This is a genomic window from Methanothermobacter sp. K4 (assembly GCF_022014235.1).
In the GTDB taxonomy this organism is placed as follows: Archaea; Methanobacteriota; Methanobacteria; order Methanobacteriales; family Methanothermobacteraceae; genus Methanothermobacter.
This window is the reverse complement of record NZ_JAKLTD010000002.1, coordinates 289,565-341,609: the sequence shown is the minus strand read 5'-3', so window position 1 is coordinate 341,609 and position 52,045 is coordinate 289,565. Positions and strand designations below refer to the sequence as shown.

Genomic DNA, 52,045 nt, shown 5'->3' with positions numbered 1-52,045 from the left:
CAACAACACCAACCTGTCCTTCTTGTTGCAGATGATGGCATGATTTGGGCATGACCTTGCAGTCTTCTCAACAACACCAACCTGTCCTTCTTGTTGCAGATGATGGCATGATTTGGGCATGACCATGGAATAATTCTGGAAAAGGTATTAGTTCATTTGAGGTTAAATCGATACGTGGGAGGGGGAGGGCAGTGATCTTTTAAGGACCTCCAGGACGTGTCCAGACACATTTGTCACCTCCCTATAAAAATGGTCTGAAACACCACTCCAGAGCCTGATGATACCTCCCATGGGGATCCCCACCATATTAACCCACAATTACACCATCAAGTATCCTTATGGTCCTTGAGGCCATCTCAGCCACATGGGGCTCATGGGTGACAACAACAAGGGTAACGCCCTCCTCCTCCTGGAGCTTCTGAAGCATATGGAGTATATTTTTGCTTGTCTTTGAGTCAAGCGCCCCTGTCGGTTCATCCGCAAGGATTATTGAGGGGTTATTGGCCAGGGCCCTGGCAATTGCAACCCTCTGGCGTTCACCACCAGAGAGTTCCGTGGGCCTCCGGTCAGCCTTATCCCCGAGGCCAACCTGTTCAAGGAGTTCCATTGCACGCTCCTCCATGTTACCGTGCTTCACGGCGAACATGGGTATCTCAACATTCTCAAGGGCGGTGAGGCTGGGTATGAGGTTATGCAGCTGGAACACGAAGCCTATCTCCTCGGCCCTTAAACGGCTCAGGTCCCTCTCCTCTGAGAGATCCCTTCCGGCAACTTTGATGGTGCCTGAATCCGGGACATCGAGGGCGCCTATCATGTTGAGGAGGGTGGATTTACCTGAACCCGATGGACCCATGATTGAGATGAACTCACCCATCTCAACTTCAAGGTCAACACCATTAAGGGCCCTTATCTTACCCCCGTCAAAGCTCTTCTTAAGGTTTCTCACCTCTATGGCCTTCATGGAACCACCTACTCATACCTCAGTGCTTCGGTGGGGGCGAGCCTTGATGCCCGGTAGGCCGGGTACAGTCCGCCGAGGACACCCACGCTGAGGGCGACTGCAAAGGCCCTCATGAAGATCTCAGGGCTGTATACTGGCTCTATGAATCCCCTCATTCCAAGCTCAAGGAGCACCTGTATGGCTGCAACACCAAGCACTGAACCCACAATACCGGCGATCACAGTGAGCACCACAGATTCCCCGAGTATCATGATGAGAATCCTCCGGTCCCTCCATCCAACAGCCTTCAGGACTCCAATCTCCCTTGTCCTCTCAAATACAGACATTATCATGGTGTTTATAACTCCAATTCCACCTATTATTATGGCGAGGAGTGATATGGCCCAGGTTGCGGTGTCTATGGTCTGCAGGCCCTGGTCAACGCTCTGGAGGTCCTCGAGTGAGGCTATGGTTGTGAGGTCACTGTAACGTTTCTCGATGCGGTCTGTGACGTCCTCAACCCTTGAGTTCCTGGCCATCTTAACATAGATCATGGTGACCTTACCCTCCTTATCCTCTATCCTCTGGAGTTTTTTGAGTGAAATAAAGGCCCCTCCATCCTGCTGCATGTCACCGGATTCAAATATCCTCACGATACGGTACTCTCGGTTCTTTATCTTTATCGTATCACCAACACCTTTGCCATGGTTCTCTGAGGCCACCTTACCCATTATGACCTCATCTGCATCTGGATCCGTGAGGGTCCTGCCATCGGTTATCTTTATCTGACTCATGTTTATCTTGGCAGGGTCTATACCTATCAGTACAAAGTAGGGGTTGTCGTCAAGGGGCTGTACAGCCATGAGTATCCCAACGGCGTCCTCAACCCCGCTCACATTCCGCACCTTATCCACGTATTCCTCATCTATCTTGCTGAAGAACATGTCTGAGACATTGGACTCCACAATCGTGAAGTCGGCGCCACCCGCCTTGAGGGTGTTCTCTGTTGATGCCTTCAGACCCTCGGTTATCACTCCAAGGGTTACAATGGTCGCAATTCCAATCGCGATACCTGTAATTGCAAGGAGACTCCTTGCACGGCTTCTGAATGGATTCTTCAGAACGAGTGTTATGAACCTCATGTGTAGGTATATGGAGCCGGGTCCTAATAATGTTGACTAGTCCACTATGAAAAATAGAATTTGAGGGTTTCCAGGATATTTTCCTTCTTTAAGGGATTAAATGGGTAAATTAATTAAAAAAATAAAGTTGGTTTCAGGACATTTTTCCCGCTTTAAGAACCTCGAATGCGTCCAGGTCCACGGTGCCGATGGTCCTGTAACATTCGGCTTCAGGCATCTTCTCAAGTTCTTCCATGCTTATGTACTTCATTTTATCAAGGCCACGGACAAAGTACCTGAACTGGGATCCAAGCCTCTCCCTCAGCCTGTAACCCTTCCCGATGTTTATGAAGTATCTTTTTTTAACCTCATATTCGCCGGTGAGTTCATGGATTCTGCTGAGAAGCCTCCTTGTGGGGTGCCTGTAGGTTCCGTTTTCCATTGCTATTACAATGTCCACCGGGACACCAAGTTCATCTGCAAGTTCCCTCTGGCTTTTACCTGCGCTGATCCTGTAACCCAGCAAAAGAAATTTCAGTTCATCTTCGCCACTCACGATTTCCACCTCCACTGAATTGTTATTGGAGTACCACCTATAAATACTTTTTTATATAAAATTATTATTAAAATTCGAATTAGATGGATATAAGTAATAATAAATTTTACATATCGTATTATAAGTGATTATATCCATGACCGTGACAATATTTAATAGTGGAATAACACTGGGCAACAGCAAATAATATAAACATGGAATGGATTATTAACTGGTGGTGGGATCATGGGACCTGAGTCATGGGTGATAATAGCTGCTATATGCCTCATAGGTGAAATGCTGACAGCAGGATTCTTTCTTCTCTGGTTCGCCTTCGGGGCACTGACAGCAGCGGCACTTGGATACCTTGGATTCGATACAACGGTACAGTTTGTTACATTCGTTGTTGTTTCAGTCATCCTCCTCGCTGTTTCAAGGCCATTCGCCGCACGCATAACAGGAGAGCCAACAAAAAAGGCTGTTGCAGATAGACTCATAGGAAAAGAGGGTGTTGTGATAGAAGCAATCACATCCCAGAGCTCTGGTCTTGTCAGGATAGACGGCGAAACATGGAGGGCAAGGTCAGACGCGGATCTTGAAGAGGGTGTTCTGGTGAAGGTGAAGGAAATTGAGGGAGTTAAACTTGTGGTTGAAAAAATGGAGGAATGAAAATGCTGCTTGAACTAATAATTGTACTTGTACTCCTTGTACTGGCATTCAAGAGCCTGAAAATACTCAGACCCTACGAGAAGGGTGTTGTTGAAAGACTCGGTAAATATCAGAGGACAGTGGAAAGCGGCCTCGTGGTCATAATCCCCTTCATAGAAGCCATAAAGAAGGTTGACATGAGGGAGCAGGTGGTTGATGTACCACCACAGGAGGTTATAACCAAGGACAACACAGTCGTTGTTGTGGACTGTGTCATATTCTATGAGGTGGTTGACCCCTTCAATGCAGTCTACAACGTGGTTGACTTCTACCAGGCAATAACCAAACTGGCCCAGACGAACCTGAGGAACATAATAGGGGACCTTGAACTGGACCAGACCCTCACATCAAGGGAGATGATAAACACCCAGCTCCGTGAGGTCCTCGATGAGGCCACAGACAAGTGGGGTACAAGGGTTGTGCGTGTTGAGATACAGCGCATAGAACCACCAGGGGACATAGTTGAGGCCATGTCAAAGCAGATGAAGGCCGAACGTATGAAGAGGGCAGCCATCCTCGAGGCAGAGGGTTACAAGCAGTCAGAGATAAAGAGGGCTGAGGGTGATAAACAGGCGGCCATCCTCGAGGCAGAGGGTAAGGCTGAGGCCATAAAGAAGGTTGCAGACGCCAACAAGTACCAGGAGATAGCCATAGCAGAGGGTCAGGCCAAGGCCATACTCTCGGTTTTCAGGGCAATGCATGAGGGGGACCCGACGAATGACATAATAGCACTCAAGTACCTTGAGGCCCTTGAGAAGGTTGCCGATGGAAGGGCAACAAAGATACTCCTCCCTGTGGAGGCCACAGGCATCCTGGGTTCAATTGCAGGGATCTCAGAGATGCTTTCTGACACCTCCAGAGGATCTGAAAAAACATCAAAAAAATCTGAACCATCAGAAGCAGAGAAAAAACCCTTATCTCAGGAATTTCCGGAAAAACAGTGAATCTTCACCTTTTATTTTTCAGATGATGTTAGTTATAAATATCAAGCTGAACATAATAAGATACGGGAGGTGTAATGTATGAAAGAGGATGTTTTCTATGGAAAGGGCATGGTCCATGTGAAGGAGGACTATCCTGACATCTACGAGGCAGTTGTTAAACTCAACGAGGCCGCCTATACAGGAAAGGTTCTTGACTACAAGACACAGAAACTCATAGCCCTCGGGATAACAGCTGCAAACTCAGATGACCGTGCAGTTAAAAAGCAGATACAGAGTGCCATAAATGAATTTGGTGTTACAAGGGATGAAATTGTTGACGTTCTCCGTGTTGTTCTCCTCACATCTGGTAATCCACCCTTTGTGAAGGCAATGAGGATACTTTATGAGGTCCTTGGGGACTGATTAACTTCTTTTTTATTTAATTAGAAAGTTCAGTTTTTTATCAATTAGCTCTCTGAAAAATCACCTGTTGCAGAGATTAAAATAAGGGATAAGAAATTTAAAAATAGAAAAGAAGTATTTTTTATTTATCTTGTTGTGAATGCTGATTTGAAATCTGCTGACATCATGTTACCGGCGCCGGTCTTAACTGCAGTCCTTGGAACAGTGATGATATACCTTGTACGGGCACTCCAGCTCCCCACGGGTGTTATGATGAGCCTGTTACCGATTATTCTCTTACTGATGGATTTCAGCCGACCGGTGGATGTTCTTACAGTTATTGATCTGTAGTTGGGACCGGCAAGTATGCTGTTACTGAATATTATGACAATTGCCCTCGTCCTTAAAACACCTGTTGCACCACTTCTGGGATCAATGGCTGTTACTGCAATTGCAGATGTGAAATTTGATGTGAAGTCCAGTTCCAGTGTGGTCCCTGCAATATTTTCTATGGAATTCCTGGGTATTCGGACTGTGAACTTAACACCGGGATCCCAGCCTCCAACGGGTGTTATGATGAGTCTGCTGCCGCTTATACTTTTGATGATTGATTTTAGAGTACCTGTAGATCTTCGCACTGTTATGCTGGAGTACTCACTTCCCACCACGATAATGGAGCTGAAGGTTATTACAAGGCTTTTGGTCCTTGAAACACTCATGGAACCATTTGGGGGATCCATGGATACCACTTTAAGTTTCTGCAGAGGATCTCCAATAAGGGGAAGGCTGTCCCGTCCACCGCTAAACATATAGGGTGTGTCCCCGAATTTATCCCCATTTTCATCCTTCCCGGTGTAGTCGCTCCAGTAGTTACCTCCAGTGGGCCGCGTTAGATTGAAAACATTGGTTGAACCACCTTCATTTTCCGCCTGAATACCATTGTCTATGAAGCTGTTTCCATAGATCCTGTTACCCCCACTGTAGGATGGTATAGATAATCCCACAGAATTGTTCAATAAAAGATTAGCGTAGATTGTATTGAATGAACCGGTGACGTATATGCCCCTACTGCCGCTACAGCTTATTTTATTTCCTGAAATGGTGTTGTTACCTGAATAGTGTATAGAAACACCATCATACCTGGCCATTTGCATCCTGTTACTCTGAATGGTGTTTTTACTGGACTGCAGCAGGAAGATACCATAGTCATCATCGCTTATGTTGCAGTTCTCGATCCTTGAACTGTTTGTATTTGCAAGTATTATTCCGTTACCACATTTTGAGAGGGCAACATTTTTTATTGTTACATTCCTGCAGCCCACAAGTGCAAGGTAGCCCATTGGGATTCCATTGTAAACCCTGTTGGAGATTCCAGTGAGATAATAGACGGGTTTACCCTCAATGGTATTTGAGGTATCTATGTTCTGGATAAAATGGCCAACTGAGTTGTCCCCTCCCCCAATTTTAATGGCTCTAGATGAGTTAGTGATGGAGTTGCCCCTTAAGATACTGTTGAGGGAGGTCAGAAGGTAAATAGCATTCTCTGTTATGTCCTCTATTCTGTTTTCTCTGATTACATTCGAAGGTGAGAACCCGGCCGCGATTCCATTGAGACAGTTTCTTATAATGTTGCTGGAAATTGTGTTTTCAGCTGAGGATTCAAGAGAAATTCCAGATCCCTCGCTGCTTATATTATTTCTGGATATAATGTTCCTGTTTGAGGATATTAGGACTATTCCCCCAGTATTATCAGTTATTTCATTTTCCTGGATCACGCTGTTATCTGAATCCATTAACCAGATTGCTATATCGTTATGTCTTATGATGTTTTTTGTCAGGTTACACCAGCCAGCAGATGAACATATTCCATGAGTACCATTGATCAGTGTAAATCCATTTATTTTCGATCTGTTGGCAATTATATTTATTACAGGTTCTCTGTCACGCCATCCATCTATTATTACTGTTCCATTTGCTTTCAGAGTTAAATTTTCTCTGTTTATCACTATGTTTTCTTCGTAAGTTCCAGCGTCCACCACTATAGTATCCTGGGCTTCACTATCGTCTATAGCCTCCTGGATGGTCATATAAGTTTTTCCAGTTCTTTCATTCCGTGAAACAGCTGCTGAAGTTCCGGAAAAAAATAAAACAAACAAAAAAACCACAACCAGCAAAGAGCAAAATTTGACGTACTTCACATTCAACCCCCCGAAACAATTACATTAATTAATATCTACGTCCATTTGGATATAGATTACACTAAATCAATAACCAGAAACTTCATATGGATGGTATTTTAGCAAATTTTGATGGATTTTTTCTGATTTTATGGGTTATCTGTCCCCATGTTTCAATGAATGTAAATTTAGCTTAGGGAACCTAAATCCAGAGATACACAAGTGGTTGATGACCCTGAAAATCGTGTATAAACAGATTTATTCATGGAACCAACAGTAAACTTTTTAAGTGACCACATCAAACGTAGCAGTACATAAACCGCTATTTTTAAGGGATACGATCCCATGGATGTGGCGTAAAGCCGAACAGAATAGAGGTGTAAACAATGTACAAATATGTTAAAGATGCATGGAAGAATCCAAAGGACTCCTATGTAAGGGAGCTTATGTGGGAAAGGGCCCCAAAATGGAGAAGGGACCCTGTAATTAAAAGGATTGAAAGGCCAACAAGAATAGACCGTGCAAGATCACTTGGTTACAGGGCGAAACCCGGATACATAATCGTGAGGACACGTGTAAGGCGCGGTAGCCAGAGAAAAACCAGGTTCAAGGCAGGTAGAAGGCCCAAGAGAATGGGTGTTAAGAAGATCACAACTGCAAAGAGCATAAAGAGGATCGCAGAGGAAAGGGTTGCAAGGAAATACCCCAACATGGAGGTCCTCAACTCATACTGGGTCTGGGAGGACGGAAAATACAAGTTCTATGAGGTCATCCTTGTTGACCCAAACCATCCTGCAATAAAGAATGACCCCAAAATAAACTGGATCTGCGAAAAACAGCACAGAGGACGGGTGTTCAGGGGCCTCACAAGTGAAGGTAAGAAGAACAGGGGCCTCAGAAACAGGGGTAAAGGGGCTGAAAAGGTAAGGTAAAGCCCCACTCAATTAATTTTAGAGGAAAATGATACACAACATCTCCTACCGCCTAATGGTTTACGGTACCGAGGACGAAGAAAAGGTCCTTGAGGCCCTCAGAAACATAATACCCGGAGCAGCACCTGAAAGGGAAATTGCAGAGGGCTACCATGGAAACCCCATCACAGTTTTAAGGGGCAGGGTGGACCGCAGAAGGGCTCTCAGAGAATTCACGGAAAAATTCATTGAGGTCTTCAGGGGCAGAATGGATGAACTTGAGGACAGGTTCGATGAAAACGGTAACCTGTTCATCCGTCTGGATAAACAGGAGGCCCTTGAGGGGATCTGGAAGCCTGTGAGGCACGGTGATGCAATACACCTCAAAATCAAGGTGGAGGCCTACCCTGCAAAGAGGGATGTTGCAGCGGAGAATATAAGGAAACTACTTGAATAACTGGGTCATTCAGCAGATGAAATTCTCTGACTTCCACGAGGATGCTCAAATAACTGATTCCCACGGGGATACTCATAATAACTGATTCCAGCAGGGTTCAGATGAAATTCTCTGACTTCCACGAGGATGCTCAAATAACCGGGTCATCCAGGCAGATGAAATTCTTTGACTTCCACATCCAGGCAGCTGACCATGATTCCAGTCTGAGACTTCTTTCTGAGGCTTCCCGCCTCGGGTACCATGGGGCTGTCCTGGTATGCCCTGATGAGACCTACAGCAGGCTCCAGCCAGAGATTGAACTCCTGAGGGATAACCCTGAAATCAGGGGGCTTGAGGTGGCAACCGGTGTCATGATAAACGCCTCGAACCCCCCGGATATGAGGCGCAAGGTTAACCGCTTCAGGAGGAAGGCCGACGTTGTATACGTTTCAGGGGGGGACCTGAAGGTGAACCGCGCGGCCTGTGAGAACCCCAGGGTGGATGTCCTCTCAGCACCTTACTCCTCAAGGAGGGACGCTGGCATGAACCATGTCCTTGCAAGGGAGGCTGCAAGGAACAGGGTTGCAGTTGAACTTGTCACCAGTGATATCACTGGCTCATGGCTCAAGGTAAGGGCGAGGGTTCTTGAGTATTTCAGGGATATCCTTAAACTCCACAGAAAATTCCATTTTCCACTCTTACTCTCAAGCAGGGCATCATCAATATATGACCTCCGCACACCCCGTGACCTCATGAACCTGGCAGCGTGCTTTGGCATGAGCACCCATGAGGTTAGAGGGGCACTCTCATCAACACCATCCTCCATAATCGAATACTCACGCAAACGCCCCCTCATGATTGCAGATGGTGTGAGGCTCGTGGATGATGAAGAACTGGATTGAACAGAGCCAAATGGAAGAACTGAAATAAAAGAACAGACTTGTGATGATGAAGAACAGGACTGAACCCCGGTGAAGACATGAGGATGAAGATACTACCCCCCACCCTCAGGAACCCAAAGAGGTACATCGCCTTTGAACTCATATCAGAGAGGGAGCTCTCAAGGGATGAAATCGTATCCCTCATATGGGACAGCTGCCTCAAACTCCACGGGGAATGTGAAACATCAAATTTCCGTTTATGGCTCATGAAACTCTGGCGATGCGATTTCCCGGATGCAGTAAGGATGAGGGGCGTGCTTCAGTGCCAGAGGGGATATGAGGGAAAGGTTATGGCTGCCCTCACAGCGGCACACCACCACAGCGGGGCAAGGCTGGTATTCCATATACTGGGACTCTCCGGGACGGTGCGTTCTGCAACACAAAAGTTTATTAAACCTTCCAAGAAAGATAAATACTGACTAATTTGTATCACAGGTCTCATAATTACCAGATTTATCCATCAATAAAGAGAGGTTAGAAAAATGCAACCACTTCAAAGCGCAGGATATGATAGGGCCATTACGGTATTCAGCCCTGATGGCAGACTATTCCAGGTGGAGTATGCAAGGGAAGCAGTTAAGAGAGGAACCACTTCTCTTGGAGTAAAATCAAAGGAAGGAATAGTTCTTGTCGTGGACAAGAGGCCTACAAGTAAACTGGTTGAGCCAAAATCCATAGAAAAGATATTCCAGATAGATGAACACATAGGGGCCGCAACATCTGGACTGGTGGCAGATGCAAGGGCCATAATTGAAAAGGCGAGACTCGAGGCCCAGATAAACAGGATAACCTACAATGAACCCATAAGGGTTGAAAGCCTTGCCAAGAAGATATGCGACATGAAACAGATGTACACCCAGCATGGAGGTGTCAGGCCATTTGGAACAGCCCTCATAATAGGTGGTGTAAACGGGAAGGGCTGCAGACTCTTTGAAACAGACCCCAGCGGGGCCCTCATAGAGTACAAGGCCACAGCCATAGGAGCCGGCAGACCAGCGGCCATGGAGGAATTTGAGAAGAAATACACCGATGACATGAATCTGAACCAGGCAATAGAACTGGCCCTTGATGCGGTCTATGAGGCAACAGAGGGGAAAACAACACCTGAAAGTGTTGAGATAGCTGTTATAGAAGCCGCAGATAAAAAGTACAGAAGGCTTCCTGACGATGAGATCAGGGACCATGTTGAGGAACTCCTGATCAGGAAGGAAAAGGAGGAAGAGGAGTAAAAAATGGTCAGCCTTGAAGATGCGGTTATCGCCCGGCTAGAATCCCATGGCGAGCGATTCGAAATTCTAGTGGACCCTGACCTGGCAGCTGAATTCCGGAGAGAAGATTCAGACGTCAGTGTGGAGGATGTACTGGCAGTCCAGGAGGTCTTCAGGGACGCCAGAAAGGGTGATAAGGCATCTGAGGAGGCCATGAGGAAGGTCTTTGAAACAGCGGATCCTCTTGAGGTAACACCCATAATACTTCAGAGGGGGACAATACAGCTCACTGCAGAGCAGAGAAGACAGATGATAGAGGATAAACGCAGAAAAATCATCAGTAAGATTGCACGTGAAGCTATAAACCCCCAGAATGGACTTCCTCATCCTCCAAAGAGGATTGAAAAGGCTATGGAGGAAGCAAGGGTTCACGTTGATCCATTCAAAACAGTTGATGAGCAGGTCAACATTGTCCTGAAGGCCATAAGGACCAAGATCCCCATAAAGTTCGAGAAGGTCACCGTTGCCATAAAGATACCCGGCGAAAGGGCAGGTCCAGCCTACGGTGTGATATCCAGTTTCGGGAAAATAAAGAATGAGGAATGGCAGAGTGACGGGTCATGGATAGCGGTGGTTGAGATACCGGGGGGTCTTCAGGATAGTTTCTACCAGAAAATCAATGAACTCACCGGCGGTAACGTTGAGACCAGGATTATCAAGTAAACCCTCCTCTCATTTTTCGCCTTCAAAAAACAGGGAGGCATAATGTGTTACTCGTAAATGAAAAGGACCTGGTTGTTCCAGGTCAGGTTCTGGCAGAGAATGATTACCACCCGGGCAGGGGGACCTTCAAAGAGGGTAAAAAAATATGTTCATCATTTGTTGGACTTGTTTCTGTCAGAAATAAGAAGATAAATGTGATACCACTTCAGAGCAAATACATCCCCAAGAGGGGAGATGTGGTGATCGGCGAGATCACGGATATAAGGTTCTCAATGTGGGGCCTCGATATAAACTCCCCCTACAGCGGACTCCTGCCGGCATCAGAGGTTTTTGGCAAGGAGAAAAGGGAACTTGGAAACGTCTTTGACATAGGCGATGTGCTCCTTTTAAGGGTAGTTGATGTGGACGAGGTCAAGAAGGTTAAACTGGGCCTTAAGGGCCGTGGGCTTGGAAAGTTCAGGGATGGGATTCTGGTATACATAACACCCACAAAGGTTCCAAGGCTCATAGGTAAGAGGGGATCCATGATAAACATGGTCAAGGAGAAGACCCACTGCGATATCGTTGTGGGCCAGAATGGAGTCGTCTGGATAAAGGGAGAACCCGACATGGAGAGGATAGCCGAGAGGGTCATCCTGATGATAGACCGTGAAGCCCACACATCAGGACTCACAGACCGTGTAAGGGAACTTCTGGACAGACTCACCGGTGCGGAACCCACAACAGGGGATGAGGATGACGGGTCTGAAGTGGTTGAAGGAGAGGCTCCAGTTGAGGATGCTGAAGAGCTGAAAGAAGAAACAGAAAACCCTGAGAACACCGAAGAAGATGAAGAAGAATTATCCGAGGGCGAAGAATCAGGGCATGAAGAAGTTGAGGATGAAAATAATTCCGAGGAACCGAGGTGATTGGTATCATCACACAGGATCAGCTGAAAACCTCCCCCACTCTCAGGGAGGACGGAAGGGCATTTGATGAACTCAGACCCCTGAAAATTGAGGCAGGAATACTTGAAAGGGCTGACGGTTCATCCTACCTTGAATTTGGAGGCAACAAGATACTCGTAGCTGTCTACGGGCCAAGGGAGGCACAGATAAGGAAGCTGCAGCGACCTGACAGGGCAGTTATAAGGTGCAGGTACAACATGGCACCATTCTCTGTTGAGGAGAGAAAGAGGCCTGGTCCCGACAGGCGCTCTGTTGAGATTTCCAAGATAACCGCAGAGGCCCTGAGGCCTGCCCTGATACTTGAAAGGTTTCCAAGGTCCGTCATAGATGTATTCATAGAGGTTCTTGAGGCAGAGGGCGGTACAAGGTGCGCGGGCATCACGGCAGCATCAGTGGCCCTTGCAGATGCCGGAATACCCATGAGGGACATGGTTGTCGCCTGCGCTGCAGGTAAGGTAAACGACCAGGTTGTTCTTGACCTCTCTGAGGAGGAGGACAAGGCCGGGCAGGCTGATGTACCGGTTGCAATCCTACCAAGGACACGTGAGATCACACTCCTCCAGAGCGATGGAAACCTGTCAGAGGATGAATTTGAAAGGGCCCTTGACCTGGCAGTGGATGGTTGCCTCAGAATACATGAGGTTCAGAAAGAGGCCCTCAGAAAGAGGTATGGTGAATAAAATGGATATAATACCTGAAATTACAAGAAAAAGCATAACAGACCTTATAAATAACAAGGAGCGAATTGACGGAAGGTCACTCCATGAGTTCAGGGACATATCCATTGAAACAGGGGTGATATCCAAGGCTGAGGGTTCCTCACGGGTCAAACTCGGCAATACACAGATAATAGTTGGTGTAAAGCCACAGATAGGCGAGCCATTCCCGGACACCCCTGAGATGGGGGTGATACTCACAAACTCCGAACTTCTACCAATGGCATCACCAACCTTTGAGCCAGGACCCCCCGATGAGCGTTCGGTTGAACTCTCAAGGGTTGTTGACCGCTGCATAAGGGAGAGTCAGATGATAGACCTTGAAAAGCTCTGCATAATAGAGGGCAGCAAGGTCTGGATGCTCTTCCTGGACCTCCACATAATCGACTACGACGGCAACCTCTTTGATGCAGCGGTACTTGCCACTGTGGCAGCGCTCCTCGATACAAGGATCCCTGCTGCTGAGGTTAAGGATGGTGAGGTCCTGGTTGACAGGGAAAACATGCAGCCACTCCCCATCAACAGAAAGGCCCTCATGTGCACCTTTGCAAAGATTGGTGATGAGATAATCCTTGACCCCTCCCTGGAGGAGGAGGACATACTCACCGCCAGGCTGTCCATAGGGGTGACAGAGGATGGCTCAATATGCGCCATGCAGAAGGGTGGTGAGGGTGCCCTCACAAGGGATGATGTCCTGAGGGCAGTTTCCATTGCAAGGGAGAAGGTGCCCCAGCTCATTGAGTACCTTGATAAGTCAATGGCACCCTGAATCACTTGTAGGAATCAGTGACCACCATATTTCAGTGGCTATCCTATCATAGTTGAGGGGAATCAGAGACCATTATGGTTCGGTGACTCCCCAAATCTTAAATAGTCGCCTTACAATATCTATAACATCATATTTACTGGAGTGATAAAATGGCAAGAACAAAGAAAGTTGGTATTACAGGACGTTTCGGTCCACGTTACGGTCGTAAAGCTAAAAGAGCTGTTAAGAAGATTGAAGAAGAGATGAAGAGGAAGCACGTATGCCCCAGCTGTGACAGGCCAGGTGTTAAAAGGGAGAGCAGGGGCATATGGAAGTGCAGAAAGTGTGGCGCTGTATTCACAGGCGGCGCGTACCTGCCTGTAACCCCGATGGGTAAAACAGCGGCCCGTAACATCAAGAGGATAGTTGGAGGTAAGTAGATTGTACCGCTGCGCCCAGTGCGGAACCCTTATCGACCCCAAGAAGTACATGGAGAATAAGTGCCCCAGGTGCAGGTACAGGATCCTCTTCAAGGAGGTGCCTCCTGTTAAGAGGACCATAAGGGCACGGTAGGATGCTTCTTACAACATCCAGGAAGCCTTCCCAGCGAACAAGATCGTTTTCCCAGAGGCTCTCCAGGATAATGGGCTGGAGGTATGTTAACAGGGGTAAGATGAGTATCAGGGACGTGCTCATCCAGGCAGCCGGACCCGTGGCTCTTGTATCTGAAAGACATGGAAACCCCTCCAGGATAACTTTCCTTGGTGATAGGGGGGGCGAGATGGGTTACATCCTATTTAACCCATCCTTTGACATCAGGGGACCGGAGAGGGATTCACCCGCTGCAGGGACAAGGTCATGCCCCCCTGAGCTTAAAGGCATCTGCAGGCTCATGGGCCTTGAAGTTGATCCTGAGGCATCCGGGAGTGTCTGGGAGCTCAGGGAGGGTGATGATTACCCCTGGGTTATGGAGCTTCTTGATGCCACTGGCCAACCTGCAGGGTTCAAACTGCTGATAAGGGACTTTAAGGCCGGTGATTGATGTGGGTCTTAGGAGAATTCAGGGATTCATAGACATATCCACAGGAAACCCTGAATCCGCTTCAGTGGTTTACAGGGCAGTTAAGCCGGAGTTCATGGATTCACCATCCAGGAGGTCTTCAGTTTCAATGAACCTTGAGGATGACAGGATAACCATAAAAATCAGTGCCCGGGACCCGGCATCATTCAGGGCAGCCCTAAATTCATCCCTCCGCTGGGTGAGGCTCTCAATGGATATGATGAAGCTTGTTCCTCCCAATCAACAGGATTCGTGATTGAATTAATGAAAGGTGATAGTATGGAACTTCCACAGAATGTACAGCACCAGCTGGCCCAGTTCCAGCAGCTGCAGCAGCAGGCACAGGCAATATCTGTGCAGAAACAGACGGTTGAAATGCAGATTAATGAAACACAGAAGGCCCTTGATGAACTCTCAAAGGCTGCAGATGACGCTGAGGTATTCAAGAGTTCAGGAAACATCCTTATAAAGGTAGATAAGGGTGAAATCACAGCTGAACTTGAGGAGAAACTTGAAACTCTCCAGTTAAGGGAGAAAACCATCCAGCGACAGGAAGAACGTGTGATGAAAAAGCTGCAGGAGATGCAGGTTAACATCCAGGAAGCCATGAAGGGCGCCGGGATCAATCCAGGGATGGGTAACTAATTGAGCCTTAAAAAACTCAGTGACGGGGATCTGGATGAGATATCCAGTTTCCTGTATAACACCATTTCTGATTTTATACTTGAGAGGGTCTCAGCAAAGGAGATAGTTGATATTGAGATAACTGTGAGTGCTGAATACACCGACAGGCTGGACATTGATATCACAGTCGAGCTTCATCTCGACGAACTCTCAGATGCTGACCCCCAGATTGTTGATGAGGCAGTGGATGCTGCTTACGAGGCACTGGAATCCTTCCTTGAAGGGTACAGGGAATGATCCAGGCCACACGTTTTTCATGATTATTTAAGCATTTAATTAATACTCAGATTTGAATCATTTAAATATAAGTAATATTTTTTTTTCAAAAAGTATTTATACATCCTCTGCCAACCATCATATGAGCATGAATTCCTCCTAGCTTACCAGAGTAAGCCAGCTCAACAGGGCATCCAGCTACAATCCTTTCGCTCAAAAAAATGTCATCTGATGCCCTGTTCCTCCTCTTTTATTCTGATCAGAATGAGAAGTTAATTTCCTGAGATCCACTCCAGGAGCCTCATAGAATTCCATAAGGGAGTATTCACGTGGTTTAATGGTTTTCTCCATGTGGACTGTGCTGAGTTCGTTCCCGGTGTCCAGGACCACCCTGTAACCCATCGAGAGCCAGAATTCAAGCGCACCCCTCAAATGTTTGTGGGTATGTAGGTACATCATCTGGTACCCCATTCTGGCTGCATGGGCCTCTGCGATACCAACAAGGAGTGATGCAACTCCCCTTCTCCTGTAGTCCTCATGCACGAAGACCCTCCATAGACCCGCTGTCGTCTCTGGATCATAATTGAGGTCCTCAAATTCACGGTCATAGGCGCGGAGTCCCAGGGTCCCGATTACCTTTCCACCCAGAGATGCAGAGATGAAGGTGTTCCCTGGTGGATTGAGATAGTGTTCCCTGAATTCCATGATATCCCTGTGGTACTCGGGTATGTAACCGTAGCCAAATTCCCGCCTGATCATATCAAACAGGAATCTTCTTATGGATTCAATTTCACTTTCTGTTTGGGGAACGGCAACCAGAATAATATCAACCACCATTCAGTATTAATTTTTGAAGATATATAGGGTTTGTAGTAATACATGATTCCATACACATATGTATATGCTGTGAATTCTTATAAGGGCTGATGTTTAATTAATTACCATCATGGAGAACCCCACATGAGCTGTTACATCTACTGGAATAAGATAAGGAGGATCGCCTCGAGACTTGAGGGGATGGACCACCACTTCGACAGTATGGACACATCCCTGGTTATACCCCTCCTGGATGAGATCGAGGAGATAGCCCATGATTCATCCATTGACTTCGAATCAGCCAGGCACATACTTGACGATGCTGAGATGAACCATGCACTCAAGGTTATAAGAACTTTCTATGTTAACCTTGGCATGAAACTTGAAATGGAGAAGGCCGGGGAGGTCAAAGATTCAGATTCGCCATGGGAGGCCCTGAAATCATTCTACTTCTACCCAAGGTACCTCCAGCTCCTCAAAAATGAGGCGGCCCTTGGAAGGTTCAGGAGAGGGGAGCGCACTGTATTCATAGGGGGAGGGCCACTACCACTTACAGGGATACTCCTTGAACATATCTATGGTATGAGGGTCCATGTTGTTGAAATTGAACCTGAAATAGCTGATATATCCCGTGGCGTGATAGAGAGTCTTGGACTCAGGGAGGTTGAGGTGATCACGGGGGACGAGACCGCACTTGGGGATCTTGAGTTTGACGTTGTCATGGTGGCCGCCCTTGCAGAACCCAAGAGGAGGGTTTTCAGGAACATACACAGGTACGTGAACCCTGATACGAGGGTTATATACAGGACGTACACGGGAATGAGGGCTATTCTCTATGCCCCTGTTACTGATGAGGATGTGGCGGGGTTCAGAAGGGCGGGGGTTGTACTGCCTTCTGGTAAGGTTAACAATACCTCAGTGCTTGTTTTTAAGTGCCCGTGAACTCACCGCTGGACTGGATCACAAACATCTGAACTTTTTCAGGATCACCCCTCTTTTATTACTATTCCAGCGGTCCAGACCCGATAGTTATTATGAATATTAAAATAGAAAATATTAAATATGGATGGTTTAAAATTTAAACTATAACACCATTATGGTGTTTGATAATAAATTTTCCCTCCAGCAATCAGTTCATGGGGTCTCCCCATGAATCCCCTCTTTTTTAATGGAGATTTAGTATTACGTTTCACCCTTTATCAGACCCGAAAGTATTAACAAAATCATTATATATGTTATTACTCCAACTCCATTCTGTAAATTTAAAACATTACAGAACTTAAGGGAGGTGAAAAGGTTATGAGAAGACAGCATTTCATGGTTTTCATGGTTCTTCTCTTTGCTGTAGCACTGACAGGTTCAGTGAGTGCAGCGGACACAGAATGTGAGGTGGGAGTGGACGTCAAATACGAATTTGCAGACGACAACCCCCGCATCAACCCCGACATAAACTGTATCACCGATGCAAACGGATCAAAGATCAACTTCACAAAGACCTTTGACCCGGCAGCCAACAAGACAAAGATCATCTTCAATTACCAGAATGTCACAAACACCACAAAATTCAGGATAAAGGTTACAGCACCGGGTTACAGGGACCTTGTACATGAATTCACCCTATCAACCAACCCGCTGAACCCACTTGATAACAGATACTACGCACTGCTCTCACTCAAAATGAACGCCACAGACGCCTACAAACTCGGAAGGGAGATAACAAAGAAGGCCGACCAGATCCTGAACTTCTCGAAAGGAAACGTGCTCGTAGTAACAACCGCCGGTATTGTCAAGTACAGGAACGATACCACAGAGGATGTCATTGAGGGGATACTCAACCAGGCAGGTGGCCGTGTAACCTATGGTAAGGGTAACCTGCTTGTAATAAGGAAGTCCCCGGTTGACCCACTGGACACGTTCTTCATACTACAGAGGGGCAGCACACTGGTTGGTGTTTACTTCAAGAATGCAAGCACATCACCGGTTGTAATCAAAACAGTCAACGGAAAACCAGTTTACACAGTTGACCTGCTGAAGAACATGACAGAGGCAAACTGGAACCTTCTTGCAAGTAAATACGGTAACTACGCGTTTCCTGTTGCAAGCCTTGCAAATGCATGGATGCAGGGTGCACCAGCGGATCTTCTGAGGGCCGCTGCATTCCATGGCCACATGTGCCTGGGTACCATCAGCGGTTATGCCATGAGCCTCACTCTCCTCAAGTACTACCCACCTGTCATGGACTTCACCAATCCGGGCTCACCCGGTGAGATAACGAGCTACGTGACAGTGGGCGTGCCAGGGGACTCAGATGATGATTCACTGCTCATGTTCCTTGACACAACGCCAGGTAAGGGAGGATCCTATGCTGGATTCAACACCACGGCCACAGGTGCTGACACAAACCTCGCAGGCTTCATAAGATGGAACCTCAACACCCTAAAGGGTGACCTCATAGTGATGAAGTTTGACAAGGAGGCACTCAGAAAACAGTTCCAGCAGCAGACAGGCAAAAAAACAGAACTTGAATTCAACGCATGGCTCATATCCAGATTGAAACAGGATCCAACATCCATTGTAACGATAGTGAGGGAGCTTAAGAACCTCAATGTGACCCACTACTACTATCTCCTGGGAAGCGAAAGCGGTGCAAATGCCACCGATAAGGTCAACAACATAACATACCAGATTCCACCACAGATTGCCCATGGACTTGACATGGCCTACATAGACAGCCTTGGACTTCCAAATGCGACCCGTGAAAACAACACCTTCACATGGGGTAACCTGACATACGAGCAGATCAGGAAGATCGGTGCTGACGCAGCAAACCTTGCAAAACAGTTATTCCTCACAGAGAAGGGCATAAATCTTGAAAAGGACGACAGGGACCTTGTGGTGCTTACATCTGCCGGCTACTCAAGGGTTAACGGTCAGGATATGAGTGCTGCCTGGGACGGAGTATTTGATGTTCTTGGTTCAAGGCTCAGCAGGGCAACACTCCTACCGATCCACAGGCCACTATGGAAACCACTCTGGTTCACATTTGTCCTCAGGGGCTACGATGGAGTGACAATGAACGCGGTCTACATTTACTATGACCCAACAACCGGTCAGTTAATTGCGAGCAATGCATCAGACGGCAAATTTGTGAATGACATCGGCCCAAGAACCCTCAACAGCACACAGCTCAGCAGCAAGATCTCAAAGGTCTTTGCAAGGGATGGCTGGTTCAACATACAGAGCATAGCAAACGCATGGAGAAACGACCCGCCATACGACCAGGTACTGACATTCCTCTTCCACGACCATGCATGTCCCGGTGTATCACCAGGTTACCTGATAACAGAGTACATCTTCAAGAACTACCCCCTCAGGGAGGATGAGAACTACATCTACCTGGGTAACACCATCTACTGCAAGGACGACGCCATAGTCTACCGCCTTGGAGTCTCACCTGGACAGGGAACCTACTTCAACCTGCGTGTCCCTGGAACAGAGAACGACCCTGAAAATGCTGATGCATACGGCGGCAACATTGAGGGAATCCTTGTGATATGGGACAACAAGAACAAGGTTGGTAAGGCAGTGGTCCTGGACTTTAAATGGCCTACCTTCGATGTGAGCGACTGCGTCACCAGTGATGCAAAGAGGGAAAAACAGATAGCAGGTTTCATAAGCCTCTACAAGGGTGAAACACCAAGTTATCTGATTTCAGGGCCGGTTGTAACCTATGATGCTGAGAGGTACATCACTGAAGGCGAACTTCAGATGATCCTTTCAGGAGCTGGCGGTCAGAACCCCATAGCCTATGTGAAGGGGCTTCCAGCAAACAGGACACTTGAGGACCTTATTCCAGTGAACAATGGCGGAAGTCAGAACGGAAACCAGGGCGGTGTGCCCGGTGGTTCAACCGGTGGGTCCACAGGTGGTTCAACCGGTGGTTTACCCTCAGGTTCCCATGGTACTGGTGGCCATGCAGGTTACTCACCGGGTGTTGAGTACAGTGCTTCACCGGCTGATGTGAGTGCGGCATCTGAGGTTTCAGAGGAACCTTCAACAGAGGGTAAGAGGGCCTATGAGGTTACAAATGCAACCTCTGCTTCTGGCGGCGCTGACTCCTCATGGTACGTTTATGGTATTGTGGGTGTCCTTGTGGCCGCTGGCCTTGTGGCCTTTGGATTCCTCAGGGGTGGAGCAGGAAAATAGGCACCCCAATTATTTATTTTTTTATCCTGAGGATTATTACTTTTTCCCGATTGATATTTAAATTAAATAATATTTCCATGTTAAGTAATAATTTATTTTTAAAGTATCCTGTATAATGTAATAATAATTTATTTTAATGACATAACTCAGAGGGTTTACTGTAAATAAAAAAATAAAAGGAGGTGAAAAGTCATGAGAAAACAGCTAATTACACTGACAGCAGTTATTTTCATGATAATGCTCTGCCAGACAGTGGCAGCTGCGGATAACAGCACTGGAGGAGGTGATTCAGGGGCCCTCACAGTGAACAGCACACAGGAGATCAGGGATCCGGTGGTGCTTGTTATACACTCATCAACCAGTTCCAAGATGACCAATGATGCGGCAAAGAAGGTCATGGACCTTATAAACCCATCACAGCCAGGATACAACCCGCAGAATAAGTCAACATGGACGGTCAGATTTGAGGTGAGGACCACCACACAGATATCAAAGATGAACCCCTCTGAACTTAAAACACTCATCGAGTCTGCGGATATTGTTATTGCAGAGTGGCTCTTTGATTCAGGTAACTTCAGGAATGTTATGAGGGACTACCCTGAAATCGCATCTAACAGACCAAACAAGATATTCCTGGTCCTTGAGAGTGACCCTGACCTCACAAACATGTCACAGATCAACGGTGTGCGTATATTCCAGGGTATAGATGCCTCAGTAATTGGTAACACCGATACAAAGAACACAATCCTCTATGACCTCAAAAACTCCAACGAGGCACGTCTGAAGGCCTATGTTAATACGTACCCACAGCTTGCACCCTGGGTGACCTACGGTCTCTACTATGCAAAGAAGGGAACCGTGAACTATGAAAACCAGTTCAAACTGCTGCTTAAGAACTTCACGGTGATGAATGGGGGAACATGGCCATCCCAATGGGAACCCGCCCCACCGGTAACCATTCCAGCTGAGATGCTCTACCGTGACGGCAGGGTCTTCACGAACCTAGCTGATTACCTTGCAGCATACCCCCTCAACACATCACGACCCACCGTTGGAATAGCAGGCCTTGACAGTGTACTCCTTTCAGGGGACATGGCCCACTTTGACAGCATAATAGCCAGGCTCACAGCCAGCGGAATGAATGTGATACCTGTTGTCGGGGCATACTCAGGTGTTAACGGTACACAGCCACTCAACATCTATTCGGCAATGGTCAAATTCTTCGTCTATGACCCTGCAAACCCATCAAGGACTGTCACAGCATCAGAATATGAGGCAAACCCCTCAGCCTACAGGTACAGGATAGACGCCCTTGTGAGCTTCACAACATTCACACTGGGTTCTGGTTTCGTGAACCAGACCGCAGGTCTACTTGAGAGAATGAATGTGCCTGTATTCAGGGCGATGATATCCACCAAGAGGGAGGAAGGTGAATGGATAATATCAGAGGATGGGCTTCTATGGAGCGACACCTACTACCAGATAGCCATTCCAGAGACCCAGGGTATAATAGAACCCATATTCGTTGCTGCACCAGCAAAGAGTATTGACAGTGTAACAGGGGTTGAAATAGTCGCATACACACCGATAGATGAGCAGATGGACTACCTTGTGCAGCGAATCAGCAACTGGGTCAGACTCAGATACCTGGCAAACTCCCAGAAAAGAATAGCACTCATCTACTACAATTACCCACCGGGTAAGGGTAACATAGGTGCCAGTTACCTTAACGTGCCTGAAACTCTCGTTGAAATACTCAAGACACTCCAGAGCTCAGGGTACACTGTTTCAGGCTTCCCCCAGAGTGCAGACGACCTTGTGAAGCTCCTCACAGAGAGGGGAATAAACGTTGCAACATGGGCACCGGGGGAACTCGAGAAACTTGCAAATAAAACCTCCATCATCCTCTGGGATGCAGAGGAATACTATGCATGGTTCCAGACCCTCAAGCCGGTTGCAAGAAAACAGGTTGTGGAGGGTCCTGTGGGCTACATTGAGGAGATGATCAGACTCGCACTCAGCTACGTTTCCAGTGACACAGCATACACCGCAGCCATGAACACCCTCGATAAATGGTCATCTGAGATGATATCACTTGCAAACACCTACCCTGAGAAGGCACAGCAGGCATCAGTTCTCATAAGAAACATGACAGAAGCGCTGAAAGCAGTCCTCAACAACGCAAGGACAGGTCAGAGCACAGATGCGCCGTGGAACATGTTCTATAACTTCAAAAATGAATTCCAGTCCCTGGCAGTCCCCGGATTCAATGGGTGGGGCGCCCCACCAGGTAATGTTATGACAGTGGAGAGAAACGGGAGAAAATACATCGTCATACCTGGAATAATGTTTGGCAACGTTTTCATTGGTCCCGAACCCCAGAGGGGATGGGAGGCAGACGTTAATAAACTCTACCACAGTACGGTTGTGGCTCCACCACACCAGTACCTTGCATGGTATGCATGGGTTAACACGGTATTCAATGCAGATGCACAGGTTCACATAGGGAGACATGCAACATACGAGTGGCTTCCAAGAAAGCAGGTCGCCCTCAGTAACTTCGACTTCTCACAGATATGTGCCGGTACAAAGCCATCGGTCTACATCTACATCATGGATGGTGTTGGTGAGGGCATACAGTCCAAGAGGAGGGGATATGCAGTCATAGTGGACCACCTCACACCACCATTGAAGACTACACAGCTCTATGGGGACCTCTCAGAACTCAGAGCCCTCATCGACGATTATACAAAAACACCTGACGCAAGCCCCCTCAAACAGGAGTACTTCAATTCAATAAGGAACATGGTCATGAAGCTAAACATAGCAGCAGAGATTGGCATCAGTCCAGATAACTTCACTGCAGAGGACATTGAAAGGGTTGAAGATTACCTTGTGGTGCTCCAGCAGACACTCATGCCTGTGGGTCTTCATACCTTCGGGTTAAGGTGGACCGATGGGGAGATAGCCCTCCTTGCAGCTGCAATGGTATCCTCTGATGGCGGACCATCAAGTCCCTCACTTCAGAGACTCATAGCATCTCTAAGGGGATGGAACTTTGACAACCTCACGGCACTGCAGGCAGAGGAGCTCAACAACATCACAATAAACTGGATACTGCAGGTCATGGGTGGCACACCACCCGCGAACCTCACAAACAACTCACAGGTAATTGAGCTTCTCAACAGGGCACTTGAGTACGCCGCACTGATAAAACAGAGCTTCAGTTCAGAGATGAACTCACTTCTCGATGCACTGAACGGTGGATTTATAACACCAAGACCAGGAAATGACCCTGTAAGGAACCCCTCAGCGCTTCCAACAGGCAGCAACTTCTATGCGGTATCAGAGAACCTGATGCCAACAAAAACAGCATGGAATCTGGGTAAACGCCTGGCTGACATGGCACTTGCACAGTTTGACAGGATCCCGGAGAAGGTGGCTGCGGTTGTCTGGTGTGTTGAGACGGTGCGTGACGATGGTACCATGGTCTCATTTGTCCTGAGGCTGATGGGTGTGGAGCCAACATGGTCATCCACAGGGTCAGCTTCGAACCTGAAGGTGACACCACTCTCACAGCTACTTGCAGACCTCAATGCAGTAAGATCCGCATCTGGACTTTCAAACTTCACAGAAAGGCCCAGGGTGGATCCGATTGTAACAACAAGCGGACTCTTCAGGGACCTCTTCCCGAGACTCCTAATCAACATGGACAGGGCATACAGGGTTGCCCTTGCCGCTTCCTACAGTGAGATCGTCGCAGCTTATCCGTCAGTTAAAACATCCCTTGACCATGTGCTGCAGACACTTGTTGATGCCAAGTATACAAACTTCAGGGGCAGCGAGCCTCTGCGCACCAATTACATTGCACTCCACTGGATCAACGATACCCTCAGGTACATGCAGGCGGGTCTTAACGCCACGGATGCAGGTGAAATCGCCATCACAAGGATCTTCGCACCTCCTGTGGGTGATTACGGTGCAGGTGTCAGTAAGGGTACAGAGGTATCATGGACCTGGAATAACAGAAGCGAACTTGCAGACATCTACTTCAACAGGATGAGCCATGCATACAGTGAACGTTCATGGGGCGTTTCAATGCCTGAAACCTTCAAGGAACTCCTCAGGGGTATTCAGACTGCCTATCACAGCAGAAACACCAACCTTTATGGGGTTGTTGATAACGACGACTACTTCGATTACTTCGGCGGCCTCTCAATGGCCATCGAGATGATGAACAATGGAAGGGCCCCGGAACTCTATGTACTGAGATATGCAAACCCTGGAAACCCACGGGTCATGTCACTCAAGCAGTTCATAGCCATCGAGTACAGGACAAGGTACCTGAATCCCGAGTGGATCAGGGCAATCATGAATGAGGGGTATCAGGGTCCAAGGACCATAGCCAAGTACACATCCCACCTGGTAGGATGGGAATACACGGTGCCTGAACTCCTTGACAGTGGTTTCTGGGATGAGTACTATGACGCGGTGGTTGCAGATAAATACAATCTTGGACTGAGGACAGCCTATTCAAGGAATCCCTACGCTGCCATGGACATACTGGCACACTTTGCAGAGATGGCAAACAGGGGCCAGTGGAATGCCAGGAGTGAGCAGCTTGCATTCATTGCAGAGTGCCTTGGAAGTTACGTTGCCGAGAATGGTGTTTCATGTTCAGGATCGGTCTGCGGTGACAGGGAACTGATGAAGTGGCTCAGCCAGTACATGTCCTCTGATGTCAGGAAGAAATTCACTGCAGCGCTCTATGCGGCAACAGGGGCATCTGTATTTGCACCTGAACCATCCGGTGATGTGAATCCAGGTGAGAATCCATCCACAGGGCCCACAACGGGTCCTTCAGGCCCTTCAGCTACAGGCGGCGGATCTGCTGGAAGAACCTCCACTGATGGTTCGTCTGGAAGAACCTCTGCGACTTCCCAGGCAGCTGTTTCAGCATCTTCACAGGATTCAGCCGGTGAAGAGGCTGGTCAGCAGAAATCCTATGAGGTGAAAGAGACTCCTTCAGTGGTCAATCAGAGAACAGAGTTCCCGTTATATGGAGTTGCGGGTATAGCGGCCATACTGATACTTGTGGGTGTGGGCTACTTCCTTGGACCTGGAAGGAGGTAGGCCCACCATAATTTATTTTTAGAAAACATTAAATATCAGATTTACTTTAATTCTAATAAAAATTGTTTGAATGACTTATTACTCACCCTCGCCTAATAGTAATAAGAAATGTGGTATTAAAATACTGCTTTAATCCTGCGAAATAGTAATAATTTAATTTATATAGTAATTATTATAAAGTTGAAAAGAGAAGGTGTGGAACATGGACATGGCAAACCTACTGTGGCAGGCTGGAATCCTATCGGTTTTACTGATATTCGGAGTGAAAATTGGACTGGCAATGGGTTTTGCAGGGCTATCAAGGAAGATGGCTGCCCTGATAACGGCAGGTTACGGTCTTGGTATATATGGCCTCGCAGCCCTTGCAAACGCCTACATGAACTCGGTTCAGGGCTTCTTCAACACCTACAGTTCACTAATAACAATCATAATGGCATCTGTTCTGATATTTGCAGGTGTACACACCCTCCGGGAGTGGAAGGAACACAGGAGGGATACAGCAAAGACTGCGTGTGTTGCAATGGTGGCACCCTGCCCCTGCTGCTTCGGGGCGGTGATCGTCAGCATAATACTTGTATCACCCATAATCGGTGTATCAGCAGTCACACTCGGCAAATATTCTGGGATAATTCTCGCAGCCTTCATAGCGTTCTTCTATGTCTTCGCCAATGGAGTCGCATCGGCAATCAATAAACCCTACCCTGTTCTGCTGGGCAACTTCATGCTCTTTGCCGGTCTCTACTTCCTGACAGCTGCCATTGTGCTTCCAAATGTGAACAGCGCCATGAGCATGAAGATGACGCCACTGACGGTTCCAGGCATAAACACAATATTATATGTTGTGCTGGGGACACTGGCGCTCATGGGACTTGGAATTTACCTTAACAAGAGAAAAAGCACTTTCATAGAATAAGGAGAGGTGATATGATATGGTTGCAGTACCCGGCAGTGAAATACTGAGCGGCGCACTACACGTTGTCTCCCAGAGTCTCCTCATACCTGTTATAGCGGGGCTCCTGTTATTCATGGTCTATGCAATAATAACCCTTGGCGGGCTAATATCAGAGTACTCTGGAAGGATAAGGACTGATATGAAGGAGCTGGAATCAGCCATAAAGTCAATTTCCAATCCAGGCACCCCTGAGAGGATAATTGAGGTTGTAAATTCAATGGAGATACCCCAGAGCCAGAAGGAGGTCCTTATAAATATTGCGGAGACCTCAGAGCTAGGACCCAAATCAAGGGAGGCCCTCGCAAGGAAACTCATAGAGAACGAGGAACTCAGGGCTGCAAAGAGCCTCGAGAAGACGGATATCGTGACAAGGCTCGGCCCAACCCTGGGACTTATGGGGACACTCATACCCATGGGCCCTGGCCTTGCAGCCCTCGGCGCAGGGGATATAAATACACTGGCACAGGCCATCATCATAGCCTTTGACACAACAGTCGTGGGCCTTGCATCAGGGGGTATAGCCTACATAATCTCAAAGGTCAGGCGCAGATGGTATGAGGAGTACCTCTCAAATCTCGAGACCATGGCCGAGGCAGTGCTGGAGGTGATGGATAATGCCGCTCAGACGCCGGCGAAGGCTCCTGTCGGATCAAAATGAAGAGGACCCGATGGCTGGAAGCGCAAACCTGGTTGATGCCATGCTGGTACTGTCCGTTGGTTTCCTTATATTTCTTGTACTCTCCTGGAACATGCAGAACGTCGTATTTGCAGACATGACCCCACAGGAGCGTCAGGAAACCATGGAGGCAATGAAAAGGGCAGTTGAAGTCCAGAAGGGCCAGGAGCTCAACAACACTCCAGAGACCAGTTCAGGGTCTGGCCAGGGATACGTTGAGATGGGAACCGTTTACAGGGACCCCAAGACGGGCAAGCTGATAATGGTTCAGGGATAGCTTATCCATTCCATTTTTAGTTTCCTGAAAACTTCAAATGGTATGGTTCAGTTGCTTACCATTCCCATTTTCTCCCCCCCGCGACCCCACCTCAATATCCCTATACGAGTTCAGTAGCTTACCATTCCCATTTTCTCTGAAAACTTTAAATATTTAAAACCCAAAGTGAGTTCTGGTATTCCACTTCTTCTTAGAGGTATCCATATGATTGAAGTCATACCTGTTATTGATCTCAGGGGTGGTATAGCTGTAGCCGGCAAATCAGGTGAACGTGAAAATTACAGACCCCTCGAGACGGTTTTCTCATCATCCCCTGACCCTGTGAACATAGCACTATCCCTCAGGGCAGCAGGGGCACGGTCAATTTACATAGCCGACCTTGATGCCATTGAGGGCACAGGGTCCAGTCTTGATATCATAGGAAGGATTAACCATGTGCTGCCGGTCACCCTCGACGCAGGGGTCAGGGACAGGGAGACATTCAGATTCATGCTACAGTTTGCATCACGGGTTGTTGCCGCAACAGAGACCCTTGAGAATACAGAGGAACTTGAATACATCCTTAAAACCTACCCTCCCGAGAGGACCGTTGTAAGCGTGGATGTTAAGGATATGAAACTCCACTCAGAAAACATTGAACTTGAACTTGAAGAATTCAGGGACCTTCTCCTTGGCTATGAATCTGAAGTCATACTCCTTGATCTGGGGGCGGTTGGCACATCCTCGGGGTTCAACAGGGAACTCCTTGAACTCTTCAGGCCAGTAATCAGGAGGGTGATACCAGGTGGTGGTGTTCTACCCAATGAGATACCTGAACTTGAGGCAATGGGTGTGAGGAAGGTTCTTGTAGGGAGGGCTCTCCATGAGGGGATGGTGAGGCCCGGGTGAACACAGAAAGGTACCTCCTCATTGGACCTCTCAGCAGGGACCTGATAGTGAGGGGGAACTCGACAGAGTCCAGGGTGGGTGGAGCAGTTTACTACTACTCCAGGCTACTCTCACACCTTGGGGTTGACCACACGGCAGTTGTAACCCTTTCAGAGGCTGACAGGCACCTTCTCAGTGAATTCCCATCCAGGACAAGCATAATACCACTGTACAGGGACTCCACTGTTGAATTTGAGAATATCTATGATAACGGGGATACCTCGAGGAGGGTCCAGAGGTCCAATTTTGCCAGTAACCCCATTGAAATTGAGGATATTGAAACCATTGCAATGGAGGAGTGGACCGCCATCCTTGCAGGGCCTCTTCTGCCCTCGGACATACCCGTGGAGACGCTGGAGTTTCTGGGAAAAAGGCACAGGCTCTACACTGGACTTCAGGGCTACCTGAGATACCCTGCTGGGGGGGTTGTCAGGCTGAAATTCAGGAATGAAATCCCGCGCGTCCTGGAGGCGGGGAGTGGAGTTTTTCTTGACATCAACGAACTTCGAACGGTTTCTGATGACATCAGGGGGGCTCTTGAAATACTCAGTGAACACTGCGGTGAGGTCATAGTAACCTGTGGACCCCGGGGCTCCATGATATCCCATAAAGGATCCCTCATAAGAATATTGGCAGTCACTGCAGAGAGGGAACTTGACCCAACCGGGCTGGGGGATACATACATGGCTGCCTATGTCCATATGAGGAGGATTTATGGTCCTGAGGGCGCCGGAAAATTCGCATCTCTCATGGCCACAAAAAAGCTTGAGGGGGAAATTTAGGGTTAAGAGCCAGATTATATGGGTTCAGATACCGAGAATCAGGGGCAGTATGATGAAAGGAAGAAGCCCCGCTGCAAAGAATAAACCGAGACCTGCAAGCACCTGGTCCCTCTTATCGTCCATCATACCGTTACATATGAGTATCAGTCCTGTAAATCCAAGAAGTGCGGGTACAGCATGTGAGTAGATCACAGACCCTGTGAATGTTCCTGCCACCATTTTTATCACGAAAAACCTGCTGGGTTAGTTATGATTCATCATCCTCTGCTTATGTTATGATTCATCATCTTAAATATTTTCTGGGAGCGGCAAGCCGGACAAGATATTTAACAGTTGGTTTTCAGATATAAATATGCTGTTTATTCTAACAGGAGGAGATTGATCATGCTGCATGGTACAGAAGTACTCAAGAAGGGATTTGCAAAGATGACCAAGGGCGGCGTTATAATGGACGTTGTCAACGCTGAACAGGCTGCAATTGCAGAGGACTCAGGGGCGGTCGCTGTAATGGCCCTTGAGAAGGTACCCGCGGATATAAGGGCCTCTGGTGGAGTTGCAAGGATGGCTGATCCCAACAAGGTCCAGGAGATAATGGAAGCAGTGTCCATACCTGTGATGGCCAAGGTGAGGATAGGACACTTCGTGGAGGCCCAGGTCCTCGAGGCCCTAGGGGTTGATATGATAGATGAGAGTGAGGTTCTAACCCCCGCAGATGAACGCTTCCACATAGACAAGAAGAAGTTCACCGTCCCATTTGTATGTGGTGCAAGAAATCTTGGCGAGGCCCTCAGGAGGATAGACGAGGACGCAGCCATGATAAGGACCAAGGGGGAACCTGGAACTGGTAACATCGTTGAGGCAGTTAGGCACATGAGGATAATGATGAGTGAGATCAGGGAGATCCAGAACAAGGAGGAAGAGGAGCTCTGGGAATTCGCAAGGAAGATTGAGGCTCCACTTGAACTTGTGAGGGAAACAGCCAGGCTTGGAAAGCTCCCTGTGGTTAACTTCGCGGCGGGTGGTGTTGCAACACCGGCAGACGCAGCCCTCATGATGCAGCTTGGTGCCGACGGCGTGTTTGTTGGTTCAGGTATATTCAAGTCAGATAACCCTGAGGGATATGCAAGGGCCATTGTTGAGGCCACAGCCCACTACGACGAACCTGAGGTCATAGCGGAGGTTTCAAGGGGTCTCGGCACAGCCATGAGGGGACTTGAAATCAGTGAGATCCCTGAAGAAGGTAGGATGCAGGATAGGGGATGGTAGTTCCCCCTAATTTACCCTTTTTGATTAAACTGCTCTGTAGGTGATGGTGGTCCTGTAGGTTCCTGGATCCGTGTAGAGTGGTACAGTGAGGTAATAATCTATGGGGATCACTATATTAACGGGACCTGTGTAGGTCCATATCTGGTAATAGGCAGTTGTAAAACTTCTTTTTGGAACGATAATGGGTCCGTAGGGACCATCATATTTTATGCTGTATCCCAGATTTGAAATGGGGATGATGTTTGAGCTGTTGTTCAGGCTTACAAGGTCGCTGTTCGCTCTTACAGAGACCCTCAGAGTCCCCCCCGTTGTTCTTATGGTTACCTTTGTTGCTGTGTAGTATTCCCTTTCTATTCCATCTGGCGCAACAGTTCCAAGGTCGATGCTTGTGGGGTTTACGGACATCTGAACGCCGGTTGCAAGTGGCTCTACAATTGGCTGGTTTCCCGGTGTGATGTTGGCCGTGGTATTGTTCTCAGCGTCTGCAGATGCGCATCCGAGAATGAATAATGACAGTATAAGTGTGATGAGCATTATTTGACCCTTCAAGGACCCCCAACTCCATTATTTACTGATAATGGATATGGTGTTCCTATATTTAAATAGTTAATTAAGAGGAATCAAAAAAATCAGTATTTAATTGTTAAACTTAAGAAGATAGATTGGTAATAAATAAAAATAGAGGTTTAGGATTTAAACTGCTTTTTTACCGCTTTCACCTGTCCTTATCCTCACAACCTCTTCAACCCCTGAGATGAATATCTTCCCGTCGCCTATGTCGCCGGTCTGGGCGCTTTTCACTATGGTGTCAACGACCTTATCGAGGTCCTCATCGTTCACCACAATCTCTATCTTTGTTTTTGGCAGAAGGTCTATCCTGTAGTCTCTTCCACGGTAGCTTTCTGTTATACCGAGCTGTCTTCCACGTCCTTTGACCTCTGTCACAGTCATCCCGTGGCACCCCACCTCTTCGAGGGCATTTTTAACTTCCTCTAGTTTCTCGGGTCTTATGATGGCCACTACTTCTTTCATCCTATCACCCTTAGATCCTGTATCCTGTCTCCTCGTGGAGGTGTGTATCGAGTCCCTCTATTTCCTCCTTCTCAGTTACCCTGAGGCCCACTGTGAGGTCCAGGAGTTTTCCTATTACCAGTGTAACTATGAATGAGTAGACAGCGACAATTACAACTGCTACCACCTGTGCCGTGAGCTGCCCGGGGTTTCCGTAGATGAGGCCTGTTCCCAGTTCATTTATGAAGGGTGCTGCGAAGATACCTGTTGCCACTGATCCCCATATACCTGACATTCCGTGTATTCCGAATACGTCCAGGGCGTCATCGTATCCAATCCTTGGTTTGAGGTATGATATTGCAAGGTATGATAGGGCGCTTGTGACCAGGCCTATGATTATTGCTGCGGGTACTGTCACAAATCCTGCTGCAGGTGTTATTGCCACAAGACCGGCAACTGCACCTGATATGCCGCCGAGCACTGTGGGTTTACCTGTTTTGAGGTAGTCTATTATCACCCATGAGATCATACCTGCGGCTGCGGCCGTGTTGGTAACAAGGAAGGCTGATGCTGCCAGTCCCCCTGCTGTGAGGGCTGAACCTGCGTTGAATCCGAACCAGCCAAACCACAGGAGCGCAGCGCCTATCACTGAGTATCCCAGGTTGTGTGGTAGCAGCCTGGTATCTTTCCTCCTGCCGAGGAGGTAGACAAGTGCAAGTGCAGCCACACCTGAGTTTATGTGGACCACTGTACCCCCTGCAAAGTCAAGGGCACCCAGCTGGGCAAGGAATCCACCACCCCATACCCAGTGGGCCACCGGTACATACACCAGGCTCACCCAGAGTGCAATGAATGCCAGCCATGCTGAGAATTTCATTCTCTCCACTATCGCACCTGATATGAGTGCGACTGTTATTGCAGCGAATGTTAGCTGGAATGCTATGTAAAGGAAGTCTGGTATCGTAGGTGCGAGTTCTGCGAGTTTATCGACACCTATACCGTTCATGAATAGGTTCGCTGGACTCCCTATGAGTCCCATTATATCTGCTCCAAATGCAAACTGATAGCCGTAGAGTACCCATATGAGGCTTGTCACTGCGAAGGCTATCAGTGACAGGAACATCGTATTGAGCACGTTTTCCTTTTTTGTTAAACCCCCATAGAAGAGTGCCACGCTTGGAACCGTCATGAGCATCACGAGGGCTGTTGATATCAGCATCCAGGCCGTGTCACCGGAGTTTAAAACCGCGTCCATCAGAGTCATCCTCCATATTACCTGTTGTTATTATTCTGTTTTTTTACAATCTTATACTTCAATACCGGAAGGCGGAAATCAACTTCCGACACTATCACTTAGATCATGCTCATATATAAAGATTTCGGTTAAAATTTCAGGTAAAGTGGCTGAAACTAAAATAAGTTCAGGCTGGAAGGTACCTTACAGCAAAATTATTAAATAAAGATCAGGGGGGACTGAGTTCCTGGATGAATGGTCACTGGACAGCCTTCCCCCTTTTCCCATCTCAAAAGAGGGTTTTCTGTTACATTTTTCATTATATGGCCTTTTTCCCCCTTTCACCTGTCCTTATCCTCACAACATCAAGTACATCCGTTACGAAGATTTTACCGTCCCCTATATCACCTGTCCTGGCGTTTTCAGTTACCGTTTCAATCACCTTTTCAAGGTCCTCCGAGTCAACCACAACCTCAACCTGAACCTTTGGAATGAGATCCACACAGTAATCCATACCACGGTAACTTTCACGTATACCCATCTGCTGGCCTCTTCCCCTGACATCTGAGACTGTCATCCCGTGAATCCCAACCAGTTCCAGGGCATCCTTCACATCCTCAAGTTTCTCTCTTCTGATAATGGCAGTGATCTTCTTCATTGATCTTCACCTCTAAGTGAAAAGCTTTTATGTATATTCTCTTGTTCATATTTAAATCACTGATTATGTCAGTCTGTAACCGGTTTCCTCATGGAGGTTTATGTCGAGGCCCTGGATCTCATCCTCCCTTTCAACGCGGAGACCTCTCCATTTCTTGAGGAGGCTGGCGAGAATGTATGTAACTGTGAAGGTGTATATGATCACAGTAACAACACCGATAACCTGACTGGTGAGGAGTGCGGTGCTTCCTGTTATGAGACCACCACCAGTGAGGGCGGGGTTAAGTGCAGGTATTGCAAATAGGCCAACGCCTATTGTTCCTATAACACCTGAGACCCCATGAATCCCGAAAACATCCAGGGCGTCATCATAGCCTAGGAGTGGCTTGAGCCATGAGACAGCAAGGTAACAGAGCATGGCTGCCAGAAATCCAATTAAAATCGATGCACCTATATCCACGAATCCAGCTGCAGGGGTTATTGATGCAAGACCTGCAACAGCACCTGAAAGGGCGCCAAGGAGGGTTGGTTTGCCTGTTTTAATTCTGTCCATCAGCATCCATCCAAGCATCCCTGCGGCAGCAGAGGTGTTGGTCACAATCATTGCATCTGTGGCAAGGTTACCTGCTGAAAGGGCTGAACCCGCGTTGAATCCGAACCAGCCAAACCATAGAAGACCGGTGCCTATCACAGAGTAGCCAAGATGGTGTGGCATCAGTTTCTGGTCGTGCCTTGGACCGATGACCAGTGCAAGTGCAAGGGCAGCAATACCGCTTGTGAGGTGCACCACTATTCCACCTGCGAAATCATAGACACCGAGGTTCTGCAGGAATCCACCGCCCCATACCCAGTGGGCCACGGGCACATAAACGAATGTGAACCAGAGGGGAATGAAGATGATCCACGATGAAAAACGGATCCTCTCCACAACAGCACCTGATATCAGCGCAACTGTTATCGCAGCAAACGTCATCTGGAAAATTGCAAAAAGGCCCCCGGGAATTGTGGGAGCATATTCTGACGCTGAGTTAAGTGCTGTAAGGCTTATGCTGCTGATCTGGGTTCCTATTATTCCCGAAATGTCGCCTCCAAAGATGAGGCCATAGCCAAATAAAAACCACAGCAGACTAACCACTCCGAAGGAGACAAATGATAGAAAAATTGTATTGAGGACATTTTCCCTTTTTGTAAGACCTGAATAGAACATTGCAACGCCAGGTATAGTCATCAGAATTACCAGGGCAGTTGATATTAGCATCCAGGCTGTATCACCAGAATTCAACATTCATTATCACACTCCTTTTTTGATATCCATTATAATAAACAAGACTATATAAGGATGCCGGTAACCTCTTTCCGACCTCCATGCCAACATTAAAATATCAGAAAAATGAGAAAAAAGGTAAGAGGTGTTTCATTGAACTCAACAAAAAAGGGAAGGCTCTTTGCAGTTCTCATGATAGCTCTAATTGCGTATGGCTTCTCATCCGCAGTGTGTATCTTCATAAAACCATCCTTTGCAGTTGAATTCCCCACAGACATCCTTCCCTCCGATGAGAAGATAGAAACCATGGGAAACCCTGGTTTCCAGCCAGTAATCCTGAGGAAACACATAATGAACGTCACCAACAACACAACCAATGAAACAGAGGTCACATTCTATACTGATAACAGAACAAACAGGACAGTGCCGGCCAGCAGGGACCAGAACCAGGATCAGTAATCCACCGGCAGATTATGTTCATGAACACTTTTAAACAGCAATTTTTTTAAACTGAAATTTTAGAAATAGATACATATGACCATATTTTAAGGTGATCACGTGCCAGCAAACACTGTGGGAGAAAGAATAAAACAGCTCAGGGATAACCAGAACATGACACTGGATGAACTTGCAGAAAGAAGTGGGGTTAATAGGGAACTCATAGAGAAAATAGAGGAAGGAGACATTCTACCATCACTCACACCCCTCATAAAGATCTCAAGGACACTTGGAGTGAGGCTTGGCACCCTCCTTGATGACAGGGTTCAGGATGAGCCGGTTATAGTTAGAAAGGGGAAAACCCAGAGGGTCATACACTTCTCAGGCTATGAGGGGAGGGCAGATACAAGTAACCTCAACTTCCACTCCCTCGACGCCGGCAAAAGCGACAGGCACATGGAGCCATTCCTAATCGACGTTGAATTACACAGCAATGACTTTGAACTATCATCCCATGAGGGCGAGGAGTTCATATACGTCCTGGAGGGTGAAATAGAGGTCATCTACGGACAGGAGAAGTACAGACTCGGTGAGGGGGACAGCATATACTATGACTCCGTCGTACCCCACCACCTCCACGCAGCAGGGGACAGTGATGCAAGGATACTGGCGGTTGTCTACACACCATTCTAGTGGCTGATAGGATGTTCAGAATCACGGTGACACCACGCTTTGGGGATATAGATGGTCTAAGACACGTTAACAATACTGTCCTGGCGGTCTGGTTCGAGAAGGGCAGAAACCCCATCTTCAGGATGTTCACACCGGACCTTGACCTCAGCTATGAGAAGTGGAAACTCATCCTTGTAAGGACGGAATTCGACTTCCTTGCACAGATGTACTATGGGAGTGACGTGGAGATAAGAAGCTACATAACACACATAGGAAACTCATCCTTCACCATAGGCCACGAGGCATGGCAGGACGGGGAACTAAAGGCAAAGGGGAAGGCTGTCCTGGTCCACTACGATTTCATTGAACAGAAGAAAAAGCCAATACCCCAGGATATAAGGTCACAGCTTGAAGAACACCTTGTGGAAGAGGATTAACATACAAAGGGTGGATTTATGGTTTTCACTGAGGAAACAATAGGGGAATTCTTTGAGAAACAGGTTGAAAGGTACGCGGATAAGGAGTTCATAGTATACCCTGACAGGGATCTCAGGTTCACCTACAGGGAGTTCAATGAGAGGGTCAACCTCCTTGCAAAGGGCCTGTTATCCATCGGGATAGAGAAGGGTGACCATGTGGGTATCTGGGCCACCAACGTACCCGACTGGCTGACATTCCTCTTTGCAACAGCAAAGATAGGGGCGGTTCTTGTAACGGTGAACACTGCCTACAGGAGCCATGAACTTGAATATGTCATGAAACAGTCTGACATGAAGGCAATAGCTATCATAGACGGTTTCAGGGACGTTGACTACGTACAGACACTCTATGAACTGGTACCTGAACTCAAAACCCACGAGAGGGGACATTTGAGGAGTGAAAGGTTCCCTGAACTTAGAAGCGTCATATACATAGGGGCCCAGAAGCACAGGGGGATGTACAACACCAATGAACTGATGCTCCTGGGTAAACATGTCCCTGACAGTGAACTCCGCAGTGTTATGTCAACCCTCAAGAACACAGATGTCATAAACATGCAGTACACCTCAGGAACAACTGGTTTCCCCAAGGGGGTAATGCTCACCCACAGGAACATACTCAACAACGGCTACTACATCGGCGAAAGACAGAAATTCACCGATGAGGACCGTCTTTGTCTACCGGTACCATTATTCCACTGCTTTGGAATAGTCCTGGGCGTGCTGGCTATCCTTACACACGGGGGGACACTTGTCATGATAGAACTCTTTGACCCCCTCCTGGTACTTGCAGCGGTGGAAAAGGAGAGGTGCACCGCACTCTACGGCGTACCGACAATGTTCATAGCAGAGTTCACACACCCCATGTTTGACATGTTTGACCTTTCATCCCTCAGGACAGGAATCATGGCGGGATCACCATGCCCCATAGAGGCAATGAAGCGCGTCATGAATGACATGAACATGAAGGAGATAACCATAGCCTACGGCCTCACCGAGGCGTCCCCTGTCTTCACACAGACAAGTGTGGATGACCCCATCGAGAAGCGGGTCGAAACCGTTGGAACACCCCTACCACACATCGAGGTCAAGATAGTGGACCCTGAAACCGGCGAGGAGCTGGGTCCCGGTGAACCCGGCGAGATATGCTGCAGGGGCTACAACGTCATGAAGGGCTACTACAAGATGCCTGAGATGACAGCTGAGGCCATAGATGAGGATGGGTGGCTCCACAGCGGAGACCTTGCGGTGATGGATGAGGACGGATACTACTCAATCGTTGGAAGAATAAAGGACATGATCATTCGGGGCGGCGAGAACATCTACCCAAGGGAGATCGAGGAATTCCTCCACACAATGCCAGGCATAAAGGACGTGCAGGTTGTGGGGATACCCGATGAGAAGTACGGCGAAATAGTCGGTGCCTTTGTGATCAGGGAGGACGGTGCAGACATACTTGAGGAGGATGTCAGGGACTATGCAATCCAGAGGATAGCAAGGTACAAGGTCCCGAAACATGTTTTCTTTGTTGATGAATTTCCGCTCACCGCAAGCGGGAAGGTCCAGAAGTTCAAACTGAGGGAGCTGGCAGTTGAACTCCTCAAGAAGAGGAAAGAAGGCTCCTGAACCTTATTTTTTTGAGAGATATAATGATAGTTCTGAATCGAAGGAAGAGATCAGTTGATTTTATCCCCGCCGGAAGTCCCAGGGGTGCCCTTAACACCCGCAGAAAACCAGGGTACTGGGGCAAGCTGAAAATCAAAAAAACATCCTCTGGCCCCAGAATAGCAAGGTTCACAGTGGAGAAGGATGAAAGGGAAACACTGAGAAAACCATCAGAGGCCATAAAACTCCTGAGGAAACAGGCCGTGTTTCTAACGGGGCGGGACAGGGAACTTGAAGAACTGCTTGAGAATCACGGTATCAGATACAGGTATGCAAGGGTATGCCAGCACTGCCTCCATGAGGGCTATGTGACCCTTGTGAGCTCAAGGGCATCAACGAAACATGAAGGCCAGATCATATGCTCAAGGTGCGTTGATGAGGTAATAAGAAGGGAGCTCAAACTGGCTGGCATGGATAAGTCAGCATTCAGAAACTTCAGGAGGCTGATCAGAAGAGGTATAAGCCTTGAAAGGGTCCTTGAGATGATGTCACCCAGGTTCGACCCACTGGCGAACCATGAACTGACACTCTATGATATGGTCACAGCCACAGCAGAAAGGACCCCTAAAGTGCCCATTGATAAGCTTAATCTCCCTGAGAGATTCGTCCAAATACTCAGAAGGGAGGGGAACAGGGTGCTGAGGCCAGTGCAGGTCCTCGCAGTTGATGCGGGCCTCCTTGGGGGCGCTAGTCTTATGGTTGTATCTGCAACCGCAAGTGGAAAGACACTTATAGGGGAACTTGCAGGCATCCCCAGGGCAATGAAGGGTGAAAGGTTCATCTACCTCACACCACTCGTTGCCCTTGCAAACCAGAAGTACAGGGACTTTAAGAAGAGATACTCCACACTTGGACTTAAAACAGCCATAAAGGTTGGTATGAGCAGGATAAAGGCAAAGGGTGAGCTGCGGATTCCTGATACAGATGTGGCTGATGCAGATATAATAGTTGGTACCTACGAGGGGATCGACTATATCCTGAGGTCAGGGAGGGCTGGTATCCTCGGTGATGTGGGCGTGGTTGTGGTTGATGAGATACACACCCTTGAGGATGAGGAGAGGGGGGCAAGGCTCAATGGCATGATATGGAGGATAAAAAGGTTATTTCCGGATGCCCAGATCATAGCACTCTCTGCAACAGTTAAAAACTCAGCAGAAATAGCATCAGATTTTGGCCTGAAGCTGGTTGAATACGATAAAAGGCCCGTGCCACTTGAAAGACACCTTATATTCTCAAGGAGCGGTGAGGAAAAGAAGAACATCATACTGAGGCTTGCAGGACGTGAGTTCTCCTCGAAGTCAAGGCAGGGGTTCCAGGGACAGACGATAATATTCACAAACTCCAGGAGGAAAACCAGGCTAATTGCAGAGTACCTTACAAGGAACAGGGTCAGTGCAGCCGCTTACCATGCAGGTTTATCCTACGCTGAGAGGCAGCGAATAGAGAAGGCCTTCGCATCCCAGAAACTCGCAGCGGTTGTCACAACAGCGGCACTTGCCGCTGGAGTGGATTTTCCGGCATCACAGGTTATATTTGAGACGCTGCTCATGGGTAACCGGTGGCTCACCTCAAATGAGTTTTCACAGATGCTCGGACGTGCAGGCAGACCATCCTACCATGACCGGGGTGTTGTATATGTTCTTGCAGAGATTGGCATGGAATTTGATGGTGATTCCGAGGAATCTGTGGCCCTCGAGCTCCTTGAAAGTGGCCCGGATTCTGTTGAAGTTCACTATACAGACGAGAAGATTCTCGAACAGGTACTTGCAGATATAACCTCAGGCGCCTTCAATGGAGACAATGAAAATGAGGAATGGTTTATGGATGCCGGCAAGGCTCTTGATATCCTTGAAGCATATGAGATGATATCGAGGGATAAAATGGTCCCAACTCAATATGGGGTGGCTGTTTCAAGGTCATTCATAGGACCTGAGGAGGCAGAGTACATAAGATCCAGCCTTTCAGGTAGCGTCATTGATACAGTCATTGAACTTGAACCCTTCCAGTCCGCCTATCTCTCCAGCAGGCTCCACAGAAGGCTCAGCCAGGTCCTTGCCACAAATTTCTCAACAAGGCTACTTGCTGACTCAACACTGGATATAATTTCAACCGGAGATAATCTTGTTAAACTGGATACCAGGCTTCAGGAGGCTGTCTTAAATATTCAGATGGATTTCTTGTCGTGTGAATGTAGCGAGAGGCCATTCTGTGGTTGCATTCAGAGAAAACTGTCAGCATACATAATCAATGAGCGGCTGAGGGGGAGGGACCCAGCAGATATAAGCAAACACTTACTCTCAAGGTACCATGTGCAGACATATCCTGGTGACATCTTCAGCTGGCTTGATTCAGTTGTGAGAATGCTTGAGGCTGTGAAGAGGATTGCAGGGGCTTTCAAAAGGAGTGGTACTGTAAGGGAATCAACCAGGCTTATAAGGGGAATTGAGAGGGGTCGACTCTGATTCTTCCACAGGAGGTCTGGATATAAAACATTTATAAGGGACGCTTTAAAGATCAGATGATGGAGGATTCGAGGTCATATGGTGTCCATTTTATCACCTTGAACTCCTCCCTATCAATTGGGGCAGGTCATATCCCGGCATGACCCTGCATATTCAGGAAACCTCAGGACCTCATTCATTTTGCTTCCATACCTGTAGATTGTGATACCCTTGCATCCCAGTTCATATGCTGCCCTGAACACCCTCTCAGCGTCCTGTATGGACGCATCAGGCGGTAGATTAACGGTTTTGGAGACGGCGTTATCCACATGGCGCTGGAAGGCGGCCTGCATCTTAACATGGAAGACGGGGTCGATCTCATGGGCGGTTACAAAGAGTCTCCTGATTTTCTCTGGAACCCCCGGCACCCCCTGCAGACTGCCCCGCGAAATTATCATTTCAACTGCATCCCTTTTCAGCTGCCCCCTGACGATTCTTTCAAACAGGGGATTGGTTTCAGTGAATTTTCTACCCAGAATGTTCCTGGTGAATGAAACCGCAAAGAGGGGTTCTATACCGCTGCTTGTACCCGCTATTATACTGAGGGAACCTGTGGGTGCAATGGTTGTCAGTGTGGCGTTTCTCATCCCCCTGAACCCCATTTCATCCCACCTGCTCCCTGAAAATTCCGGAAACGACCCCCTTTCAGCTGCAAGATTCGCTGATGCCCTCCTCGCTTCACCCTCTATGAAGGACATGACCCGCTCAGCCACCCTGAGGGCCTCCCCTGAATTGTAGGGCACACCCAGTTTTATGAGCATATCCGCAAAGCCCATAACACCAAGGCCGATCTTCCTTGTCCTGAGTGTCATCTCCCTGACCTCCGGGAGAGGATAGCTGTTGACGTCTATGACATTGTCAAGGAAGTGCACCGCCGTATGAACCGTTCTTCTGAGTCTTTCCCAGTTCATACCTGAAGCTGAAACCATTAATGACAGGTTGATTGACCCAAGGTTACATGACTCATAGGGGAGGAGGGGCTGCTCACCGCAGTTGTGGACAATGAACCCGTTGGCGGTGAAGGCATTTACACCTGCAACACTGGCGTCATAGACATCCTCATAACCTTTACCTTTAAGACACAGGAAAGTGGAGAACCCTTTTTCTTCTGAATGGAAACTGTCCCCTGAATCCATAACAAGCAAATCCCCCCTTTCAAGGTCGCCAGCAGCCTTCCATACCGGTTTATCATCCATTACTAGCACCGGGTGATCCTGGGTCAACTTTAAACTGTAACCTTCCCGGGTTCTGAGTTCGAAAACCTCCCTGTACCCTGTTTTAAAGAATCCCGAAATGCAGGGATACTCCAAGCCATTGACAACCGCCATGAATGCTCTGCCCTCCAGTTCATTTACCGGGAGGGGACCCTCCGAGGTCATTATCAGGGTGTCACAGGATATGCACGGGTTGGTTGCCTCTATCCTTCCAAGGGAGGGTGTCGGGTTGTGCTGGTTTATCCTGTCCTCAAATATCATTCCAGGGTCCCCTGACCTCCATGCGGCCTTTACAATCCTCTTGAATATCTCCCTGGATGGTACTGAGTCAACGGTTTCACCGGTCCTCGGGTTTATGAGGTCAACCATTCCATCTTCCATGAAACTGTCAGGGACTGAAACAGAGAGGTTGAAGTTTCTGAGGGGCCCCTCTGATGTCTTGGCGTCTATGAATCTGAATATGTCCGGGTGGCTGACATGAAGCACCCCCATATTGGCCCCCCTTCTCCTTCCACCCTGCTTTATAACCTCAACTGCAACGTCGAATATTCTCATGAATGACACGGGACCTGAAGCCACACCCATTGTTGATGCAACGGTGTCCCCCTGTGGTCTGAGTCTGGAAAATGAGAATCCAACGCCCCCACCTGATTTGTGGATTATTGCCATGTTTCTGAGGGATTCGAATATGCTCTCAATTGAATCATCAACAGGGAGGACGAAACATGCTGAGAGCTGATTTATGGGTGTACCTGCATTCATGAGGGTGGGTGAATTTGGGAGGAACTCAAGATTTCTCATAACCGAATAGAAGAGTTCCTCTGCCCTGTGGCTGCTGGAACCATACATCTCATCTGCAGATGCAACTGCCCGGGCAACCCTCCTGAACATCTCCTCAGGGGTCTCTACAACCTCACCCCTTTCGTTCCTCAGAAGGTACCTCTCCTCAAGTACCCTCAGGGCGGTTTCCGTTAAATTGATCATCATTAGGAATTATGGAGCCATTTATGGTAGCGTCTCCAGGAGCTCCCTAACATCGGATACGACACTCTCAATGGCATCATCGAGTATTCTCTGGCCAAGGACAGGGTCAGGGTTTATACCCTCCCTTTCACAGATTCTCGCGGCCCTGTCAATCCCCTTACTTGCCTCTCTGGCCTCTCTGAGGCCTATCATTCCTATTTCAGGATACAGTTCTGGTCTGCATTCCCCGAGTCTCGTGAGGTCCGCCATACCCAGTATGATTCCAGCGGAAAGTTCACCGCTTCCTGCATGGGGACCCTCGATCTCAATGATCCTGTTATTCCAGATTATCTCCATGTCAAGTTCATCCATGAGATCCTCAATGCAGTCCTCAAGCCGGTTTCCCCCGTGACCATTTACGATAACAGCCGCGTCGATGTTCAGGCGTTTCCTGGCCTTTCTAAGGACTGGTTTCAGATCTTTTTCCAGAAGTTCATCCCTGTCAATGTGGATGCCGTGTTTAACGTATGGAAATTCGGTTGCACTGTAAATTATCCCCAGAAACTTTGCCCCTGTTCTGAGGGAGGCCTCCAGGGCCACATAGGATGCTATCTTGGCATCTGTGTCTATTGGGAGGGCCGGGCCATGGTTCTCAAGGTGTGATCCCAGTGCTATTATCCCCACCCTGTGTACATCCTCTGAGATTATGTTACCGGCATCAAGGTTGAGTTCAACCATCCTTCACACCTCGAGGTCCCATATTGCATCTCCAATGTGGTGGATGGTTTTTATGGCCTTTCCAGAGTCATTTTTTATCATTTCAGGTCCGCTTATGAGGCTTATTCCCACTGCAAGGGGTTTGCGGTGTTTTTCGTCCACCACGATGACGATGTCGTCTCTCTCAATTTCAGGGTCCGCATCAACTATACCTGGACTCATCACATCGGCCCCATTTGCAAGGAACCTCACGGCCCCCATATCAACCACCACATAACCCTTTTCTATGTCCTTCATATGGATGGCTCCCCTCAGGGTGGGAACGACCCTTTCATCCATGAACATGAGGAGCGGCTCTCCATTGACGAGGATTATGTGGTTTTCATCTGTCTCTATTATTTCAACCGTGGCCTTTCTGGGTATGAGCGGGGAGAATTCCCCTATCTGGTCAAGAATCTCCTTCAACTTCTTTTTCTTTATATGGTACCTCTTTTTGATCTTCACATTCACACCCTGGAATTTTCATGAGAACCTCACATAACTATATGGTTTAATCCATTAAACCAGTTTACCATCTAATCTGCAATCACCTTTATTTAAAGAGTAAGATTTATGCCATTATCGTTGTGAGAAAACTTATATACTAGTAAAATAGAAAACTGGAGTATCTGACTGGAAGATTCTGCCTTGTTAGTTAGATTTAAATATAATCTGACCATATTTTAATCTAGGATAGGTGATAGATGTGAGTTCACAGAGAGTTAACGTACAGAGACCACTTGATGCTTTGGGTAATTCACTGAATTCCCCTGTGATCATCAAACTTAAGGGTGACAGGGAATTCAGGGGAGTTTTAAAAAGCTTTGATCTCCATATGAACCTCGTGCTGAATGATGCAGAGGAACTGGAGGACGGGGAGGTCACAAGGAGACTTGGAACCGTCCTTATACGTGGAGATAACATAGTCTACATATCCCCATAGGTGATCCGGGAATACAGCTTTGATTTATATATGGATAAGGGAAGCATATATTTAAATTAACAAGTTTTAACTGATTTTCAGGAGGATTAGAACATGAAAGGTACTCCATCATTTGGTAAGCGTAACAAGAATCTCCATATAAGGTGCAGGCGCTGCGGTAAGAACTCATACCATGTGCGTAAGAAGGTATGTGCAGCATGCGGCTTCGGAAAATCACGCCGTATAAGGCGCTACAGCTGGCAGAACAAAAAAATTACAGGCCAAAGGTTGAAATAAATGGATAACAAGGGCCCTGTTGATGTGCGGATAATTGTTGAGGGAGCCTCTGACGTTGAGAGTGTCTCAAGGGCACTTCAGAGGGTATCCCTCGGCGCCAAATACCATATAACCATATCCTCCATAGTGCCAACAACAAGCCTTGAAATCGCCATGAGGGCTGTTGAGGGGGCTGATATTGTCCTCATAGCCACTGACGTTGACCAGACAGGGCGTGAACTGGCTGATAAATTCCGTGAAGCCCTTAAGGGTCATGTGGGGCACATTGAGAGAATGAAACTACCCTACGGTCATGACGTCGAGTACCTCGACCCTGACCTCATAAGGGAGGAAATAGAAAACGCCATCATAAGGGCCGGACTCCAGACACTCTCCAGTGTTAAAAATCTGAGAAACATGAAGGAAAGCCTTGAAGAGTGTCAGGAGAGGCTTAATGAACTGATAGCCGAAAACAGTACCCTCAGGGATGAAAATATTAAACTCCTCGCTGAAGTTGAGGATGGTGAGAGGGAAGCAGAATCCCTCAAAGGGGAGATAAGGGGCCTTGAGGAGAAATTAAAGGTCCTTGAAGAGGATTATTCCCGGCTCAAAACTCGTTTTTCTGAACTTGAAGATAAGGAACTACTTGAAACCTTCTCAATAGGGGAACTCTGGAGCGAAACCTTTGGAGAGGAACCAGATGACCCTGAGAAGATTTATTTTGTAACTGATCACATCAAACCTGAAGGCATAATCCTTGGCCAGGGCTTCATCGCGGCACCATCAAGGGAGGATGCTGTTGAGTGGCTTAGAATAGTTAAATCGGCCCTGGTGTTCACTGAAACCGATGATGAATCATCCTAGACCCGGGAATTTAAAACCTTCTTGTTGGGAGAATCTGAAGTGAGAGACAAATGTGGTATTGTAGGGATTTACTCACAGGATAAAAACATCAGCGTGGCCTCCCAGATCTACTATGCACTCTATGCCCTCCAGCACAGGGGACAGGAATCTGCAGGGATCTCAACATTCAACGGAAGCAACATGCTGACCCACAGGGGCATGGGACTTGTCTGTGACGTATTCAACCCTGAGAAACTGGATGAACTCAGTGGAAGTGTCGGTATAGGCCATGTTCGTTACTCAACCACAGGAGAATCCAGGATTGAGAATTCCCAGCCATTCTGGAGTGAATTCCAGGGAGGTAAAATCGCCATAGCCCACAACGGTGACATAATAAATTCAATGGAACTGCGGGATGAACTGGAAGATGAGGGCCACTCATTCATATCAACCACGGATTCGGAGGTTATATGCCACCTTCTTAGCAGGGAATATGAAAAAAAACCCAACATGATAGGCGCAATAAAGAGGGTTTCAGAGCAGCTTGTCGGGTCCTACTCCCTTGTTGTCCTCTTCAATGGGGACCTCTATGTCATAAGGGACCCTGTTGGTATAAAGCCCCTTGCATTTGCAAGGAAGGGAAACACCCAGATGGTTGCCTCTGAAACCGTGGCCTTTGATGTTATAGGGGCCGAGCATGTGAGGGATGTTCAGCCAGGAGAGATACTGCACCTTAACAGGGGCAAGTCCTACTGGGTTGCCAACGCCCCCAACACCCGGAGGGCCCACTGCATGTTTGAGTATGTCTACTTTGCAAGGCCTGACAGTGTCATAGACGGTCGCAACGTCTACAGGGTCAGGCTCAGTATAGGGGAGGCCCTATACCGTGAACACCCCGCCGATGCGGATGTGGTTGTACCGGTACCTGACTCCTCCATCCCGGCTGCCATAGGATACTCCCGTGCATCAGGGATACCCTACGGTGAGGGGCTCATAAAGAACAGGTACGTTGGCCGCACATTCATAATGCCCACACAGGAGGAACGTGAAACAGCGGTTAAACTCAAGATGAACCCCATAAGGTCAGAACTTGAGGGTAAGAGGATAGTGCTCATCGATGACAGCATAGTGAGGGGCACGACCTCCAGGGCACTCATTGACATAATCAGGGATGCGGGGGCAGAGGAGATACACCTGCGTATAGGATGCCCCCCCATAAAGTCGCCCTGCTACTATGGTATAGCAATGGCAACCCGGAAGGAGCTTATAGCATCAAGCAGGGATGTTGAGGAGATAAGAAAGATAATAGGGGTTGACTCTCTGGGTTATCTGAGTATCGAGTCACTCGTTGAATCCATAGGTATCAAGAAGGGTTTCCTCTGCACAGGGTGCCTGGACGGGGACTACCCGACACCTCTTCCCTCAGATATAGAGGAATATGAGGCACTGAGGTCCTGCCTCTAGTTCCGGTATAAAAAAATTTTTAATGTGAGCGGAATGTCTGATTTCACTGTTTCTTGTTTCAATAAATTTTTCAACGTGATTTAAATGCCGGAGCTCCTATCACCAGCAGGTGACTTTCCATCACTGATGGCAGCCCTTAAGTCAGGTGCTGATGCGGTTTACGTGGGCCTTGAGGGCTGTAACATGAGGGCAAGGGCAGGTAACTTTGGCATCAGTGAAATCGCTGAGGCAGCGGAGATAGCCCACAGTTACGATGCAGGACTCTATGTATGCACAAACACGGCCCTCAGGGACTCTAATATTGAGAGACTCGGAAAATTATTTCCTGAGATTTACTCTGCAGGTGCTGATGCGGTGATAGCCTCTGACCTTGCAGCTGTGGAACTTGCATCTGAATGCGGCCTGGAAGTCCATGTCAGTGTACAGGCGAATGTTACAAATACGAGGACGCTCAGGATACTGGGGGATATGGGTGCCACGAGGGCCATACTATCCAGGGAGCTTTCCCTTCGTGAAATCGCCAGTATTGCAGCAGATTCCCCCATTGAAATCGAGGTTTTTGTACATGGGGCCCTCTGCACAGCAATATCTGGTAGATGCTACCTCAGCTCGTACCTTTATGGTAGAAGCGCCAACTGTGGGGACTGCCTTCAGCCCTGCAGGAAGAGGTGGAGGCTGGTATCTGAGGATGGAGACTTCGACCTTGAGGTGACCCGTGGGGGTGATATAAGGAGTTACATCCTGAGTCCAAGGGACCTCTGTATGGTTGAACATATACCTGAACTCCTGGATGCCGGTGTCGACTCCCTCAAGATAGAGGGCCGTGGGAGGGCAGCGGATTACGTTGCAACCGTCACCTCAGTATACCGGGAGGCCATTGACACCTACCTTTCAGGTGAGTGGAGTTTTGATCCCAGGTGGCTTGAGAGACTTGAGGGTGTATTTAACAGGGGCTTTGGCACAGGCTTGTACTTCTCTGAGCCAGACACAGGTAGTGTCGGTAACATATCCCGTTATGTGAAGCAGGATGTGGGGGAGGTTGTTAACTACTACAGGAAGGCGGGGGCCGCTGAAGTTAGGCTGTGGAGGCCACTTGAGGTTGGGGATGAGGTCATAATACAGGGCAGAACAACTGGGGCCCTCATCCAGCGTGTTGAATCCCTTCAGGTTGATGGGGATCCTGTGGAAAGGGTTGAATCTGGCAGGGCTGGTCTACTCGTGGAGGACAGGGTCCGCCCCGGGGACCTCGTATACCGCAGGGTTAGAAGGGATTGAGGTTATTAGTACTTAGAATCATTTATCTGATGTGCGTGACTGTGGTTGGTAATTCTGGCGCGCGTTCCACTGCATTAAATGTCTTTGATGTACTCCTCTAACTGGAAGGGGGTCATGGCTCTATGTATTCTGTTATGTCCAGGGTATCCATAGGTAACTGTTATTTTTAAAAGTGATGCTCCACATATTAAAGAGGGGTGAGTTAATGATAAAGGTAAAGGATGCCATGCAGACCGATGTCATAACAGTTAAGAGGAACAGTAAGATACATGATGCTGCAAGGGTACTGAGGGAGAACAGGATCAGCGGAGCCCCGGTTGTTGATGATGATGGTAAACTTGTGGGTGTTATCAGTGAGGGTGATATAATGAGGCTGATTGAGGTCCATTCACCCAGCCTGAACCTCCTCATGCCATCCCCCCTGGACCTGCTTGAGCTTCCACTTCGGATGAAACATGAATACGATGAGATAGCAAAGGGCATCAGGAAGGCGGCCATGATGCTGGTTGAGGAGATAATGAGTGATAGGGTTGTAACGGTGCACCCTGATGCATCCATCTCTGATGCCGCGGAGCTCATGGACCGGCATGATATCAAGAGGCTTCCTGTGGTTGAAGATGGTGAGCTTGTGGGTATCATAACAAGGGGCGATATAATCGGCGCATTTGTTAAGTGATCAGCGTCTGAACCGGTGTTTCAATGAAGCGGATAGCGATCTATGGCAAGGGTGGTATAGGGAAGTCCACGATTGTATCGAACATGGCGGCTGCCTATTCCTCAGAGCACAGGGTACTCGTTATAGGCTGTGATCCAAAGGCGGATACCACCAGGACACTCTACGGTGAAAGGCTCCCTGCGGTACTTGATATCCTCAGGGATAACCGTAAACCTGACGCCTCTGAGGTTATCCATGAGGGTTTTGGTGGTGTTAGGTGTGTGGAGTCAGGGGGCCCTGAACCTGGAGTTGGATGCGCCGGGAGGGGTGTGATCGTTGCAATGAACCTCCTTGAAAAACTTGGAGTCTTTAAGGAGGAGATTGATGTGGTCATATACGATGTCCTCGGTGACGTGGTCTGCGGGGGATTCGCGGTGCCACTCCGTGAGGAATTTGCAGATGAGGTCTACATAGTAACCTCCGGAGAGTACATGTCCCTTTACGCTGCAAACAATATTGCAAGGGGTATAAAGAAACTGAAGGGTAAACTTGGCGGTGTCATCTGTAACTGTCGCGGCATCAGAAATGAGGTTGACATTGTATCTGAATTCGCCTCAAGGATAGGCACACGTGTTATTGGTGTGGTTCCAAGAAGCCCCCTTGTCCAGGAGAGTGAAATTGAGGCAAAGACCGTGATTGAAAGGTTCCCTGAATCTGAACAGGCAGAGGTTTACAGGAAACTGGCAGATGATGTTTACCTTAATACTGAATTCACGGTACCTGAACCCATGGACCCTGAGGAGTTTGAGGAGTTCTTCAGAAAGTTCAAAGGAGGAGATGACTGATATGGAGAGGTATGTGCAGCTTGGGCTCTTCCACCTTCTGGTGGGTGCTGTGATAGTCCTAATGGCGGTCTGGGCACTTTACCCTGCAAGCACCCTTGGATCTGAACCCGGGTGGCATGCGGCCCTGAAAATCATATTTGGCGCCCTTATGCTCGGGGCGGGGCTGAAGCTCTTGAGGTCCTAGATTTCATCCCATTTTTTCAGGTCAGCATGCAGGTCCCTGAAAGCCCTTTCAACGGCCCTTTCAGCGTCATCTCTGGTTTTGAAGTGGTGGAGGTGTGACATGCATCTGCAGTCAGAGCATCCGAAACCCCTCACGGAGAGGTCTCCCTCAAGTTTTTCTGAAACTGCACATTCAAGCCTCCTCTTATCGGTGGAATAGAAAACCGCCACAACCTCTGTATCACTCAGGAGGTGGTCTATGTGCCACCTCATTTTTTTCTCAGACCTCAGATGTCTTCTTATTCTGGCATCAAGTGAACCAAAACCTGAGCCCACGTAGACGTAGTAACCTGGAGGAAACCTTATCATCCCGAGGCTTCCAATTCTGGTTTCAGTTCCACCGCACCTTATGATAAGACAGTAGGTACCTTTCATGCTGATTCCATAATAATTTTAGTATTTATTTTATCAATCAACGGCACTCATCATAAGATCCAGTAATAAATCCATCTGTTATTATCATTGCAAGAAATTTTTAGTAAAATTTATATTTTTTCATAATTTAATTATATTCTGGTTTCTGCAGGGCACCCAGGTATTGGGGGTGATACCATGGCAGTGGCAAAATGGTTGCTTTACATGATTGGTATAATACTTGTACTCATGGGTATACTGGGTTACCTTGGGATTCCGTACCCGGCTCTCAGGGACCCGGTATGGCACGCTGCCCTTAAAATTATCGTCGGGCTTGTAGCCCTATGGGGAGGTACCAAGGCAGAGTAGTGAATTTTGCCAGTCGAACTTTTTTTGCGGGGCCCTGCAGGGACCTCAAGTTCACATGGTGGTGGAATGGCTGAGGTCAGGTATACTCTGAGGGCGAGGGGTCACCCCAACGTTACCGCAGAGCACAGAACAACATTTGAGGTCACAGTCGACCCTGAAATAGGCGAAACCGCAGACTGTATAATAGGTGTTTCATCATCTGATTCTGTTTCAACAATCCCTGATGAGGTGAGGAATGCCATAAGGATGGAATCATCACGTGTGAGGGTCGTTCTGCGCACTGAAAATGGTTTTGATGAGATAAGTGGTTACGGGCACCCTGACCTCACGCTGGATCACCCAGCAGATATCGTGTGCCGTAGGAGCAATTATATCTGTGGCAGAACACTCATGATAGGGGCTGATAAGGCGGCATGTGACCTTGACAGAAGGCTCGTGAAGGATCTAATGGAGGGTAAGGAGCTCACTGTCGAAATAATAGTTGAATACGGGGATTCTGATTAGTTTTTCACATGATTGTCAGTCTCCAATGATAATAAGTTAATTACAATTCAGATGGAATTTTAGAGTGTAAATCATGAAATAGGAGTGCAGGGGACGGGATTCGAACCCGCGAAGGGACTCCCCCACTAGGCCCTCAACCTAGCGCCTTTGACCGCTCGACCACCCCTGCATGGGAAAAATCAGTGCTTAACGGGGAGTGGAACAAAGTATCTATGTTTTACTATTTAAACTTTGCGGTTACTGATGGAGGGCAGCTGATTCCAGAGGAAAAAGGTGATCATTCTTTAAGGATGCGACGAAAAAAAAGAAATCATCTGTAAATGCAGCTTCAGAATCAATGGAGGTGATTATTTTTGTCATGTCTTAGGGAGACGGCTGATGCTCTCCTGGTGGATATTGAGGTATCACCTGCTTCAGGTAGATTTGAGATCACATCCTACAATGAGTGGAGGAATAGAATTGAGGTTAAGATCAGGGCACCCCCAGAGAAGGGACGGGCCAACAGGGAGATAATAAGGGAGTTTTCAGCTACCTTTAACACGAAGGCAGATATAGTATCTGGTCATAAAAGCCGGCATAAAACATTGAAACTATATGGGATTGATGCTGATACATTCAGGGATCTCCTGGAGGAAAAATTTGGACTTATGCTTCCACCATAACTAAATGTATAGAAAACCTAAATCTGTATTAATACTTTCAGTGGAGTAAAGATATTAACCTTACAGAAAACTTTATTAGTTGTCATTAAGAAAGAGATGAAGTGGAGGTTAGAAATGATTTCTACAGTCACAACGACAACAACCACCACCGTAACCACTGCTGATGTAATGACATACAGCATAATAGCAGTTATTGCACTGATCGGTTTCCTGGCTCTGAAGGAGGTTCTCAGTTCAGATGAAACAGGAAACGAAACGATAAAGGCCATGGTATCAGGTTCCAACGTGGCGATTCTCCCATTGCTCATAGTATTCGCGGCGATCGTAATATACAGGGTTCTAACAATAGTCTAAGGGGGGTTAAGATGA

At 47.8% G+C, this 52,045-nt stretch carries 60 protein-coding genes and 1 tRNA gene (1 of these 61 only partly in view); 45 read left to right on the top strand and 16 right to left on the bottom strand.

Going from position 1 to position 52,045, the window contains the following annotated elements; all coding sequences use genetic code 11:
- Nucleotides 1-307: 307 nt before the first annotated feature.
- The 3 genes from L5462_RS05485 to L5462_RS05475 form a co-directional block, all read right to left on the bottom strand.
- Nucleotides 308-961, bottom strand: a complete 654-nt coding sequence (locus L5462_RS05485; protein WP_237779796.1) for an ABC transporter ATP-binding protein — start codon at nucleotides 959-961, stop codon at nucleotides 308-310.
- An 8-nt stretch (nucleotides 962-969) separates the two neighbouring features.
- The gene (locus L5462_RS05480; protein ID WP_237779795.1) at nucleotides 970-2,082 is read right to left on the bottom strand and encodes an ABC transporter permease; all 1,113 of its coding nucleotides are present in this window, start codon (nucleotides 2,080-2,082) and stop codon (nucleotides 970-972) included.
- Nucleotides 2,083-2,215: 133 nt separating this feature from the next.
- On the bottom strand, nucleotides 2,216-2,632 hold the full coding sequence (locus L5462_RS05475) for a helix-turn-helix transcriptional regulator (RefSeq protein WP_237779794.1): 417 nt from the start codon (nucleotides 2,630-2,632) through the stop codon (nucleotides 2,216-2,218).
- Between the two features lie 210 nt (nucleotides 2,633-2,842).
- On the opposite strand from L5462_RS05475, the gene L5462_RS05470 reads away from it, so the two are divergent.
- From L5462_RS05470 to L5462_RS05460, 3 genes are all read left to right on the top strand, one after another.
- Nucleotides 2,843-3,265 carry an NfeD family protein gene (locus tag L5462_RS05470; RefSeq protein ID WP_237779793.1) on the top strand — a complete coding sequence of 141 codons (423 nt, stop codon included), beginning with the start codon at nucleotides 2,843-2,845 and terminating at the stop codon, nucleotides 3,263-3,265.
- A gap of 2 nt (nucleotides 3,266-3,267) precedes the next feature.
- Complete coding sequence (locus L5462_RS05465) at nucleotides 3,268-4,248, top strand: SPFH domain-containing protein (protein WP_237779792.1); 981 nt, start codon at nucleotides 3,268-3,270, stop codon at nucleotides 4,246-4,248.
- A 78-nt stretch (nucleotides 4,249-4,326) separates the two neighbouring features.
- Complete coding sequence (locus L5462_RS05460; protein ID WP_013295896.1) at nucleotides 4,327-4,650, top strand: carboxymuconolactone decarboxylase family protein; 324 nt, start codon at nucleotides 4,327-4,329, stop codon at nucleotides 4,648-4,650.
- Nucleotides 4,651-4,775: 125 nt separating this feature from the next.
- On the opposite strand, the gene L5462_RS05455 is transcribed toward L5462_RS05460, so the two are convergent.
- Complete coding sequence (locus tag L5462_RS05455; protein ID WP_237779791.1) at nucleotides 4,776-6,716, bottom strand: NosD domain-containing protein; 1,941 nt, start codon at nucleotides 6,714-6,716, stop codon at nucleotides 4,776-4,778.
- A 476-nt stretch (nucleotides 6,717-7,192) separates the two neighbouring features.
- Here L5462_RS05455 and L5462_RS05450 point away from each other — a divergent pair, with 476 nt between their 5' ends.
- The 15 genes from L5462_RS05450 (at nucleotide 7,193) to L5462_RS05380 (ending at nucleotide 15,417) form a co-directional block, all read left to right on the top strand.
- Entirely contained in the window at nucleotides 7,193-7,738 is a 546-nt protein-coding gene (locus L5462_RS05450; RefSeq protein WP_237779790.1) for a 50S ribosomal protein L15e, read from the top strand.
- A gap of 28 nt (nucleotides 7,739-7,766) precedes the next feature.
- Nucleotides 7,767-8,174, top strand: a complete 408-nt coding sequence (locus L5462_RS05445; protein WP_237779789.1) for an RNA-binding protein — start codon at nucleotides 7,767-7,769, stop codon at nucleotides 8,172-8,174.
- Nucleotides 8,175-8,275: 101 nt separating this feature from the next.
- Nucleotides 8,276-9,055: a ribonuclease P protein component 3 gene (gene rnp3 / locus L5462_RS05440; RefSeq protein ID WP_237779788.1), complete on the top strand. Its 780-nt coding sequence runs from the start codon at nucleotides 8,276-8,278 to the stop codon at nucleotides 9,053-9,055.
- Nucleotides 9,056-9,138: 83 nt separating this feature from the next.
- Nucleotides 9,139-9,513 (top strand): ribonuclease P protein component 2, encoded by a 375-nt coding sequence (gene rnp2 / locus L5462_RS05435; RefSeq protein WP_370637027.1) that lies wholly within the window; start codon nucleotides 9,139-9,141, stop codon nucleotides 9,511-9,513.
- Nucleotides 9,514-9,576: 63 nt separating this feature from the next.
- Nucleotides 9,577-10,323 (top strand): archaeal proteasome endopeptidase complex subunit alpha, encoded by a 747-nt coding sequence (gene psmA / locus L5462_RS05430; RefSeq protein ID WP_013295890.1) that lies wholly within the window; start codon nucleotides 9,577-9,579, stop codon nucleotides 10,321-10,323.
- A 3-nt stretch (nucleotides 10,324-10,326) separates the two neighbouring features.
- Nucleotides 10,327-11,025, top strand: a complete 699-nt coding sequence (locus L5462_RS05425) for a ribosome assembly factor SBDS (protein WP_237779786.1) — start codon at nucleotides 10,327-10,329, stop codon at nucleotides 11,023-11,025.
- Nucleotides 11,026-11,069: 44 nt separating this feature from the next.
- A complete protein-coding gene (gene rrp4, locus L5462_RS05420; RefSeq protein WP_237779785.1) occupies nucleotides 11,070-11,933 on the top strand; it encodes an exosome complex RNA-binding protein Rrp4 in 864 nt (287 codons plus the stop codon).
- Nucleotides 11,930-12,652 (top strand): exosome complex exonuclease Rrp41, encoded by a 723-nt coding sequence (gene rrp41, locus L5462_RS05415; protein WP_237779784.1) that lies wholly within the window; start codon nucleotides 11,930-11,932, stop codon nucleotides 12,650-12,652. The genes rrp4 and rrp41 overlap by 4 nt, the downstream gene beginning before the upstream one ends.
- Nucleotides 12,642-13,457 carry an exosome complex protein Rrp42 gene (gene rrp42, locus L5462_RS05410; RefSeq protein ID WP_237780026.1) on the top strand — a complete coding sequence of 272 codons (816 nt, stop codon included), beginning with the start codon at nucleotides 12,642-12,644 and terminating at the stop codon, nucleotides 13,455-13,457. Before rrp41 ends, rrp42 begins: the two co-directional genes overlap by 11 nt.
- 149 nt (nucleotides 13,458-13,606) lie before the next feature.
- Nucleotides 13,607-13,876, top strand: coding sequence for a 50S ribosomal protein L37Ae (gene rpl37A, locus L5462_RS05405; protein ID WP_010876320.1), 270 nt, complete (start codon nucleotides 13,607-13,609; stop codon nucleotides 13,874-13,876).
- 1 nt (nucleotide 13,877) lies between these two features.
- A complete protein-coding gene (locus tag L5462_RS05400; RefSeq protein WP_048901205.1) occupies nucleotides 13,878-14,009 on the top strand; it encodes a DNA-directed RNA polymerase subunit P in 132 nt (43 codons plus the stop codon).
- Between the two features lies 1 nt (nucleotide 14,010).
- A complete protein-coding gene (locus L5462_RS05395; protein WP_237779783.1) occupies nucleotides 14,011-14,478 on the top strand; it encodes a Brix domain-containing protein in 468 nt (155 codons plus the stop codon).
- 1 nt (nucleotide 14,479) lies between these two features.
- Nucleotides 14,480-14,752, top strand: coding sequence for a KEOPS complex subunit Pcc1 (locus L5462_RS05390; RefSeq protein WP_237779782.1), 273 nt, complete (start codon nucleotides 14,480-14,482; stop codon nucleotides 14,750-14,752).
- A gap of 23 nt (nucleotides 14,753-14,775) precedes the next feature.
- Entirely contained in the window at nucleotides 14,776-15,141 is a 366-nt protein-coding gene (locus L5462_RS05385; RefSeq protein WP_147671820.1) for a prefoldin subunit beta, read from the top strand.
- A complete protein-coding gene (locus L5462_RS05380) occupies nucleotides 15,142-15,417 on the top strand; it encodes a DUF3194 domain-containing protein (protein ID WP_237779781.1) in 276 nt (91 codons plus the stop codon). It begins immediately after the preceding gene.
- 192 nt (nucleotides 15,418-15,609) lie between these two features.
- On the opposite strand, the gene L5462_RS05375 is transcribed toward L5462_RS05380, so the two are convergent.
- Nucleotides 15,610-16,230, bottom strand: a complete 621-nt coding sequence (locus L5462_RS05375) for a GNAT family N-acetyltransferase (protein ID WP_237779780.1) — start codon at nucleotides 16,228-16,230, stop codon at nucleotides 15,610-15,612.
- Nucleotides 16,231-16,356: 126 nt separating this feature from the next.
- Here L5462_RS05375 and L5462_RS05370 point away from each other — a divergent pair, with 126 nt between their 5' ends.
- From L5462_RS05370 to L5462_RS05335, 8 genes are all read left to right on the top strand, one after another.
- Nucleotides 16,357-17,154, top strand: a complete 798-nt coding sequence (locus tag L5462_RS05370; RefSeq protein ID WP_237779779.1) for a nicotianamine synthase family protein — start codon at nucleotides 16,357-16,359, stop codon at nucleotides 17,152-17,154.
- Between the two features lie 357 nt (nucleotides 17,155-17,511).
- A complete protein-coding gene (locus L5462_RS05365; RefSeq protein WP_237779778.1) occupies nucleotides 17,512-20,418 on the top strand; it encodes an FmdE family protein in 2,907 nt (968 codons plus the stop codon).
- 192 nt (nucleotides 20,419-20,610) lie between these two features.
- Nucleotides 20,611-25,551, top strand: a complete 4,941-nt coding sequence (locus L5462_RS05360; RefSeq protein WP_237779777.1) for a cobaltochelatase subunit CobN — start codon at nucleotides 20,611-20,613, stop codon at nucleotides 25,549-25,551.
- 202 nt (nucleotides 25,552-25,753) lie between these two features.
- Nucleotides 25,754-26,464, top strand: a complete 711-nt coding sequence (locus L5462_RS05355; RefSeq protein ID WP_237779776.1) for a DUF2162 domain-containing protein — start codon at nucleotides 25,754-25,756, stop codon at nucleotides 26,462-26,464.
- A gap of 16 nt (nucleotides 26,465-26,480) precedes the next feature.
- Nucleotides 26,481-27,161: a MotA/TolQ/ExbB proton channel family protein gene (locus L5462_RS05350; RefSeq protein ID WP_237779775.1), complete on the top strand. Its 681-nt coding sequence runs from the start codon at nucleotides 26,481-26,483 to the stop codon at nucleotides 27,159-27,161.
- Nucleotides 27,118-27,456, top strand: coding sequence for a DUF2149 domain-containing protein (locus tag L5462_RS05345; protein WP_237779774.1), 339 nt, complete (start codon nucleotides 27,118-27,120; stop codon nucleotides 27,454-27,456). Before L5462_RS05350 ends, L5462_RS05345 begins: the two co-directional genes overlap by 44 nt.
- 204 nt (nucleotides 27,457-27,660) lie before the next feature.
- Nucleotides 27,661-28,344, top strand: a complete 684-nt coding sequence (locus L5462_RS05340) for a HisA/HisF family protein (RefSeq protein WP_237779773.1) — start codon at nucleotides 27,661-27,663, stop codon at nucleotides 28,342-28,344.
- On the top strand, nucleotides 28,341-29,165 hold the full coding sequence (locus tag L5462_RS05335) for a PfkB family carbohydrate kinase (RefSeq protein ID WP_237779772.1): 825 nt from the start codon (nucleotides 28,341-28,343) through the stop codon (nucleotides 29,163-29,165). Before L5462_RS05340 ends, L5462_RS05335 begins: the two co-directional genes overlap by 4 nt.
- 24 nt (nucleotides 29,166-29,189) lie before the next feature.
- On the opposite strand, the gene L5462_RS05330 is transcribed toward L5462_RS05335, so the two are convergent.
- Entirely contained in the window at nucleotides 29,190-29,384 is a 195-nt protein-coding gene (locus L5462_RS05330; RefSeq protein WP_237780025.1) for a hypothetical protein, read from the bottom strand.
- Nucleotides 29,385-29,549: 165 nt separating this feature from the next.
- On the opposite strand from L5462_RS05330, the gene pdxS reads away from it, so the two are divergent.
- Nucleotides 29,550-30,431, top strand: a complete 882-nt coding sequence (gene pdxS, locus L5462_RS05325; protein ID WP_255772489.1) for a pyridoxal 5'-phosphate synthase lyase subunit PdxS — start codon at nucleotides 29,550-29,552, stop codon at nucleotides 30,429-30,431.
- 24 nt (nucleotides 30,432-30,455) lie between these two features.
- On the opposite strand, the gene L5462_RS05320 is transcribed toward pdxS, so the two are convergent.
- The 5 genes from L5462_RS05320 to L5462_RS05300 all read right to left on the bottom strand — a co-directional run bounded on the left by L5462_RS05320 (nucleotide 30,456) and on the right by L5462_RS05300 (nucleotide 34,618).
- Nucleotides 30,456-30,980, bottom strand: coding sequence for a hypothetical protein (locus tag L5462_RS05320; protein ID WP_237779771.1), 525 nt, complete (start codon nucleotides 30,978-30,980; stop codon nucleotides 30,456-30,458).
- A gap of 144 nt (nucleotides 30,981-31,124) precedes the next feature.
- A complete protein-coding gene (locus L5462_RS05315) occupies nucleotides 31,125-31,463 on the bottom strand; it encodes a P-II family nitrogen regulator (protein WP_013295863.1) in 339 nt (112 codons plus the stop codon).
- 10 nt (nucleotides 31,464-31,473) lie between these two features.
- Nucleotides 31,474-32,697, bottom strand: coding sequence for an ammonium transporter (locus L5462_RS05310; RefSeq protein WP_237779770.1), 1,224 nt, complete (start codon nucleotides 32,695-32,697; stop codon nucleotides 31,474-31,476).
- Between the two features lie 298 nt (nucleotides 32,698-32,995).
- Entirely contained in the window at nucleotides 32,996-33,334 is a 339-nt protein-coding gene (locus L5462_RS05305; RefSeq protein ID WP_237779769.1) for a P-II family nitrogen regulator, read from the bottom strand.
- A gap of 63 nt (nucleotides 33,335-33,397) precedes the next feature.
- Nucleotides 33,398-34,618, bottom strand: a complete 1,221-nt coding sequence (locus L5462_RS05300) for an ammonium transporter (RefSeq protein ID WP_237779768.1) — start codon at nucleotides 34,616-34,618, stop codon at nucleotides 33,398-33,400.
- Nucleotides 34,619-34,750: 132 nt separating this feature from the next.
- Here L5462_RS05300 and L5462_RS05295 point away from each other — a divergent pair, with 132 nt between their 5' ends.
- From L5462_RS05295 to L5462_RS05275, 5 genes are all read left to right on the top strand, one after another.
- Nucleotides 34,751-35,056: a hypothetical protein gene (locus tag L5462_RS05295; protein WP_237779767.1), complete on the top strand. Its 306-nt coding sequence runs from the start codon at nucleotides 34,751-34,753 to the stop codon at nucleotides 35,054-35,056.
- Between the two features lie 99 nt (nucleotides 35,057-35,155).
- On the top strand, nucleotides 35,156-35,728 hold the full coding sequence (locus L5462_RS05290) for an XRE family transcriptional regulator (protein ID WP_237779766.1): 573 nt from the start codon (nucleotides 35,156-35,158) through the stop codon (nucleotides 35,726-35,728).
- Nucleotides 35,729-35,739: 11 nt separating this feature from the next.
- Nucleotides 35,740-36,144 (top strand): thioesterase family protein, encoded by a 405-nt coding sequence (locus L5462_RS05285; protein WP_237779765.1) that lies wholly within the window; start codon nucleotides 35,740-35,742, stop codon nucleotides 36,142-36,144.
- 18 nt (nucleotides 36,145-36,162) lie between these two features.
- Nucleotides 36,163-37,812, top strand: coding sequence for an AMP-binding protein (locus L5462_RS05280; RefSeq protein ID WP_237779764.1), 1,650 nt, complete (start codon nucleotides 36,163-36,165; stop codon nucleotides 37,810-37,812).
- A gap of 23 nt (nucleotides 37,813-37,835) precedes the next feature.
- On the top strand, nucleotides 37,836-40,313 hold the full coding sequence (locus L5462_RS05275) for a DEAD/DEAH box helicase (RefSeq protein WP_237779763.1): 2,478 nt from the start codon (nucleotides 37,836-37,838) through the stop codon (nucleotides 40,311-40,313).
- 113 nt (nucleotides 40,314-40,426) lie between these two features.
- Here the strand turns inward: L5462_RS05275 and L5462_RS05270 are convergent, their stop codons facing one another.
- Genes L5462_RS05270 through L5462_RS05260 form a run of 3 tightly spaced genes read right to left on the bottom strand, consistent with a single transcriptional unit; the run spans nucleotide 40,427 to nucleotide 43,756 of the window.
- Nucleotides 40,427-42,550 carry a ribonucleotide reductase N-terminal alpha domain-containing protein gene (locus tag L5462_RS05270; RefSeq protein WP_237779762.1) on the bottom strand — a complete coding sequence of 708 codons (2,124 nt, stop codon included), beginning with the start codon at nucleotides 42,548-42,550 and terminating at the stop codon, nucleotides 40,427-40,429.
- A 21-nt stretch (nucleotides 42,551-42,571) separates the two neighbouring features.
- Nucleotides 42,572-43,267, bottom strand: a complete 696-nt coding sequence (arfB, locus tag L5462_RS05265; protein ID WP_237779761.1) for a 2-amino-5-formylamino-6-ribosylaminopyrimidin-4(3H)-one 5'-monophosphate deformylase — start codon at nucleotides 43,265-43,267, stop codon at nucleotides 42,572-42,574.
- 3 nt (nucleotides 43,268-43,270) lie between these two features.
- Nucleotides 43,271-43,756, bottom strand: coding sequence for an RNA-binding protein (locus L5462_RS05260; protein WP_237779760.1), 486 nt, complete (start codon nucleotides 43,754-43,756; stop codon nucleotides 43,271-43,273).
- A gap of 235 nt (nucleotides 43,757-43,991) precedes the next feature.
- Between L5462_RS05260 and L5462_RS05255 the strand changes: the two genes are divergently transcribed.
- From L5462_RS05255 to L5462_RS05220, 8 genes are all read left to right on the top strand, one after another.
- Nucleotides 43,992-44,228 carry an LSm family protein gene (locus L5462_RS05255; protein ID WP_013295846.1) on the top strand — a complete coding sequence of 79 codons (237 nt, stop codon included), beginning with the start codon at nucleotides 43,992-43,994 and terminating at the stop codon, nucleotides 44,226-44,228.
- A gap of 93 nt (nucleotides 44,229-44,321) precedes the next feature.
- Nucleotides 44,322-44,504, top strand: coding sequence for a 50S ribosomal protein L37e (locus tag L5462_RS05250; protein WP_013295845.1), 183 nt, complete (start codon nucleotides 44,322-44,324; stop codon nucleotides 44,502-44,504).
- Nucleotides 44,505-45,347: a toprim domain-containing protein gene (locus L5462_RS05245; RefSeq protein ID WP_237779759.1), complete on the top strand. Its 843-nt coding sequence runs from the start codon at nucleotides 44,505-44,507 to the stop codon at nucleotides 45,345-45,347.
- A gap of 39 nt (nucleotides 45,348-45,386) precedes the next feature.
- Entirely contained in the window at nucleotides 45,387-46,790 is a 1,404-nt protein-coding gene (gene purF, locus L5462_RS05240) for an amidophosphoribosyltransferase (RefSeq protein WP_237779758.1), read from the top strand.
- Between the two features lie 84 nt (nucleotides 46,791-46,874).
- Nucleotides 46,875-48,065, top strand: coding sequence for a peptidase U32 family protein (locus L5462_RS05235; RefSeq protein ID WP_237779757.1), 1,191 nt, complete (start codon nucleotides 46,875-46,877; stop codon nucleotides 48,063-48,065).
- Between the two features lie 205 nt (nucleotides 48,066-48,270).
- The gene (locus L5462_RS05230) at nucleotides 48,271-48,741 is read left to right on the top strand and encodes a CBS domain-containing protein (RefSeq protein ID WP_237779756.1); all 471 of its coding nucleotides are present in this window, start codon (nucleotides 48,271-48,273) and stop codon (nucleotides 48,739-48,741) included.
- Between the two features lie 23 nt (nucleotides 48,742-48,764).
- Nucleotides 48,765-49,565 carry a Ni-sirohydrochlorin a,c-diamide reductive cyclase ATP-dependent reductase subunit gene (gene cfbC, locus L5462_RS05225; protein ID WP_237779755.1) on the top strand — a complete coding sequence of 267 codons (801 nt, stop codon included), beginning with the start codon at nucleotides 48,765-48,767 and terminating at the stop codon, nucleotides 49,563-49,565.
- Between the two features lies 1 nt (nucleotide 49,566).
- Entirely contained in the window at nucleotides 49,567-49,749 is a 183-nt protein-coding gene (locus L5462_RS05220) for a hypothetical protein (protein WP_237779754.1), read from the top strand.
- Here the strand turns inward: L5462_RS05220 and L5462_RS05215 are convergent.
- Nucleotides 49,746-50,162, bottom strand: a complete 417-nt coding sequence (locus tag L5462_RS05215; protein ID WP_237779753.1) for a DUF123 domain-containing protein — start codon at nucleotides 50,160-50,162, stop codon at nucleotides 49,746-49,748. The two genes, L5462_RS05220 and L5462_RS05215, sit on opposite strands and share 4 nt — an antisense overlap.
- Before the next feature lie 177 nt (nucleotides 50,163-50,339).
- Here L5462_RS05215 and L5462_RS05210 point away from each other — a divergent pair, with 177 nt between their 5' ends.
- Together L5462_RS05210 and L5462_RS05205 are read left to right on the top strand one after the other, a co-directional pair.
- Nucleotides 50,340-50,510, top strand: a complete 171-nt coding sequence (locus L5462_RS05210; protein WP_237779752.1) for a hypothetical protein — start codon at nucleotides 50,340-50,342, stop codon at nucleotides 50,508-50,510.
- Between the two features lie 66 nt (nucleotides 50,511-50,576).
- A complete protein-coding gene (locus L5462_RS05205; protein WP_237779751.1) occupies nucleotides 50,577-51,014 on the top strand; it encodes a DUF371 domain-containing protein in 438 nt (145 codons plus the stop codon).
- 85 nt (nucleotides 51,015-51,099) lie between these two features.
- On the opposite strand, the gene L5462_RS05200 is transcribed toward L5462_RS05205, so the two are convergent.
- Nucleotides 51,100-51,183 (bottom strand) — tRNA-Leu (locus L5462_RS05200).
- A gap of 184 nt (nucleotides 51,184-51,367) precedes the next feature.
- On the opposite strand from L5462_RS05200, the gene L5462_RS05195 reads away from it, so the two are divergent.
- From L5462_RS05195 to L5462_RS05185, 3 genes are all read left to right on the top strand, one after another.
- Nucleotides 51,368-51,676, top strand: a complete 309-nt coding sequence (locus L5462_RS05195; RefSeq protein ID WP_237779750.1) for a DUF167 domain-containing protein — start codon at nucleotides 51,368-51,370, stop codon at nucleotides 51,674-51,676.
- Nucleotides 51,677-51,790: 114 nt separating this feature from the next.
- Nucleotides 51,791-52,030, top strand: coding sequence for a hypothetical protein (locus L5462_RS05190; RefSeq protein ID WP_237779749.1), 240 nt, complete (start codon nucleotides 51,791-51,793; stop codon nucleotides 52,028-52,030).
- A gap of 11 nt (nucleotides 52,031-52,041) precedes the next feature.
- Nucleotides 52,042-52,045: the 5' end (the start) of a hypothetical protein gene (locus L5462_RS05185; RefSeq protein WP_237779748.1), read on the top strand. 620 nt of this gene lie beyond the right edge of the window; the window shows 4 of its 624 coding nt (coding positions 1-4); the start codon lies at nucleotides 52,042-52,044; the stop codon falls past the right edge of the window.

What these genes read in the sequence shown, in the direction of transcription:
- L5462_RS05365 (WP_237779778.1), top strand. Translation starts at nt 17,512, where the DNA reads ATGAGAAGACAGCATTTCATGGTTTTCATGGTTCTTCTCTTTGCTGTA.
- L5462_RS05445 (WP_237779789.1), top strand. Translation starts at nt 7,767, where the DNA reads ATGATACACAACATCTCCTACCGCCTAATGGTTTACGGTACCGAGGAC.
- L5462_RS05350 (WP_237779775.1), top strand. Translation starts at nt 26,481, where the DNA reads ATGGTTGCAGTACCCGGCAGTGAAATACTGAGCGGCGCACTACACGTT.
- L5462_RS05355 (WP_237779776.1), top strand. Translation starts at nt 25,754, where the DNA reads ATGGACATGGCAAACCTACTGTGGCAGGCTGGAATCCTATCGGTTTTA.
- L5462_RS05425 (WP_237779786.1), top strand. Translation starts at nt 10,327, where the DNA reads ATGGTCAGCCTTGAAGATGCGGTTATCGCCCGGCTAGAATCCCATGGC.
- L5462_RS05385 (WP_147671820.1), top strand. Translation starts at nt 14,776, where the DNA reads ATGGAACTTCCACAGAATGTACAGCACCAGCTGGCCCAGTTCCAGCAG.
- L5462_RS05470 (WP_237779793.1), top strand. Translation starts at nt 2,843, where the DNA reads ATGGGACCTGAGTCATGGGTGATAATAGCTGCTATATGCCTCATAGGT.
- L5462_RS05395 (WP_237779783.1), top strand. Translation starts at nt 14,011, where the DNA reads ATGCTTCTTACAACATCCAGGAAGCCTTCCCAGCGAACAAGATCGTTT.
- L5462_RS05460 (WP_013295896.1), top strand. Translation starts at nt 4,327, where the DNA reads ATGAAAGAGGATGTTTTCTATGGAAAGGGCATGGTCCATGTGAAGGAG.
- rpl37A (WP_010876320.1), top strand. Translation starts at nt 13,607, where the DNA reads ATGGCAAGAACAAAGAAAGTTGGTATTACAGGACGTTTCGGTCCACGT.
- L5462_RS05270 (WP_237779762.1), bottom strand. Translation starts at nt 42,550, where the DNA reads ATGATCAATTTAACGGAAACCGCCCTGAGGGTACTTGAGGAGAGGTAC.
- L5462_RS05220 (WP_237779754.1), top strand. Translation starts at nt 49,567, where the DNA reads ATGGAGAGGTATGTGCAGCTTGGGCTCTTCCACCTTCTGGTGGGTGCT.
- L5462_RS05215 (WP_237779753.1), bottom strand. Translation starts at nt 50,162, where the DNA reads ATGAAAGGTACCTACTGTCTTATCATAAGGTGCGGTGGAACTGAAACC.
- L5462_RS05275 (WP_237779763.1), top strand. Translation starts at nt 37,836, where the DNA reads ATGATAGTTCTGAATCGAAGGAAGAGATCAGTTGATTTTATCCCCGCC.
- L5462_RS05310 (WP_237779770.1), bottom strand. Translation starts at nt 32,697, where the DNA reads ATGGACGCGGTTTTAAACTCCGGTGACACGGCCTGGATGCTGATATCA.
- L5462_RS05250 (WP_013295845.1), top strand. Translation starts at nt 44,322, where the DNA reads ATGAAAGGTACTCCATCATTTGGTAAGCGTAACAAGAATCTCCATATA.
- L5462_RS05360 (WP_237779777.1), top strand. Translation starts at nt 20,611, where the DNA reads ATGAGAAAACAGCTAATTACACTGACAGCAGTTATTTTCATGATAATG.
- cfbC (WP_237779755.1), top strand. Translation starts at nt 48,765, where the DNA reads ATGAAGCGGATAGCGATCTATGGCAAGGGTGGTATAGGGAAGTCCACG.
- L5462_RS05300 (WP_237779768.1), bottom strand. Translation starts at nt 34,618, where the DNA reads ATGTTGAATTCTGGTGATACAGCCTGGATGCTAATATCAACTGCCCTG.
- L5462_RS05340 (WP_237779773.1), top strand. Translation starts at nt 27,661, where the DNA reads ATGATTGAAGTCATACCTGTTATTGATCTCAGGGGTGGTATAGCTGTA.
- L5462_RS05190 (WP_237779749.1), top strand. Translation starts at nt 51,791, where the DNA reads ATGATTTCTACAGTCACAACGACAACAACCACCACCGTAACCACTGCT.
- L5462_RS05235 (WP_237779757.1), top strand. Translation starts at nt 46,875, where the DNA reads ATGCCGGAGCTCCTATCACCAGCAGGTGACTTTCCATCACTGATGGCA.
- rnp3 (WP_237779788.1), top strand. Translation starts at nt 8,276, where the DNA reads ATGAAATTCTCTGACTTCCACGAGGATGCTCAAATAACCGGGTCATCC.
- psmA (WP_013295890.1), top strand. Translation starts at nt 9,577, where the DNA reads ATGCAACCACTTCAAAGCGCAGGATATGATAGGGCCATTACGGTATTC.
- L5462_RS05370 (WP_237779779.1), top strand. Translation starts at nt 16,357, where the DNA reads ATGAGCTGTTACATCTACTGGAATAAGATAAGGAGGATCGCCTCGAGA.
- L5462_RS05450 (WP_237779790.1), top strand. Translation starts at nt 7,193, where the DNA reads ATGTACAAATATGTTAAAGATGCATGGAAGAATCCAAAGGACTCCTAT.
- L5462_RS05485 (WP_237779796.1), bottom strand. Translation starts at nt 961, where the DNA reads ATGAAGGCCATAGAGGTGAGAAACCTTAAGAAGAGCTTTGACGGGGGT.
- L5462_RS05305 (WP_237779769.1), bottom strand. Translation starts at nt 33,334, where the DNA reads ATGAAGAAGATCACTGCCATTATCAGAAGAGAGAAACTTGAGGATGTG.
- L5462_RS05345 (WP_237779774.1), top strand. Translation starts at nt 27,118, where the DNA reads ATGCCGCTCAGACGCCGGCGAAGGCTCCTGTCGGATCAAAATGAAGAG.
- L5462_RS05280 (WP_237779764.1), top strand. Translation starts at nt 36,163, where the DNA reads ATGGTTTTCACTGAGGAAACAATAGGGGAATTCTTTGAGAAACAGGTT.
- rrp42 (WP_237780026.1), top strand. Translation starts at nt 12,642, where the DNA reads ATGGTGAATAAAATGGATATAATACCTGAAATTACAAGAAAAAGCATA.
- rnp2 (WP_370637027.1), top strand. Translation starts at nt 9,139, where the DNA reads ATGAAGATACTACCCCCCACCCTCAGGAACCCAAAGAGGTACATCGCC.
- L5462_RS05205 (WP_237779751.1), top strand. Translation starts at nt 50,577, where the DNA reads ATGGCTGAGGTCAGGTATACTCTGAGGGCGAGGGGTCACCCCAACGTT.
- L5462_RS05210 (WP_237779752.1), top strand. Translation starts at nt 50,340, where the DNA reads ATGGCAGTGGCAAAATGGTTGCTTTACATGATTGGTATAATACTTGTA.
- L5462_RS05480 (WP_237779795.1), bottom strand. Translation starts at nt 2,082, where the DNA reads ATGAGGTTCATAACACTCGTTCTGAAGAATCCATTCAGAAGCCGTGCA.
- L5462_RS05285 (WP_237779765.1), top strand. Translation starts at nt 35,740, where the DNA reads ATGTTCAGAATCACGGTGACACCACGCTTTGGGGATATAGATGGTCTA.
- L5462_RS05230 (WP_237779756.1), top strand. Translation starts at nt 48,271, where the DNA reads ATGATAAAGGTAAAGGATGCCATGCAGACCGATGTCATAACAGTTAAG.
- L5462_RS05315 (WP_013295863.1), bottom strand. Translation starts at nt 31,463, where the DNA reads ATGAAAGAAGTAGTGGCCATCATAAGACCCGAGAAACTAGAGGAAGTT.
- arfB (WP_237779761.1), bottom strand. Translation starts at nt 43,267, where the DNA reads ATGGTTGAACTCAACCTTGATGCCGGTAACATAATCTCAGAGGATGTA.
- L5462_RS05455 (WP_237779791.1), bottom strand. Translation starts at nt 6,716, where the DNA reads ATGACCATCCAGGAGGCTATAGACGATAGTGAAGCCCAGGATACTATA.
- L5462_RS05330 (WP_237780025.1), bottom strand. Translation starts at nt 29,384, where the DNA reads ATGGTGGCAGGAACATTCACAGGGTCTGTGATCTACTCACATGCTGTA.
- pdxS (WP_255772489.1), top strand. Translation starts at nt 29,550, where the DNA reads ATGCTGCATGGTACAGAAGTACTCAAGAAGGGATTTGCAAAGATGACC.
- L5462_RS05465 (WP_237779792.1), top strand. Translation starts at nt 3,268, where the DNA reads ATGCTGCTTGAACTAATAATTGTACTTGTACTCCTTGTACTGGCATTC.
- L5462_RS05245 (WP_237779759.1), top strand. Translation starts at nt 44,505, where the DNA reads ATGGATAACAAGGGCCCTGTTGATGTGCGGATAATTGTTGAGGGAGCC.